At 71.4% G+C, this 57,671-nt stretch carries 46 protein-coding genes and 1 tRNA gene (1 of these 47 running past the window's edge); 13 read left to right on the top strand and 34 right to left on the bottom strand.

Annotated elements, in window-relative coordinates; translation table 11 throughout:
* Nucleotides 1-41 precede the first annotated feature (41 nt).
* The 3 genes from OG788_RS29595 to OG788_RS29585 form a co-directional block, all read right to left on the bottom strand.
* Nucleotides 42-1,892, bottom strand: a complete 1,851-nt coding sequence (locus OG788_RS29595) for a sel1 repeat family protein (protein ID WP_406374419.1) — start codon at nt 1,890-1,892, stop codon at nt 42-44.
* Between the two features lie 228 nt (nt 1,893-2,120).
* A tRNA-Met gene (locus OG788_RS29590) sits at nt 2,121-2,194 on the bottom strand.
* Between the two features lie 42 nt (nt 2,195-2,236).
* Entirely contained in the window at nt 2,237-5,224 is a 2,988-nt protein-coding gene (locus OG788_RS29585) for a UPF0182 family protein (RefSeq protein ID WP_406376881.1), read from the bottom strand.
* A gap of 162 nt (nt 5,225-5,386) precedes the next feature.
* Here OG788_RS29585 and OG788_RS29580 point away from each other — a divergent pair, with 162 nt between their 5' ends.
* Nucleotides 5,387-5,929 (top strand): PPA1309 family protein, encoded by a 543-nt coding sequence (locus tag OG788_RS29580; RefSeq protein WP_406374418.1) that lies wholly within the window; start codon nt 5,387-5,389, stop codon nt 5,927-5,929.
* A 72-nt stretch (nt 5,930-6,001) separates the two neighbouring features.
* Here the strand turns inward: OG788_RS29580 and OG788_RS29575 are convergent, their stop codons facing one another.
* From OG788_RS29575 to OG788_RS29560, 4 genes are all read right to left on the bottom strand, one after another.
* Nucleotides 6,002-7,099 (bottom strand): PDZ domain-containing protein, encoded by a 1,098-nt coding sequence (locus OG788_RS29575; protein WP_406374417.1) that lies wholly within the window; start codon nt 7,097-7,099, stop codon nt 6,002-6,004.
* Between the two features lie 201 nt (nt 7,100-7,300).
* Nucleotides 7,301-7,486 carry a hypothetical protein gene (locus tag OG788_RS29570; RefSeq protein WP_351557440.1) on the bottom strand — a complete coding sequence of 62 codons (186 nt, stop codon included), beginning with the start codon at nt 7,484-7,486 and terminating at the stop codon, nt 7,301-7,303.
* Between the two features lie 150 nt (nt 7,487-7,636).
* The gene (locus tag OG788_RS29565; protein WP_356461250.1) at nt 7,637-8,098 is read right to left on the bottom strand and encodes a molybdenum cofactor biosynthesis protein MoaE; all 462 of its coding nucleotides are present in this window, start codon (nt 8,096-8,098) and stop codon (nt 7,637-7,639) included.
* Nucleotides 8,099-8,646: 548 nt separating this feature from the next.
* Entirely contained in the window at nt 8,647-9,762 is a 1,116-nt protein-coding gene (locus OG788_RS29560) for an SDR family oxidoreductase (RefSeq protein WP_406374416.1), read from the bottom strand.
* 189 nt (nt 9,763-9,951) lie between these two features.
* On the opposite strand from OG788_RS29560, the gene OG788_RS29555 reads away from it, so the two are divergent.
* On the top strand, nt 9,952-11,385 hold the full coding sequence (locus tag OG788_RS29555; RefSeq protein WP_406374415.1) for a zinc-dependent metalloprotease: 1,434 nt from the start codon (nt 9,952-9,954) through the stop codon (nt 11,383-11,385).
* The gene (locus OG788_RS29550) at nt 11,382-11,903 is read left to right on the top strand and encodes an NUDIX hydrolase (RefSeq protein ID WP_406374414.1); all 522 of its coding nucleotides are present in this window, start codon (nt 11,382-11,384) and stop codon (nt 11,901-11,903) included. Before OG788_RS29555 ends, OG788_RS29550 begins: the two co-directional genes overlap by 4 nt.
* Nucleotides 11,904-12,002: 99 nt before the next feature.
* On the opposite strand, the gene OG788_RS29545 is transcribed toward OG788_RS29550, so the two are convergent.
* From OG788_RS29545 to OG788_RS29530, 4 genes are all read right to left on the bottom strand, one after another.
* Complete coding sequence (locus OG788_RS29545; RefSeq protein WP_351551494.1) at nt 12,003-12,758, bottom strand: AIM24 family protein; 756 nt, start codon at nt 12,756-12,758, stop codon at nt 12,003-12,005.
* A 16-nt stretch (nt 12,759-12,774) separates the two neighbouring features.
* Nucleotides 12,775-13,455 carry an AIM24 family protein gene (locus OG788_RS29540; protein WP_266762527.1) on the bottom strand — a complete coding sequence of 227 codons (681 nt, stop codon included), beginning with the start codon at nt 13,453-13,455 and terminating at the stop codon, nt 12,775-12,777.
* 11 nt (nt 13,456-13,466) lie between these two features.
* The gene (locus tag OG788_RS29535; RefSeq protein WP_406374413.1) at nt 13,467-15,098 is read right to left on the bottom strand and encodes a TerD family protein; all 1,632 of its coding nucleotides are present in this window, start codon (nt 15,096-15,098) and stop codon (nt 13,467-13,469) included.
* A gap of 124 nt (nt 15,099-15,222) precedes the next feature.
* Nucleotides 15,223-15,819: a M48 family metallopeptidase gene (locus OG788_RS29530; protein WP_406374412.1), complete on the bottom strand. Its 597-nt coding sequence runs from the start codon at nt 15,817-15,819 to the stop codon at nt 15,223-15,225.
* 217 nt (nt 15,820-16,036) lie between these two features.
* On the opposite strand from OG788_RS29530, the gene OG788_RS29525 reads away from it, so the two are divergent.
* On the top strand, nt 16,037-17,227 hold the full coding sequence (locus tag OG788_RS29525) for a TOMM precursor leader peptide-binding protein (RefSeq protein ID WP_406374411.1): 1,191 nt from the start codon (nt 16,037-16,039) through the stop codon (nt 17,225-17,227).
* Entirely contained in the window at nt 17,220-18,596 is a 1,377-nt protein-coding gene (locus tag OG788_RS29520; protein WP_406374410.1) for an ABC1 kinase family protein, read from the top strand. Before OG788_RS29525 ends, OG788_RS29520 begins: the two co-directional genes overlap by 8 nt.
* Before the next feature lie 79 nt (nt 18,597-18,675).
* On the opposite strand, the gene OG788_RS29515 is transcribed toward OG788_RS29520, so the two are convergent.
* The 5 genes from OG788_RS29515 to OG788_RS29495 all read right to left on the bottom strand — a co-directional run bounded on the left by OG788_RS29515 (nt 18,676) and on the right by OG788_RS29495 (nt 22,668).
* Nucleotides 18,676-18,900, bottom strand: a complete 225-nt coding sequence (locus OG788_RS29515; protein ID WP_351551478.1) for a hypothetical protein — start codon at nt 18,898-18,900, stop codon at nt 18,676-18,678.
* A 130-nt stretch (nt 18,901-19,030) separates the two neighbouring features.
* Complete coding sequence (locus OG788_RS29510) at nt 19,031-19,354, bottom strand: hypothetical protein (RefSeq protein ID WP_351551475.1); 324 nt, start codon at nt 19,352-19,354, stop codon at nt 19,031-19,033.
* Nucleotides 19,351-19,719, bottom strand: a complete 369-nt coding sequence (locus OG788_RS29505) for a WhiB family transcriptional regulator (protein ID WP_028802016.1) — start codon at nt 19,717-19,719, stop codon at nt 19,351-19,353. Before OG788_RS29505 ends, OG788_RS29510 begins: the two co-directional genes overlap by 4 nt.
* Before the next feature lie 175 nt (nt 19,720-19,894).
* Nucleotides 19,895-20,221 (bottom strand): hypothetical protein, encoded by a 327-nt coding sequence (locus OG788_RS29500; RefSeq protein WP_406374409.1) that lies wholly within the window; start codon nt 20,219-20,221, stop codon nt 19,895-19,897.
* A 164-nt stretch (nt 20,222-20,385) separates the two neighbouring features.
* Nucleotides 20,386-22,668: an ATP-dependent DNA helicase UvrD2 gene (locus tag OG788_RS29495; RefSeq protein WP_406376880.1), complete on the bottom strand. Its 2,283-nt coding sequence runs from the start codon at nt 22,666-22,668 to the stop codon at nt 20,386-20,388.
* A 258-nt stretch (nt 22,669-22,926) separates the two neighbouring features.
* Here OG788_RS29495 and OG788_RS29490 point away from each other — a divergent pair, with 258 nt between their 5' ends.
* The gene (locus tag OG788_RS29490) at nt 22,927-23,169 is read left to right on the top strand and encodes a mycoredoxin (protein ID WP_351551467.1); all 243 of its coding nucleotides are present in this window, start codon (nt 22,927-22,929) and stop codon (nt 23,167-23,169) included.
* A 6-nt stretch (nt 23,170-23,175) separates the two neighbouring features.
* Here the strand turns inward: OG788_RS29490 and nudC are convergent, their stop codons facing one another.
* From nudC to OG788_RS29465, 5 genes are all read right to left on the bottom strand, one after another.
* Nucleotides 23,176-24,123: an NAD(+) diphosphatase gene (gene nudC, locus OG788_RS29485; protein WP_351551464.1), complete on the bottom strand. Its 948-nt coding sequence runs from the start codon at nt 24,121-24,123 to the stop codon at nt 23,176-23,178.
* Nucleotides 24,124-24,218: 95 nt separating this feature from the next.
* Nucleotides 24,219-25,637, bottom strand: a complete 1,419-nt coding sequence (locus tag OG788_RS29480) for a dipeptidase (protein WP_356757737.1) — start codon at nt 25,635-25,637, stop codon at nt 24,219-24,221.
* Between the two features lie 4 nt (nt 25,638-25,641).
* A complete protein-coding gene (locus tag OG788_RS29475; RefSeq protein WP_406374408.1) occupies nt 25,642-29,265 on the bottom strand; it encodes a UvrD-helicase domain-containing protein in 3,624 nt (1,207 codons plus the stop codon).
* 233 nt (nt 29,266-29,498) lie between these two features.
* Nucleotides 29,499-32,966 (bottom strand): ATP-dependent helicase, encoded by a 3,468-nt coding sequence (locus tag OG788_RS29470; protein ID WP_406374407.1) that lies wholly within the window; start codon nt 32,964-32,966, stop codon nt 29,499-29,501.
* A gap of 248 nt (nt 32,967-33,214) precedes the next feature.
* Nucleotides 33,215-33,580 carry an MGMT family protein gene (locus OG788_RS29465; protein WP_351551452.1) on the bottom strand — a complete coding sequence of 122 codons (366 nt, stop codon included), beginning with the start codon at nt 33,578-33,580 and terminating at the stop codon, nt 33,215-33,217.
* A 185-nt stretch (nt 33,581-33,765) separates the two neighbouring features.
* On the opposite strand from OG788_RS29465, the gene OG788_RS29460 reads away from it, so the two are divergent.
* The 3 genes from OG788_RS29460 to OG788_RS29450 all read left to right on the top strand — a co-directional run bounded on the left by OG788_RS29460 (nt 33,766) and on the right by OG788_RS29450 (nt 40,025).
* The gene (locus OG788_RS29460) at nt 33,766-36,606 is read left to right on the top strand and encodes a YbhN family protein (RefSeq protein ID WP_406374406.1); all 2,841 of its coding nucleotides are present in this window, start codon (nt 33,766-33,768) and stop codon (nt 36,604-36,606) included.
* Nucleotides 36,607-36,807: 201 nt separating this feature from the next.
* The gene (locus tag OG788_RS29455) at nt 36,808-38,352 is read left to right on the top strand and encodes an alpha/beta hydrolase (RefSeq protein ID WP_406374405.1); all 1,545 of its coding nucleotides are present in this window, start codon (nt 36,808-36,810) and stop codon (nt 38,350-38,352) included.
* A 116-nt stretch (nt 38,353-38,468) separates the two neighbouring features.
* On the top strand, nt 38,469-40,025 hold the full coding sequence (locus OG788_RS29450) for an alpha/beta hydrolase (protein WP_406374404.1): 1,557 nt from the start codon (nt 38,469-38,471) through the stop codon (nt 40,023-40,025).
* Nucleotides 40,026-40,096: 71 nt separating this feature from the next.
* On the opposite strand, the gene moeZ is transcribed toward OG788_RS29450, so the two are convergent.
* From moeZ to OG788_RS29390, 12 genes are all read right to left on the bottom strand, one after another.
* Nucleotides 40,097-41,275, bottom strand: coding sequence for an adenylyltransferase/sulfurtransferase MoeZ (gene moeZ / locus OG788_RS29445; protein WP_356757743.1), 1,179 nt, complete (start codon nt 41,273-41,275; stop codon nt 40,097-40,099).
* 63 nt (nt 41,276-41,338) lie between these two features.
* Nucleotides 41,339-42,088 (bottom strand): spherulation-specific family 4 protein, encoded by a 750-nt coding sequence (locus tag OG788_RS29440; protein ID WP_351551438.1) that lies wholly within the window; start codon nt 42,086-42,088, stop codon nt 41,339-41,341.
* Nucleotides 42,076-43,038 carry an NAD-dependent epimerase/dehydratase family protein gene (locus OG788_RS29435; RefSeq protein ID WP_351551435.1) on the bottom strand — a complete coding sequence of 321 codons (963 nt, stop codon included), beginning with the start codon at nt 43,036-43,038 and terminating at the stop codon, nt 42,076-42,078. Before OG788_RS29435 ends, OG788_RS29440 begins: the two co-directional genes overlap by 13 nt.
* Nucleotides 43,039-43,282: 244 nt before the next feature.
* A complete protein-coding gene (locus tag OG788_RS29430; protein ID WP_406374403.1) occupies nt 43,283-44,698 on the bottom strand; it encodes a hypothetical protein in 1,416 nt (471 codons plus the stop codon).
* Entirely contained in the window at nt 44,695-46,491 is a 1,797-nt protein-coding gene (locus OG788_RS29425; RefSeq protein WP_406376879.1) for a DUF3492 domain-containing protein, read from the bottom strand. The genes OG788_RS29430 and OG788_RS29425 overlap by 4 nt, the downstream gene beginning before the upstream one ends.
* A 213-nt stretch (nt 46,492-46,704) precedes the next feature.
* Complete coding sequence (locus OG788_RS29420; protein ID WP_406374402.1) at nt 46,705-48,435, bottom strand: dipeptide ABC transporter ATP-binding protein; 1,731 nt, start codon at nt 48,433-48,435, stop codon at nt 46,705-46,707.
* Nucleotides 48,432-49,430, bottom strand: a complete 999-nt coding sequence (locus OG788_RS29415) for an ABC transporter permease (protein ID WP_356757748.1) — start codon at nt 49,428-49,430, stop codon at nt 48,432-48,434. Before OG788_RS29415 ends, OG788_RS29420 begins: the two co-directional genes overlap by 4 nt.
* Nucleotides 49,427-50,575: an ABC transporter permease gene (locus OG788_RS29410; protein ID WP_406374401.1), complete on the bottom strand. Its 1,149-nt coding sequence runs from the start codon at nt 50,573-50,575 to the stop codon at nt 49,427-49,429. Before OG788_RS29410 ends, OG788_RS29415 begins: the two co-directional genes overlap by 4 nt.
* Before the next feature lie 4 nt (nt 50,576-50,579).
* The gene (locus OG788_RS29405) at nt 50,580-52,298 is read right to left on the bottom strand and encodes an ABC transporter substrate-binding protein (protein ID WP_406374400.1); all 1,719 of its coding nucleotides are present in this window, start codon (nt 52,296-52,298) and stop codon (nt 50,580-50,582) included.
* Between the two features lie 198 nt (nt 52,299-52,496).
* Complete coding sequence (locus OG788_RS29400; protein ID WP_351551420.1) at nt 52,497-52,589, bottom strand: Ms4533A family Cys-rich leader peptide; 93 nt, start codon at nt 52,587-52,589, stop codon at nt 52,497-52,499.
* Nucleotides 52,590-52,645: 56 nt separating this feature from the next.
* Nucleotides 52,646-54,151: a DUF3152 domain-containing protein gene (locus OG788_RS29395; protein WP_406374399.1), complete on the bottom strand. Its 1,506-nt coding sequence runs from the start codon at nt 54,149-54,151 to the stop codon at nt 52,646-52,648.
* 236 nt (nt 54,152-54,387) lie between these two features.
* The gene (locus tag OG788_RS29390; RefSeq protein WP_406374398.1) at nt 54,388-55,377 is read right to left on the bottom strand and encodes an alpha/beta fold hydrolase; all 990 of its coding nucleotides are present in this window, start codon (nt 55,375-55,377) and stop codon (nt 54,388-54,390) included.
* 160 nt (nt 55,378-55,537) lie between these two features.
* On the opposite strand from OG788_RS29390, the gene OG788_RS29385 reads away from it, so the two are divergent.
* The 4 genes from OG788_RS29385 to OG788_RS29370 all read left to right on the top strand — a co-directional run bounded on the left by OG788_RS29385 (nt 55,538) and on the right by OG788_RS29370 (nt 57,472).
* Nucleotides 55,538-55,756 (top strand): hypothetical protein, encoded by a 219-nt coding sequence (locus tag OG788_RS29385; RefSeq protein WP_351551407.1) that lies wholly within the window; start codon nt 55,538-55,540, stop codon nt 55,754-55,756.
* 187 nt (nt 55,757-55,943) lie between these two features.
* Nucleotides 55,944-56,585, top strand: coding sequence for a TetR/AcrR family transcriptional regulator (locus OG788_RS29380; protein WP_351551404.1), 642 nt, complete (start codon nt 55,944-55,946; stop codon nt 56,583-56,585).
* Between the two features lie 169 nt (nt 56,586-56,754).
* Nucleotides 56,755-56,982, top strand: a complete 228-nt coding sequence (locus tag OG788_RS29375) for a DUF3107 domain-containing protein (RefSeq protein ID WP_028801993.1) — start codon at nt 56,755-56,757, stop codon at nt 56,980-56,982.
* Between the two features lie 220 nt (nt 56,983-57,202).
* On the top strand, nt 57,203-57,472 hold the full coding sequence (locus OG788_RS29370; RefSeq protein ID WP_351553312.1) for a hypothetical protein: 270 nt from the start codon (nt 57,203-57,205) through the stop codon (nt 57,470-57,472).
* A gap of 128 nt (nt 57,473-57,600) precedes the next feature.
* On the opposite strand, the gene OG788_RS29365 is transcribed toward OG788_RS29370, so the two are convergent.
* Nucleotides 57,601-57,671, bottom strand: the 3' portion of a protein-coding gene (locus OG788_RS29365) for a ferritin-like fold-containing protein (RefSeq protein WP_266762469.1). The gene runs 691 nt beyond the window's last position; only the last 71 of its 762 coding nucleotides appear in the window; the start codon falls outside the window, past its right edge; the stop codon is at nt 57,601-57,603.

Below are 57,671 nucleotides of genomic sequence, written 5' to 3'. Positions count from 1 at the left end.
CAGGGCCCTGGCCGAGCCCCGCGAGCGCCGCCCGCCGCGCCTCACGCGGACAGTTCCTCCCGCAGGGCGTCACGCAGCCGCGCCGCCCGTTCGGAGACCTCCGCCGGTCCCAGGGACACGGCCCGGTCGGCCCAGCGCTGCCCTTCCGCCAGCTCCCCGCGCCGCGCGTACACCAGCGCCAGCCGAAGGGCCGCCCGCCCGTGTCCCGCGTCGGCCGCGCGGGTCCACCACAGCGCCGCCTCCGGCTCGCTCCCCTCCCGGGCCAGCAGCAGCCCGAGGTTGAAGGCGCCGTTGCGCGACCCGGCCTCGGCGGCCTCGCGGTACCAGCGGGCCGCCTCCACCACGTCGCCCCGCGCCGCGGCCAGCATCCCGACCCGCACCTGCGCACGCCGGTGCCCCTGGGACGCCGCCCGCTCGTACCACTCCTCGCACTCGCTCTTCTCCTGCGCGGGCTCCCCGAGTTCGTGCGCGGGCGCCGGTGGCCGACGGGCGTCGAGCACCGCGGCCAGCCTGTACGCGGCCTCGGCGCTGCCCGCTCCCGCGGCGCACCGCAGATGCCGCTCCGCCGCCGGCTCGTCGCCCTCCCGCAGCCGGGCGATGGCGACCTGGAGCGCCGCCTCCGTGTGCCCGGCGGCGGCCGCCCGCTCATACCACCGCAGCGCGGCGGCGTCATCGCTGTCGGTGGCACGTCCGGCGTGCAGGATGCCGAGGTTGAACGCGGCGTCCACGCTCCCGGCCTCCGCCGCCTTGGAGAACCACGGCTCGGCTCCGGCCGCGTCGCCGACCTGGAGCAGCAGGATCGCCAGAGCGTTCGCGGCCTCCCGATGACCGGCGTAAGCGGCCCTGCGGTACCACTGCTCGGCCTGCGCGGTCCGCCCCTGCTCGGCGCAGAGCAGTCCGAGGTTGTACGCCCCGTTCACATCCCCCGCGTCCATCGCGGCCCGGTACCACCGCTCGGCGGTCTGCGTCTCACCGCGCTCGGCGTGCTGTGCGCCCAGCGCGTTGGCGGCGTTCCCGTCCCCGTCCTGCGCGGCCCTCAGCCACCAGACGGCGGCGCTCTCGGGGTCCCCGGCGTCGCGCAGCAGGAACCCGAGGGCGCACGCGGCACGCGCCTCCCCGTCCTTGGCGGACGTCAGATACCAGCGCCCGGCCTCCTTGAGGTGGCCCCGCTTCTCCAGGATCGCCCCGAGGTGCAGCGCGGCCCTCCGGTGCCCGCGCGCGGCGGCCTGCCGGTACCACTGCTCGGCGTCCTCGCCCGCGGCACCGATGACACCGTTGTCACCCACGGCCTCACCCGAGTCCAGGGCCTTGCGGTCAAGCGTGCGGGCCAGCCGGTACGCGGCCTCGCGGTGCCCTCGCTCGGCGGCGGCCCGCATCCACTGCTCGGCCCCCACGTCACTGCGGTGCTCCAGCAGATCGGCGAGCGCGTACGCGCCGAGGGCGTGGCCCTGCTCGGCGGACTGGCGCAGCCAGTACTCGGCGGCGGGCTCGTCGCCGCGCTCGCGGTGGTACCGGCCGAGCGCGTGCGCGGCGGCAGCGCTACCGGCGACGGCGGCGATCCGCCACCACCCGGCGGCCTCCTCCGCGTATCCGCGCTGATGGAGGAGGACACCCAGATTGTTGGCGGCCGCGCGGTCACCGGCGGCGGTGGCCGCGCGCAAGTGGGGTTCGGCCGCGTCGAGATCACCGCGGCGCAGCAACAGGGCTCCGAGGACGCTCATCGCCTCGACGTCGCCGGCTTCGGCGGCCGACCACTGGCGCGCCTCCTCGGCAGCCTCGCCGGTCTCGTCCCGGTCGGAAGGCTGCGTGAGATCCGCAGGCTGCACAAAGTCGGCAGGCTGCGCAAACCGCCCTGTATCCAACAGAGTTGCCTTGTCCCCCATAACGTCCATCGTCGCACCACCTGCAACCTGGGTACACCTGGTATACCGCAGCCAGTGAGGTCACTTCAGCGTTTTGTCGACATGCCCACAGAGAGACAAGTCAAACACAGATCGCCCAACTCCCCTCGCATGTCGCAGCACTTCACACGAGTCGCCAGGTCACCGGGGCGCCCCGGCGTGGCGTCACACACGTCGAAGGCCCGGATCCATGATCTGGATCCGGGCCTTCGACTTCAGTAGCGGGGACAGGATTTGAACCTGCGACCTCTGGGTTATGAGCCCAGCGAGCTACCGAGCTGCTCCACCCCGCGCCGTTGTGTTGCAACCGTACCACGGCGCGGGGTGGCTCCTGATCAGCCGCTTCCTGGGCTCTTCTCGCTGCTCGGGCTGCTGCTGGGGCTGCTGCTCTTGTCGGCGTTCTTGTCCGCCGACTTGTCCGCCGACTTGTCGGTCGTCTTGTCGGTCGTCTTGTCGGCGCCCGCGTTGCCGCCGGCCTTGGCCTGTGCGTCCTCGGCCCGCTTCAGCGCGTCCTCAAGATCCTTCTGCGCCTCGCCGTACGCCTTCCAGTCGCCCTTCTTGAGGGCTTCCTGCCCCTGGTCGAAGGCCTTCTGGGCGTCGTCGAGCGCGTCCTGGACCGTCGGGTTGCTGGACGTGGGCGGATTCTTGGTGCCCTCGTCGGGTGGCGGCGTGGTCGAACTCTCCGCCCCGAAGACCACGTTGAGCGCCTTGTCCAAGGTGTCCTCGAACGCGGTGCTGCCTCCGTACGTCACCAACACCTTGCGCAGCAGTGGGTACTTGAGATCGCCACCGCGGACGTAGACCGGTTCCACGTAGAGCAGTCCGTCGTCGAGCGGCACGGTCAGCAGGTTGCCGTACTCGACCTCCGAGTCGCCGCCTCTGAGGAGCCTGATGGACTCGGCGATGGACGGCTCGGAGTTGAACTGGCTCTGCACCCGTTTCGGTCCGTCGACCGTTCTGCCGGTCGGCAGTTTCAGAATGTTGATCTTGCCGTAACCGGGTGTCCCCGCCTCGGCGTTGACCGACACGAAGGCGCTCAGGTTGTCACGGCCGTTCGGTGTCATCGTCGTCGTCAGCGAGAACGCCTGTGACGTCTTCCCCGGCAGCTTCATGCTCAGGTAGTACGGCGGCACCGCGCTGCCTGACCTGTTGGTCGGGTCGTCCGGGACCTGCCACACCTCGCTGCCGCTCAGGAACGTCTGGGCGTCCTTCACGTGGTAGCGGGTGAGCAGTTCACGCTGGACCTTGAACAGGTCCTGCGGATACCGCAGATGAGCCATCAGCGCCGGCGAGATCGAACTCTTCGCCTTCACCGTGTTCGGGAACGCCTTCATCCAGGTCTTCAGGACCGGGTCCTCGGTGTCCCACTGGTAGAGCTTGACGTCGCCGGTGTACGCGTCGACGGTCGCCTTCACCGAGTTGCGGATGTAGTTGACCTGGTTCTGCTGGGCCACCACCGCACGCTGGTTGTTGGCCGCCGTCAGCGAGTCCGCCGTGGTGTCGCCGAGCGTGGTGCGCGAGGCGTACGGATAGCCGTTGGTGGTGGTGTACGCGTCGACGATCCACTGGATCTTTCCGTCGACGACCGCCGGATAGGCGTCACCGTCGATGGTCAGCCAGGGGGCCACCGCCTCGACCCGCTCCTTGGGCGTGCGGTTGTAGAGAATCCGCGAACCCTCGCCGATCGCGCCCGAGTACAGGATCTGCGGCTCGCCGAACGCCACCGCGTACGCGGCGCGGTTGACCGGGCTGGAGAGGCTGATGCCGCTCTTGCCCTTGTAGCTGGTGGTCTTCTCACCGCTGTCGTCGGAGTAGTCGATCTCCTTCTGGGGACCGCCGACGATCGAGTACTGGGTGGTCTTCTCGCCGTAGTAGATCTGCTGCTGGTACGAGCCCAGGTCGCCCTTGGACGGCAGGTCGTACTCGGTGAAGACCGGTCGACCCTCGTCGTCGGCCGTGGTGCCCTTGGCCGCGACGGCGCCGTATCCGTGCGTGTACCGGAAGTGGTCGTTGATCCAGTTGTTCTTGGGGATGCCCGCGAGGTTCAGCTCGCGCAGACCGATGACCGTGTCCTGGTCCTTGCCGTCCTTGGTGTACCGGTCGACGTCCAGGTTCGACGGGAAGCCGTAGTAGTTCCGCACCTGCTGGAGCTGCTGGAACGTCGGCGACACGATGTTCGGGTCCATCAGCCGGATGCTGGCGGCGGTGTCGGCGTCGGAGCGGAGCTTGGCCTTGTCCTTGGTGTCGCTCAGCCCCGGGTAGTTCTGCACGTCGGTGCCGTCGATCCCGTACGCCTCGCGGGTCGCCTTGAGGTTCTTCTCGACGTACGGCGATTCCTTGGCCTGCTCGTTCGGCTGGACCTGGAACTTCTGGACGATCGCGGGGTACAGACCGCCGATGAGGATCGCCGAGAGCACCATCAGACCGAAGCCGATGACGGGCAGCTGCCAGGTGCGCCGCCACAGCGTGGCGAAGAAGAGCAGCGCGCAGATGACGGCGATGCAGAACAGGATCGTCTTGGCGGGCAGATAGGCGTTCGCGTCGACGTACCTCAGGCCCGTCCAGTTTCCGGTCGCCTTGAAGTCACTGGACTTCACCGCGAGCCCGTACCGGTCGAGCCAGTAGGCGACCGCCTTCAGGGCGACGAAGAGGCCGAGAAGCACCGAGAGGTGTCCGGTGGCCGCGGCCGTGGCACGCGCTCCCGGGCTGGTGATCCGCAGACCGCCGTACAGGTAGTGCGTGAGCGCGGCCGCGATCAGCGAGAGAACCGCGGCGGCGAAGCCGAAGCCGAGCAGGAACCGGTACCAGGGCAGGTCGAAGGCGTAGAACGAGACGTCGAGGTGGAACTGGGGGTCCTTCTGGTGGAAGGGCACTCCGTTCACCCACATCAGCCACGTGCGCCACTGGCCCGAGGCGGACGCGCCGGCGATCAGCCCCACCAGGGACGTGATCGCGAGCAGCAGCCACCTCTTGTAGGGCGCGATGCCCATGCGGTACCGGTCGAGGCTCTGCTGCTCCATCGACATGGCGCTCAGCGGCGGGCGCAGCCGGTGTGCCAGCCAGATGTTGAAGCCCACCGCGGCCGCCATCAGCAGACCGAAGACGAAGAAGAGCCCTATCTTGGTCCACAGCGTGGTGGTGAAGACCGACGAGTAGTGAACCGATCGGTACCAGAGCCAGTCCGTCCAGAACCCCGCGAACATGACGAACGTCATGGCCAGCACGGCCAGCACGCCCAGTGTCATGAGCAGGGTCCGGACACGCCGGGACGGTCGGCCCACTCTGATCCGTGGCCCCGACGGGCCTCCGCCGCGGTCCGGCATCTGGAAAGCCAAGGTGCGCACCTCGAAGTCGCTGTTGATCCGTCAGGCCCCCGTGTCGGTGGCCGTCCGTAAGGCTCCGTGATCGAGGAGCCTCATCTATGCAACTTACTCACGCTTTACTCGGTTCCCGATTCCGGGTACGAACGAGGCAGGATTGTGACCATGTCCAACACTCCCATGGCAGCGAACCCGCTCACCCGGGCCGTACTCGAGATCGACGAGTACGCCTCCGGCCTCGGCTGGGACCAGCCCGCTCGCCTCTTCGCCCTCGTAGACACCGCACGGCTGCGGGTCCAGGAACCCGGCCTCGCCGCCCAGCTCGGCCTGGAGGACGAGCAGGCGACCATCGGTCTCACCCCCATCGAGCAGGACGAGATCCCTGCCGGAAAGCCGCTGGACGAGTTCCTCGGCACGATCGCCTGGCCCGACGCCGTGGTCGGCTGCGCGCTCACGGTGGAGCGGCTGATGCTGCCGCCGTCCGCGGAGGCCTCGGTCCCGGAGGGTCTCAGCGGAAAGAAGCTCACGCAGTGGGTCGCCGCGCACCCGGACCGTCAGGAGGTACGGATGACGGTCGGCGTCCTGCGTGACGGCACCCGCGACTCCGCGCTGCGGCTGCGCGAGAAGGACGCGTCGACGGAGGTGCTGACGGGAGGCGGCCTGGTACCGGGCCTCGCGGAGGCGCTGTCGGCGACGTTCGCGGACTGACCGGCTGTCGTACGTGGCTGAGGGCGCCCCTCGTGCCGAGAGGCGCCCCCGTCCGCGGAAAAGCGGTGTCCGTCAGCCCTTGGTGGCGCACGTGGGCAGGTCGGAGGTCCGGCCCGCGCTGATGTCCTTGAGGGCGCCCATCGCGTCGTCGATGGTGTCGACCTTGACGAGCGTGAGCCCGCTGGGGGTGTCCTTGGCCGCGGCCGCGCAGTTGTCCTTGGGCGTCAGGAAGTACTGGGCGCCCTTGTCGCGCGCGCCGACGGTCTTCATCTCGATGCCACCGATCGGGCCGACCTTGCCGTCGTCGTCGATGGTGCCGGTGCCCGCCACGAACTTGCCTCCGGTGAGGTTCCCCGGAGTGAGCTTGTCCACGATGCCGAGCGCGAACATCAGACCCGCGCTCGGGCCGCCGACGTCGGCGAGCTTGATGTCGACGGTGAACGGGAACGTGTGGTCGGTCCCGGCCGAGATCCCGACGATGGCGCGGTCGCTGCCGCTGTCGTCGGACTTGGCCGTGGTGATCGTCACTTGCTTGGTCCCGGTCGCCGTCGTGTTCTCCTTCTCGGCGGCGGCCTGTTCCTTGGCGGGCACGATCGTGAAGGCGACCTTGTCACCGGGCTTGTGCTTGGTGACCAGCTTCGCGACGTCGTCGGGCGCCTTCACCGTCGTTCCGTCGACGGCCTTGATGACGTCACCGGCGTGCAGCCGTCCTTCGGCCGGGGAGCCCTTGAGGACGGTGGAGACGATCACCCAGGACTTCACCGGGATGTCCAGTTCCTTCAGGGCGGCCACCTTGGCGCTCTCCTGGGACTGGCTGAACTCCTCGGCGTTCTCCTGCGTCGACTGCTCCTCGGTCTTGCCGTCCGGGTAGAGGGTGTCGTGCGGCACGATCTTGTTGTCGTGCGCCAGCCATCCGTACACGGCCTCGACGAGGTTCATGTTGTAGTCGGCGCTGGTGACCCGGACCGTGGTCATGTTCAGGTGCCCGGTCGTCGGATACGTCTTGCGCCCGGAGATCTGCAGCACCGGCTCGCCGTCGTGGTCACCCAGTGTGTTCACCGTGGGACCCGGTGACATCTCCGAGTACGGCACTTTGATGAACACTCCCGCGCACAGGAGCGCGATCAGGATCAGAGTGGAGGCGAGCATCGTCGCGGTGCGGCGTGGCATGGAACGACAGTACGGGACGGTGCTGTAAGCGCACCGTCGGGGCCGTCCGTACGTGGTGCTGCCCGAGCCCGCCCACGAGGCACGGTCGCCCGCTTTCCGACAGGGGCCCGAAGCGTTCCGCGCGATGCCTGCCGGGAACCTCGGACCGCCTCGGCCGCGCACCCGCGGGCACCGCACGGCCGCGGAGGCGGACCGGGGATCTCACACCGCGTCGGAGGGGGACTTCTCCCGGACGTCGGAGCGCTCCATGGCCTCACGGAAGCGCGTGTATCCGGCGAGCTCGACACCGTCTCCCGCGGCCTTGCGATTCCGGCCGGCCCAACTGCCCCACAGTCCGGCACCGATCGCGGCCATAAACGGAATCAGCAACCAGGCAAGCGCCGCCATGTCGACCTCCCAACCCCATGAGCGACCGCAACTGACTGATCAGCAGATTAACCATCCGCAGTGTTAACGCTCACGGCAGGGCCCCGGTTACGCAACCGGAAGAGGAGGGCGAAACAGGCCGGTCCTCAGCGGCGGAGAATCCCGCCCGTCTCAGCAGGCGCCGACCCACTCCTGCGACCCGTCGGAGAACTTCTGGTGCTTCCAGATCGGCACCTCGTGCTTGAGATCGTCGATGAGCTTGCGGCAGGCCTCGAAGGCCTCGCCCCGGTGCGCGCACGACACGGCGACAACGACGGCCAGGTCCCCGACGACCAGGTCACCCACCCGGTGAACGGCCGCCAGCGCCCGCACCGGATACGCGGCGACCACCTTCTCCGCGACCCGCCGCATCTCCGCCTCGGCACTGGGGTGGCACGAGTACCCCAGCTCGTCGACGTCGGCGCCTCCGTCGTGATTGCGCACGGTCCCCACGAACAACGCGGTCCCCCCTGCGGCGTCGTCGCCCACGGCCTTGAAGACCTCGTCCAGGGAGAGCGGTTCGTCGCGGATCGCGAGCAGCCGGATCGGATCCTGCGCGGCCTGCTCACCGGGATGGTCATAGGTAGGTGCCATGGCTCCATCGTGCCGCACCCCGCCGACAGCGTGGAATACGGTTTTCACCCGGCACGCACGCGTACGGCTTTGGAGCCTCCTACAGTGCCGGCCCCGACTCCACGAGCCCGTCCGTGACGCGCACGACGCTCGCCTTCGCTCCCCGCCCGGGGCCCGTCACTCAAGCCGGCCCCTGCCCGGCCCCCGGAGCGGACCGGCCTTCGCAGTGAGGCCCGGCACCGGCCCCCGGGACGTGATCCCCCGGCTCGGACCGTGACCGACACCCACAAGGCTCAACGGCGCAGACCGGTCCGTGACCGTTCCGACGGACTCGGCTCCACAGCCCGGCCCCGCCCGGCCCACAGGGCGGGCCGACCCCACGGCACGGCCCGGAACAGGCCCGCAGCCCCGGAACCGGCCCGGACCGTGCGACCCTCGCCGCGCCGTCACCCTCCCGCACGTCCCGCCGCCGCACGCCGCGCCGGGCCGCAGACCGCAGTCCGGAGACCGCAGACCGCAGACCGCAGACCGCAGACCGCAGACCGCCACGGCATCGCACGGCCGTGGCCTCAGATCCGACGACGGGCCTTCCGCGCGCGCCGGACCACCGCGGCCGCGCCGAGCAGGGCCACCGTCGCGCCGGCCGCGCCCGCCGCGGTCGCGTCCTTGCGTCCCAGCCGCCGGCCCACCACCGTGTGCCGCCCGGCAACCTCCTCCAGCAGCTGCGCCAGGACCTCCTCGTTGGTCCACTGCGGCCGCCATCCGGCGTCGTGCAGCCGGCTCCCGCTCACCACCCAGGGGTACATCGTGTAGGCGAGGTCCCCCGCGGGCGAGGGAGTGAGCCCGATCCGGTGAAGCCGGGCGGCGGCGCCCAGCGCGACCGCGGACGGCAGTTCCATCCGCCGGATCCCGCTCAGCTCCTCCACCTCCTCCTGCTCCAGCCACCCGTCGCAGCCGACGGCCAGCTCGCCCTCCACCTTCTCGACGACCGCGTACTCCAGCGCGCTGCACAGATCCTCGACGTGGCAGAACTGCCAGGCGGGCCTCGACCCCGCCACGACCAGCAGCCGGGGAGACTCGAAGTACCTGGTCAGCGCGGTGTCGGTGCCGCCGCCGACCAGTACCCCGGGCCGTACGACGGTCACGTTCAGGCCCGGGTGCGCCCGCGGGGCACGACGCGCGAGCCGCTCGATCTCCAGGAGGTCACCGACCCCCGTCGCCTCGGCCGTCGCCCGCAGTTCGGCGTCCTCGGCGAGGGGCAGCTCGTTGTCGGGCAGCGCCCCGTAGACCATCGCCGAGGTGCACAGCACGACACGGTGGACCCCGGCCGCCGCGGCGGCGGTGAGCACGGTCTGCGTCCCCCGGACGTTGTACGCCGTCCGGGCCGCCGCGTCCGTCTCCAGATCGAGGTCGAGCGCGAGATGCACCACGACGTCCGCGCCGCGCAGCTTCTCGGCGATCGCCGGGTCGCGGACGTCCAGGATGTGCCACTGGGCGTCGGCGCACTCGCCGCGCCGCTCGTCGATCGCGACGACCTGCTTGATCTCCTCGCTGGCGGCCAGCCGCTCGGTGAGCAGAGCACCCACACCGGCCGCGGCGCCGGTGACCGCGACGACGGGGCCGCGCGAGGCTGGGCTGGTTGAGTGGTTTCGCGCTGCGCGAACCTGCGGATCTGGGGAACTCACCGGGCGTCTCCAGCGGTTGTCTTCAGTATGGACGCGCGTGACGCGCCCGTACCAGGTGGCATCCATCCTGCCGCAGGCGACGAGTCGGCGAAGCACCGAGGCCCGATCGGGTTCAGGTGTCTACGCTGGGTGGTGTTGTGGGCAGCCGCCGTCGGAACGAACCGGCGGCCTTACCAGCCGAGGAATCCCGTGAGTGACACCCCATTCGGATTCGGCCTTCCGCCGGAGGAGCCGGAGAACGGCGACGAGGGCAAGAAGAAGGACCAGCAGGGCGGTGGTGGTCAGGGACCGTTCGGTTTCGGGCTGCCCGGAGCCGGTGGCCCCGGAGCCGACAATCCGCTCGCAGCCATGTTCGGTTCCATGAACCCCAACGACCTGGGCGCCGCGTTCCAGCAACTGGGCCAGATGCTCTCGTACGAGGGTGGTCCGGTGAATTGGGACATGGCCAAGCAGATTGCCCGGCAGACGGTCGCCCAGGGCACCTCTGACGGCACCAAGGACGCGAGCGTCGGCCCCGCCGAGCGGCTGGCGGTCGAGGAGGCCGTGCGGCTGGCCGATCTGTGGCTGGACGACGCGACCTCCCTGCCCTCCGGCGCGGGCTCCGCGCTGGCGTGGAGCCGGGCGGAGTGGGTCGAGGCGACCCTGCCCGTGTGGAAGGAGCTCGTGGACCCGGTCGCCGAGCGTGTCGGCGCGGCCATGGGCGACGTCCTGCCGGAGGAGATGCAGGCCATGGCGGGCCCGCTCATCGGCATGATGCGGTCCATGGGCGGCGCCATGTTCGGCACGCAGATCGGACAGGCCGTGGGCGTGCTCGCGGGCGAGGTCGTCGGCTCGTCCGACATCGGTCTGCCGCTCGGCCCGGCCGGCAAGGCCGCGCTGCTGCCGCTGAACATCGAGTCGTTCGGCAAGGACCTGAGCGTCCCCCAGGAGGAGGTGCGGCTCTACCTCGCCCTGCGCGAGGCCGCCCACCAGCGCCTCTTCGCGCACGTGCCGTGGCTGCGCTCCCACCTGTTCGGCGCTGTCGAGGGGTACGCGCGCGGGATCAAGGTCGACACCGCGAAGCTGGAGGACGTGGTCGGCCAGTTCGACCCGCAGAACCCGGAGGAGCTTCAGCAGGCCCTCCAGCAGGGCATGTTCCAGCCGGAGGACACGCCGGAGCAGAAGGCCGCGCTGGCCCGCCTGGAGACGGCGCTCGCGCTGGTCGAGGGCTGGGTGGACGCGGTCGTCCACTCGGCGGCCAAGCCGCGGCTCTCGTCGGCCGACGCGCTGCGCGAGACACTGCGCCGCCGCCGCGCCACGGGCGGTCCCGCCGAGCAGACGTTCGCCACGCTGATCGGCCTCCAGCTGCGCCCGCGCCGACTGCGGGACGCCTCGCGGCTGTGGGCCTCCCTCACCGACGCGCGCGGTGTGGACGGCCGGGACGGCCTGTGGGCCCACCCGGACATGCTGCCGACCGCGTCCGACCTGGACGACCCGGACGGCTTCGTCCACCGCGAGCACCTGGACTTCTCCGAGCTCGACAAGATGCTCGGCGAGGCCGCGAGCGGCACCGCCACCGAGAAGCCGAACCTGAAGAAGGACGACGACTCCGAGGACACCGACAAGGGCGACGGCACCGAGTGAGCCTGTACGACGACGCGGTCCTCGTGCTGAAGAACCACGAGGACCAGGACGAGCTGCGCCAGGTCTATCTCGACCATCTGTCCGAGCATCCGGACGGCATGTGGAAGTCGTGCCACGCCGGGCACGTCACGGCGAGCGCCCTGGTGATCGACCCGACGCGGGGCCGCGTTCTGCTGACGCTGCACCGCAAGCTCCAGATGTGGCTCCAGATGGGCGGTCACTGCGAGCCGGGCGACTCGACCCTGGCCGAGGCGGCCCTGCGCGAGGCGACCGAGGAGTCGGGCATCCAGGGTCTGACCCTGGCGCCCGGCGGCCCCGTGACCCTGGACCGGCACGCCATCCCGGCGCCGTGCCACTGGCATCTGGACGTCCAGTACGCCGCCCTCGCCCCGGTCGACGCCGTCGAGGCCATCAGCGACGAGTCCCTCGACCTGCGCTGGTTCGCGTACGACGAGGTCGCCGAGGTGGCCGACGACTCGGTCGTACGTCTGCTGGAAGGGGCCCGCGCACGGCTGTGACCGCCGCGAGGCGACCGACCGACGTGTAAGGGGCGACCGCCATGGGCGGTCGCCCCTTACGTCTGCTCGCGGGCCGTCATTTCCCGAACGGCCGTACGGTCAACTCCAGACGTTGCCCTGGTTCTGCGCGTGGGCGCCGTGCTGGCCCATGCCGTACTGGGCGCGCACCCCCTGGCCGATCACCGCGTTCTGCGGCGGCAGGAGTTCGCTGGGCTGGATGAGCGCGTAACCGCTGCCCATGAAGCTGAGCTCCCAGCCCTCACCGGTGTTGCCGCGGCGCCGCCACACTCCGGAGGAGTGGGTCTGGGCCTGCATCTGCACCCGCAGACCGGTGGACCACGCGACGATCGCGTCGGCGTCGCAGTTGACGTACTTGTCCGGTGTGACCTGCATCATCAGCGGCATCCCGGAGGTCATCAGCGCGACCTTGCCGCGTCCCGTGATGTTGAGCTGGTACTTGCCGGAACCGGAGATGCCGTACTGGCTGTCCACGGCGATGACCTCGTGGTGCAGACCGGAGTCCATCGCCAGCACATAGCTGCTGTCGACGGTGAGGCCGTCCTGCTCGATGTCGACCACGTGCACGTGCTGGCCGAGGTTGGCGAGGTAGACCGTGCCCTGCCCGTGGCAGCGCATCAGGTCGAGGCCCTCGCCGGTGTGCGCACGCGAGCGGCGCTGGCCGTTGTTCTGGTACTCGGCGTCGAACTCGACGAGACCCTGGTACGCGACCATGGTGCCCTTGCGGGCGAGGATGTCGTCGTGACCCTCCAGGACGACGCGCAGCATCTGCGAGTTCTGCAGGCTGTAGCGGTCCTGGGTCTGCTGCTCGTTGTAGCCGAAAAGCGGGCTCTGCATGGTGTCCTGCTCCCCCTCAGCCCCGGACTCGAAGGCGGTCGGTGCTGTCCTCGCTGGGCTGGACGACGACGATGCCCTGCCCGGAGAACGCCATCTGGTACGCCTCGCCGCTGCCGCGTCCGATCAGCGACTGCGCCTTGAAGCTGCGCTTGCCCTTCACCTTGAGGTTCGGGGACCAGGCGACGAGCGCGTCCGGGTCGACGTACGTCTCGTCCTCACCGCCGCCGCAGTCGACGACGATCGGCTTGCCCCGGGACGTCAGCGCGACCCAGCCCTGACCGGAGATCTTGGTGTTCCACAGACCCTGTCCGGCGAACTTGGCGAGCCCCTTCACGCGCTCCACGCCCCACGTGAGGTGAGCGTCGAAGGCGAGCAGATTCGTCGCGTTGACGGAGATCGCGTCCCCGTTGAGGTTGATGACGACGACGTTCGCCCCGTAGTCGGCGAGGTAGAGCAGGCCGTCGCCGGAGCACTTCATGAGGGGAGCGCCCTCCCCGGTCATCCAGTCGCGTGCGATCTGGCGGACGGCGGGCGGATTGGGCTCGTACTGGACGAACCCTTCGTAGGCGACCATCGACCCCACGCGCGCGAGGAGGTCGTTCCCGGTCTGCATGGCGACCTTCAGCATGTGATTGCCGTGGTTCTCCATGCGCGTGGTGACGGGTGTCGGGGCAAAGCCCGCGAATGGCTGGTTCATGACGGGCTCCCTCAGACCTCGTACGGCTGGACGACGACGAAATTGCCCGGCGCGGCACGGAACTGGAGGTTCACGCTCTCGCCGGTGTCGCCGGCGTAGGCGTTCCGGCGCATCCTCACCTGGCTGGAGACGATCACCTGCGCGGCGGCGGACCAGGCGACGACGGCGTTGCAGTCGGCGAACGTCGTGGGTGTCACCGGAAGCACGACCGGAGCGCCGTGCGTCTTGACGACGATGGTGCCGGTCCCCTGGAACTGCATCGTGAACAGCGCGCCCCCGGGGATGCCGTGCCCCTCGATGCGGCGGACCTCGTACTGGAGGGACTCGTCGAAGGCGAGGACGTTCTCCGCAGAGACACAGATCGCGTCCCCCTGGAGTTCGATCGGGTGCACATGGGTGGCGTTCTCGGCGAAGAACACCTGGCCCTGACCGGTACAGCGCATCAGCTGCATCTCCTGGCCGGTCGCGTTGCCCACGATCCGGCCGGCGAACCCGGCGCCCTTGTAGCTGAAGTCGACCTTGCCCTGGTACAGCACCATGCTGCCCTGACGGGCCAGCACGGGCTGACCGCCGATGCCGAGATCGACGCGGATGAGCTTCTTGTTCTGCGGAGTCCACCGCTGACCGGTGGGCGTCTCCTTGAAAGCACCGAGCGCGGCGGCCACACCGGCCCCGCCCTGCGGCGCACCCTGGGGCGCGCCGTACGGGGAGGGGGCACCGGGCTGGCCCGGGACCTGCCCGAACTGCGGCTGCTGCCCGTATCCGGGGGGTGCCGTCGGCGCCTGCTGCCCGTATCCGGGCGGCATCGGAGCCGTCTGGCCGGGCGGCGGACCGGGCGGGCCGGGCGGGCCGGGCGGCTGCGCGTACGGCGCGGGGCCCGGCGGCGGAACAATACCGCCCGGCGGGGTGTGCAGCGGCCCCACGATGGTGGGAGCGGCGTGCACGGAGGGCGCGTGAGCGGGCGAAGTGGCACCGGGCGGCGGCGCGAAGCCCTGGGCGGCGGGGGCCGGGGCTGGTACCGCCGGAGCGCCGAACGTGGGCGGCGCGGTGGCCTGGGCCGGCGGCGCGAAGGACGGAGCCGCGCCGGACTGCGGCTGCGGAGCCGCGGGCTCCTCCTCGGCGACCTCGCCGCCGAAGTTCTGCAGCAGCGCGTCGAGGCCGCCGTCGAAGCCCTGCCCCACGGCGGCGAACCGCCAGACGTCCTTGAGGTAGAAGTCGCCCAGCATCACGGCACGTTCGGTGGAGAACTCCGCGCCGCTGAAGGCGTAGCGGGCCACCTCCTCGCCGCCCGCGACGACACGGAGGTATCCGGGGGCGATCTGCGACATCTGTCCGGCACCGTCGAGCGTCGCCGTGAAGGACAGCTTCTGGATCTGCGCCGGAATCCGGTCGAGGGTGACCCGGAAGGACTCCGTGTCACCCGACTGTGCGCCGAGCAGCTGAATGGACTCCTCGGGGGACTTCGGCTGGTTGAAGAAGACGAAGTACCGGTCGTCCGACAGCCGTTCGTCGGCGTCCAGCCCGAAGCAACTGATGTCGAAGGTCAGCCCGGGGCCGGTGATCTGCACACCTACGTACAGATCTGTGCCCGCGGTGAGGTCACTGATCTTGGCCTTGTGGCCGCGTTGGAATTCCCTGGCCATGCGTAACGACCGTCCCCCATCCCGATGCGAGTGCGTCGCGTCAGGCTAACGGCAAAGTCCGGAAGTGGACGAAGCCGGTACAGACCCGGTACACAATCGCGCCCGCGGCGGGGCGGGCCCGCCCCTACTCGTCGCGCGTGGCCGGGAGGTGGGGCAGCCGGTCGGCGGCGACGACGCCTTCGAGATATCCGCGCGCCCGTTCGGTACGCGGATAGGCCTCCAGGAGCCGCCAGAAACGCGGCCCGTGCCCGGGGACGAGCAGGTGGGCGAGCTCGTGGAGAAGGACGTAGTCGACGACGTACTCGGGCATGCCCTGCAGCCGGTGCGACAGACGGATGCTGCCCTCGGACGGGGTGCACGAGCCCCAGCGGGTGTTCTGGTTGGTGACCCAGCGCACCGACGAGGGCCGGGCGCGGCCCTCGAAGTACTGGGCCGACAGCCGCTCGGCTCGCTCGGCCAGCTCGGTGTCGCCGAGCACCCGTTTGCTTTCCTGGGCGGCCAGTTTGTCGAGCATGACGGTCACCCAGCGCTGCTCCTCCGCCTCGGACATGCGGGCGGGGATGAGCACGACGGTGCGATCGCCCTCGCGGTACGCGGAGACTGTTCTGCGCCGTCGGGCGCTCCTGCGGACCTCGATCGCGCTCGCCCCCGAACCGCTCGGCGGCGGGCTCGTCGTGCTGCGCTTGGATTTTGCGGCGCTGTGCAGTGGGTCGGCGGGCACGCCCCGACGTTACCCGCTGCACATGGGGGAAGTCCCGCCCCCGGGACGGTTCGATGCCGATCCGCACTCCGCGCGTTTGATTTGTACGACGAACGGTGCCGCCTGTGGACAACTTTCGGCGGGGCTCGACGCGGACGGGCATGCTGGCGATCGGTCCGCCGTGCGGCAGTCGTACCGCGGACATACGGGGACGTTCTACGGTCTACGGGGGTAGGTCATGCATCCGATCGTGAAGCCCGCGCTGCGGCGCGGCTGGCGGGATCTCAACACCGTGCAGTTCGGAATGGCACCGGCGCACGCGATGGTGCTGGGCCCGATGGACACGGCGACAGGCAGCTTCCTCGAGCTGCTCGACGGGACACGCGGAATGCCGCTGCTGCGCGAGCAGGGCCGCGAGATGGGCCTGCCGGACGGCCATGTCGACGGACTGGTGGACCGGCTGGCCCGGTCGGGTCTGCTGGACGACGCGACCGGAGGCGGCCCGGCCGCGGACGCGTTGCGTGAGAAGCAGGAGGTCATGGACCGGCTGCGGTCCGACCTCGCCTCCCTCTCCCTCGTCGCTCGCCGGCCGGGCGGGGCCGTCGAGCGTCTGGCCGCCCGCCGCTGTCTGCGCGTGCAGGTGCGGGGCGCCGGCCGGGTGGGGGCCGTCCTGGCAGCGCTGCTCGCGGGCGCCGGTGTGGGCGAGGTCGAGGTGCGTGACCTCGGCCGCGTCGAGCCGTGGGACGTGGCGCCGGGCGGCCTTCCCGTCGAGTCCATCGGTGAGCGCAGGGAGGACGCCGCGCGGCGGGCGGTGCGCCGAGCGGCCCCGGACCGTCCGCCCCGGGCCTCCTCCAAGGAGAGGGAGGACGAGGAGACCCGCGGACTGTCCCTGGTGGTCATCACTCCCCGGGACGGCCTCGGCGTCCACGCGCCGGACCCGGTGTCGGCCGAGAGCCTGATCACCTCGGGGACACCCCACCTCTACGCGGGCGTGGTCGAGGCGACCGGGATCGTGGGCCCCTTGGTGCTGCCGGGCGACACCGGCTGCGCCGGCTGTCTGGACCAGCAGCGCACCGACCGGGATCCGACCTGGCCACGTCTGGTCGCGCAGTGGCGCTCAGGGCAGCAGCGCCGAGTGGCCGCATGCGATCTCGCCCTGGCCTCGGCGGTCGCCGCACTCGCCGCGAGCCACGCGCTCGCCTTCCTGGACGGAGATCAGCCCTCCAGCGCGGGGGCCCGTTGGGAGGCCTCGCTGCCCGGATGCGACTGGCACGCGAAGCCGGTCCGGGCGCATCCCGGCTGTCCCTGCGGGACGGCGGAGAAAACAAAAGGGGAGCGGACCCCCGAGGACGGCGAAGGGCACGAGACAATGGCGGGGCAACAGCCGCACGCGACACGGCTTGCTGGGACTTGGAGGGCGCATGTCTGATCTTCCCCGGAAGGCAGTCACCCGTACTGCCAAACTGGCCGCGCTACCGCTCGGCTTCGCCGGGCGTGCGACCTGGGGACTCGGGAAGCGGATCGGCGGGATGTCAGCCGAGATCGTGGGCCGCGAGCTTCAGCAGCGGACGGCCGAGCAGCTCTTCAAGGTGCTCGGGGAGCTGAAGGGCGGTGCGATGAAGTTCGGGCAGGCGATGTCCGTCTTCGAGTCGGCACTGCCGGAGGAGGTCGCGGGCCCCTATCGGGCGGCGCTGACGAAGCTCCAGGACGCCGCTCCCCCCATGCCGACCAGCACGGTCCACTCCGTGCTGGAGGAGAGGCTCGGCGCGGACTGGACCGAGCTGTTCACGGAGTTCGAGGACAAGCCGTCCGCAGCGGCCTCGATCGGTCAGGTGCACCGGGCGGTGTGGCACGACGGGCGTGAAGTCGCCGTCAAGGTGCAGTATCCGGGGGCGGGCGAGGCTCTCCTCTCCGATCTGACCCAACTCGGCCGGTTCGCCCGGCTCCTCGGTCCCCTGATCCCCGGAATGGACATCAAGCCGCTCATCACGGAGCTGCGCGACCGGGTCTCGGAGGAACTCGACTACGACCTGGAGGCGCAGGCCCAGGCGGCGCACGCCGAGGAGTTCGCGGACGATCCGGACGTCATGGTGCCGGCGGTGGTCCACCAGTGCGAGCAGGTCCTGGTGACCGAGTGGATCGACGGGGTGCCGCTGTCGGAGGTGATCACCGACGGCACGCAGGAGCAGCGGAACCGCGCCGGCCAACTGCTGGCCCGGTTCCTCTTCTCCGGCCCCGCCCGCACCGGCCTGCTGCACGCGGATCCGCACCCGGGCAACTTCCGTCTCCTGCCGGACGGCAAGAGCGGCTGGCGCCTGGGGGTCCTGGACTTCGGCACGGTGGACCGGCTTCCCGGCGGCCTGCCCCAGCCGATCGGCGATTCCCTCCGCATGACCCTGGACGGTGACGCCGAGTCGGTCTACGAACTGCTCTGCGAGGAAGGCTTCGTCAAGGAGTCGATAGAGCTCGAACCCGACGCGGTCCTGGACTACCTGCTGCCGATCATCGAACCGGCCCAGGCGGACGAGTTCACCTTCACCCGTGGCTGGATGCGCAGCCAGGCCGCCCGCATCGCCGACCCTCGCTCCCCCGCCCACCAGTTGGGCCGGCAGTTGAATCTGCCGCCGGCGTACCTCCTCATACACCGTGTGACCCTCAGCACCATCGGTGTGCTGTGCCAGCTCGGTGCGACGGTCCGCCTGCGCGACGAACTGGAGGAGTGGCTGCCGGGGTTCGTGCCGGAGGAGGAGCTTGAGGACGAGGAGCTGGACGAAGAGGTGGCGGCCGCCGAGGCGTGAGCTCACGCCTCGGGCGCGGCCCACGGGCGGGCAGTTGTCGCACCGGATCGCCGGCGGACCCTGCTCCCTCGGGGCGCGTCTACCACCAGGCCGAGTCGAGACGGCCCTCGATCGCTCTGAGGTTGCTGCGGGCGCAGTTGTCGCAGAAGTAGCGACGGGTGCCGTTCTCGACGGAGCAGGTCCAGGTCGGCAGGGGGCCGTCGGCCGTCGTGCCGCAGTGGGCGCACACGATCTTCTGGGCTTCTCCCGCGTCGGACCGCGGTGAGGAACCGGTGCTGTCACTGTCTTCGGGAAGACTCGTCACTCGGGCGACGATATCGCCGCGATCGGCGGTTCGCCCGGCGCAACGCACCGCGGGGGCCGGTCCGAACGGACCGACCCCCGCGGGATTTCATGTCTGCGACTGCTGCGGCTGCTGAGACGACGTGCGTCGACTACTGCATGACCGCCATGGCCAGCGCGCGCCGGGCTCGCATCGAAGCGCGCTCGGCCCTGCGCTGCATGCGGCGAGCGGTCGCCAGGCGCACGGCCCGGCGTTCCTGCTCGGCCTGGTGCAGTCGCTCGTGCATATGGGCACGAGCCAAGGCTTCTGGGATGAGTTGCATCTCTCGGGTCCTGTTCTGACGCGAGTCGTTCGCGTCGGTGGGGGTGAAGTCTGGGGTCGCGGAACCTGCGGGCTCGCTCGTGGACGGCTTCATCGGGGCCTGCTTCTTGGGGTCGTGCGTCAGGGGGCGGTCGATCGTTCCTCGGATGTTCATGCCGCAACCGGGTTCTTGCGCGGGCGGCCACGCGGCCGCTTGCGGGCCACGACAACACCCTGGACGAAGAGCTCGCCGCCCCAGACGCCCCAGGGCTCACGCCGCTCCTTGGCGCCGGCGAGGCAGGCCTCCATCAGCGGGCAGGTACGGCAGAGGGACTTGGCGTACTCGACGTCGGCCGGCGACTCGGCGAAGAAGACCTCCGGGTCGTAGGAGCGGCAGGGGACGGGTACGCCGAGGTTCTCGATGGCGTCGTCGAGCGCGGTGAGCGCAGTGAGCGGGATCAAGGTGGAGTCCTCCGTGAGGCCGGGCGGGGGGATCGTTTCGGAAGGCGGTACGGACGGGGCGTGCGCTTCGAGTTGCACGGTTCGTCTTCCTCGTCTGGTCGTGCCGGCCGGGTTGGCCGGTTGGCGGCTGGTACCGGGTTCTTTTCTTGTCCCGAGGCCCCTTCGCTCCGCTGTCCCCGGTCGGGAACAAACAGAAGGGCCGCGGATCCCGGGTGGGGTTCCGCGGCCCTGAAGGCGCCGGCCTGATCGAGAATCAGGCTGGATCACTCCAGGGTTCAGGCCCACGGAAGGCCCACATCGTGTGCTGCTGCTTCGTCTGCTTCAGGGATCCGGCACCGGCTGCCGCAAAGGCATAGGCATGCGCCTCTGCCACTACTGCCGCTTCCAGTGCCTGGGTCGGTCGCTCATTGCGCTCACTGACGGGAAGACCCGAGAGAGACACGGAGGTCGCCGGCCGGGCGGCAGGAATGCCGGACAGACCGGTGCCCAGGTTTGAGACGCCGAGCATGCACGTGGAGACGACGACCGAGCGATCGGTCATTTTCACGGTGTTGATGAAGCTGGTGTTGATGCTGATCACTGGAATCGCCTCCTCTCGGCGTCTTGGGGGACCGGTGCGAGCCGGTCCGACGGTTATTAAGTACAGCACGGAACCAGGGCCTTGGAGAAGGCCGCTGCTGCCGTGGTTAAGAACCTATGGGGATTGCTGGGGCATGCGCAAACTATTTTTTCGACGAGTTTGAATCAATCGCCCTCGCCGTCCCCCTCGACCTCGCCACCTGCGCAGATGGCCAGAACTTCGGCTCCGAAGCGGTTGAGTTTGCGCACGCCGACCCCGGGGATCCGCGCGAGCTCGCCCTCGTCGTCCGGCGCCGTCTCCGCGATCGCCATCAGCGTCTTGTCGGTGAAGACGCAGAACGCGGGCTGCCCGCTGCGCCGCGCCTGCACCGCGCGCCACTCCCGCAACCGCTCGTAGAGACCCTCGTCCATGTCGGAGGGGCAGCCCTCGCAGCGCATCAGCTTCATCTCACCGGCGTCGGTGAGCGTCCGGCCGCAGACCCGGCAGCGCGCCGGGGTCCGGCCGGTGCGCCGGACGGCGGTGACGCCGCTGCTTCCGGCGCCGCGCTCGATGCCTCCCGAGGCGCCGCCACCGCCGCGGCCCGCCGTGGCGACGGAGCCGGGACGCAGACCGTCCAGGAACCGGCTGGGGCGTCGGCCCGCGCGTCCGCCGGGCGAGCGGGACAGGGCCCAGGAGACGAAGAGGTGCTCTCTGGCGCGGGTGACACCGACGTAGAGGAGGCGGCGTTCCTCCTCGATCTGCTCGTCGGTCTTTGCGTAGGTGATCGGCATCATGCCCTCGGCCACACCGACCAGGAAGACGACGTCCCACTCCAGGCCCTTGGCGGAGTGCAGGGAGGCGAGGGTGACGCCCTGCACCGTCGGCGCGTGCTGAGCACTCGCGCGTTCGTCCAGCTCGGCCACCAGGTCGCCGAGCGTCGCGCCGGGCTTCGCGGTCGCGAAATCCTGCGCGAGGTTCACCAGGGCGGCCAGCGATTCCCAGCGCTCTCTGACGGCGCCGGAGCCGGCCGGGGGCTTGCTGGTCCAGCCTTCGCCCGAGAGCACCGCCCGGACCTGCGAGGGCAGGTCGACGACATCGTCGAGCAACGAGTCGTTGCCGCCGAAGCGGGCCGCGGCGCGCAGGGCCGCGCCCGCCTTGCGCACCTCGGGGCGGTCGAAGAACCGCTCGGCGCCGCGGAGCTGGTAGGGCACACCGGCGTCGGCGAGGGCCTGCTCGTAGATCTCGGACTGGGAGTTCGTGCGGAACAGGATCGCGATCTCACCGGCGGGGACGCCCGAGGCGACGAGGTCGCGGATGCGGCGGGCGGCGCCCTCGGCCTCGGCGGGCTCGTCCGTGTACTCGGCGTAGACGGGCTCGGCGCCCGGGGGACGCTGGGAGATCAGTTCCAGTCGGTGGTCGGCGGCGCGTCCGCGGGCCTGGGAGAGCAGGCCGTTGGCGAGGTGGACGACCTGGGGCGAGGAGCGGTAGTCGCGGACGAGCTTGACGACGGTGGCTCCGGGGTGGCGCGTGCGGAAGTCGAGCAGGTGGTCCGGAGTTGCACCGGTGAACGAGTAGATCGTCTGGCTGGCGTCACCGACCACGCAGAGGCTGTCCCGCTCGCCGAGCCACAGCTCCAGGAGCCGCTGCTGGAGCGGGCTGACGTCCTGGTACTCGTCGACCACGAAGTGCTGGTACTGGGAGCGGACCTGCTCGGCGATGTCGTGGCGGTCCTGCAGGACGGCGACCGTCAGCAGCAGGACGTCCTCGAAGTCGATGACCCCGCGGTCGCGCTTGAGGTCCTCGTAGGCCGAGTAGATCTGGGCGATCTCGGCCGGGTCCCGGGGGGCTTCGCGGCCGGCCCGCGCGGCGGCCGCGAAGTAGTCGGCGGGGATCGTCTGGGTGACCTTGGACCACTCGATCTCGCCGGTGACGTCCCGCAGCTCCCCTCGGTCGAGGCGGATACGGCAGGCGGCCGCCGCGTCCGCGACGAGCTGGATCTTGCGGTCCACGAGCCGGGGCAGACTGCCACCGACGGCTTTCGGCCAGAAGTACTGAAGCTGGCGCAGCGCGGCGGAGTGGAAGGTGCGGGCCTGGACTCCTCCGGCGCCGAGCTGGCGCAGGCGGCCGCGCATCTCGCCCGCGGCCCGGTTGGTGAAGGTGACCGCGAGCACGCTGGAGGGCTGGAGGATCCCCGCGCGCACCCCGTAGGCGATGCGGTGGGTGATCGCGCGCGTCTTGCCCGTACCGGCGCCGGCGAGCACACACACCGGACCGTGCAGGGCGGTGGCGACCTCGCGCTGCTCGGGGTCGAGCCCGTCGAGCACCGCGTCGGCCGTGTCCGGAACCTGCGGGAAGAGGGTGGAGTGCGTTGCTGCTGTCACCCCGCCATGCTGCCAGGTCGGCGGAGACGGATGAGCCTGTTGTCCACAGGGAGGTGTCTGCAGTCGTATCAATGGGGCAAGCGTCAGGTCTCGGTGCGGCGAGCACCATGCCTCCGTGCGACGAGCGTCACGTCCGCCCGCGCGCGACGAGGGTCGCATCTCGGCCATCCCCCGGGGGTCGCGGCGATCCCCCACGGCGGCCGTCGCACCTGCGGTGCGGACCGGTGCGGCGAGCGTCACGTCCCGGCGGGCGCGTCCGATACCCCCCATGGGAATGGTGACCGGGTGACCTGCGTTCCACTGGCAGCGACCACGCACCCGAAGCCGTGAAGGAGCGCATTAGACATGCAGGGCACTGTGACGATGTACAGCACCACGTGGTGCGGCTACTGCCGTCGGCTCAAGAGCCAGATGGACCGCGAGGGCATCACGTACAACGAGATCAACATCGAGCAGGACCCGCACTCCGCGGCGTTCGTCGAGAAGGCGAACGGCGGGAACCAGACGGTCCCCACCGTTCTTTTCCCGGACGGTTCGACGCTCACGAACCCTTCGCTCGCGCAGGTCAAGCAGAAGATCGGCGTCTGACCGACGTCAGGCGATGTGCCCCCGCGTCGGCAGGGGCTTGCCGTACCAGAGTTCGATCAGGCGGGCCGCGATCGAGATTCCGTAGGGAGGCAGCACCTCCCCGGACTCGAACGCGGCCCGCAGGTCGTCCCGGGAGAACCAGCGGGCTTCCTCGATCTCCTCGCCGTCGACGTCGATCTCCGACGAGGTGGCGCGGGCTCTGAAGCCCAGCATGAGGCTGGAGGGGAACGGCCAGGGCTGGCTGGCGACGTAGTCGACCTCGCCGACCGTGACGCCCACCTCCTCGAAGACCTCGCGGCGCACGGACTGCTCGATCGACTCGCCGGGCTCGACGAAGCCCGCGAGCGTGGAGAAGCGGCCCTCGGGCCAGTGCACCTGGCGGCCGAGCAGGATGCGGTCCTCGTCGTCGGTGACGGCCATGATCACGGCCGGGTCGGTGCGCGGGTAGTGCTCGGCACCGCAGGCGGGGCAGCGGCGGATGTGACCGGCGGCCGCGATGACCGTGCGCTCACCGCAGCGGGAGCAGAAGCGGTGCAGTCGCTGCCAGTTCTCCAGCGCGACCGCGTGCACCATCAGACCGGCGTCGCGCGGGGACAGCAGGAGACCGGCCTCGCGCAGGCCCGCGGGGCGGGCGGACTGGTCGATGCGGCCGGGGAGCGCGTCCTTCTGGAGCGCGAAATAGCTCACCCCGTCGTCGTCCGTGCCCAGGAAATAGCGGTGTGCCTCGGTGAGCGGGGCCTCGAACGAGGGCGTCATCAGCAGTTCGGTGGTGCCGTCGGCCGTCTCGTCGATGAGCACCTGACCGCCGGAGACCACGAAGGCGCGGGTCGTGGGGTGGCTCCACGCCGCCGCGAGCCAGGCCTCGTCGAGCCGGTGGTGGGCGGCCCGGTCGATGCCGCTCGGCGCGGTGAGCGAGATGGGACGGTCGGCGCTGTGGTCGGTCCAGGTGGTCACGGGTGCTTCCAACTCCCCCGGTGGAACGGTTATTTCGGCGGGCGGTTCAGCGGGACGGGCGTGCGGTGCGCTCTTGAGGGTCTCGATCGGCTTGTTCAGTGTGTCTCGCGCCAGTTCTCGGCCAGGTCGCCCCACAGGTAGGCGGTCGTTTCGACGCCCTTCATGAGGAGATCGAGTTCGACCTTCTCGTTGGGGGCGTGCCAGCCGTCGGAGGGAACGGAAATACCCAGGAAGAGCACCGGGGCGCCGAGGACTTCCTGGAGGTCGGCCGCCGGTCCCGAGCCGCCTTCGCGGGTGAAGCGGATCGGCTGCTCGAAGGCGCGGCCCATGGCACGTACGACGGACTGCAGGGCGGGGTGGTCCAGTGGCGTCAGGCACGGGCGCGTGGCCGCGCCGAACGTGATCTCGTGCCGGATGCCGTCGGGTACCTGCTCGGCCGCCCAGGCGCGTACGGCCTTCTCGATGTGGTCCGGGTCCTGTCCGGCGACCAGCCGGAAGGAGAGCTTCACCAGGGCCGAGGACGGGATGATCGTCTTGCTGCCGGGGCCCTGGTAGCCGCCGCCGATGCCGTTGACCTCGGCGGTCGGGCGGGCCCAGACGCGCTCGAGGGTGGTGTGCCCTGCCTCTCCGTGGGTGGCGGTCGACCTGGCCGTGCGCAGCCACCGCTCCTCGTCGAAGGGCAGCTCGGCGAAGAGTTCGCGCTCGCGGTCGGTGAGCTCGGTGATGCCTTCGTAGAAGCCGGGGACGGCCACGCGCGCGTGCTCGTCGTGCAGGGCGGCGACCAGGCGGGCGGCCGCGGTGGCCGGGTTGGGCACGGCGCCGCCGAACGATCCGGAGTGGATGTCCTGGTCGGGCCCGTGGAGCTCGATCTCGCATTCGGCGAGGCCGCGCATGCCGGTACAGACCGTGGGAGTGTCCTCGGACCACATGCCGGTGTCGGAGACGATCACGGCGTCGGCCGCGAGCCGCTCCGCGTGCTGTTCGACGAGGTCGCGGAAGTGCGGGGAGCCGGACTCCTCCTCGCCCTCGATCAGCAGCTTGAGATGCACGGCCGGGGTGGTGCGCCCGGTGGCGGCGAGGTGGGCCCGGACGCCGAGTGTGTGGAAGAACACCTGGCCCTTGTCGTCGGCGGCCCCGCGCGCGTGGAGGCGATTGCCGCGGATCACCGGCTCGAAGGGCTCGGTGTCCCAGCCGTCCTCGCGGGCGGCCGGCTGCACGTCGTGGTGCCCGTAGACGAGGACCGTGGGCGCGTCGGGGTCCTCGGAGGGCCACTCGGCGAAGACGGCCGGGGCGCCCGCGGTCGGCCAGATCTCGCTGGTCGGGAAGCCGGTCGCCCGGAGTTCGGCGGCGAGCCAGTCGGCGCTGCGTGCCACGTCCGCCGCGTGGTCGGGCTGAGCGGAGACCGAGGGGATGCGCAGCCACTCGGCGAGGTCGTCGAGGAAGGCGGCCCTGTGGGTCTCGATGTATGCGCGGACGGTGCTGACGGCGTTGTCAACGGGCTTGCTCATGTTCATGAGCCTATCCGCCCACAGAGGCGCGTTCGTCCGGCGGTTCGCCGGGAGCCTCGTCCCGCGGGCGCGCCGGGTCCTCCGTGAGCAGCCGCTCCAGTGCGGCGCGGTCCGGGAGCCCGTCCGGTCGTACGACCTCGCCGCCGCGGACGTACAGGAACGCGGCCGTGACGGATTCCAGCGGCACGCCCTGCTGCTCGGCCCAGGCCAGTCGGTACAGCGCGAGCTGCAGAGGGTCGGCGGTGCGCGTGTGGCTGGTCTTCCAGTCGACGATCTCGTACGTCGTCCCGTCGCCGTCGTCCTTCCTGTAGACGGCGTCGATCCGGCCGCGGACGACCCTGCCGGCGATCGCGAGCTGGAAGGGGGCCTCGACGCGGTACGGAGTGCGGTGCGCGTAGGGAGAGCGTTCGAAGGCGTCCTTCAGTGCCTCCAGGTCCCGCTCGTCGGCGATCTCCGCCTCGCCGCCCGGCAGCTCCTCGGGCTCGAGCATCGGAAGCCGCAGCTCTTCGAAGCGGGACTCCACCCAGGCGTGGAAGCGCGTGCCCCGGCGCGCGGCGGGCTGCGGGGGGCGCGGCATGGGACGGGCGAGCTCCTGTGCGAAGCCGTCCGGGTCGTCGGCCAGGCGCAGCAGCTGGGAGGCGGTGAGCGACGCGGGCAGGGGTACGTCGGTGACGCTCGCGCGGGCGCGCAGGAGCTCTCCGGTCAGCGCGTCCAGGTCACGGTCCCAGGAGGCGAGGGTGCGTGCCTCTTCGGGCGTGAGGCGACCGCTCCCGGTCTCCCGGGGGCGCGGCCGGCCGGCCGGGGCCGGGCCCTGGGCCTGGTGCGGGACCGTCGGGCGTCCGCTCCGGTGATCGGCGGGGCGGTCCCCCGGTCGGTCCGTCGTCCAGGAGTCCCAGTCGGAGTCGTCGCTCCCGGAGAGGGCGGTCTCCGCGAGGTCGCCCTCCGGGAACGCGTCCTCGGGAAGGTCGCCTTCGGAGAATTCGGAGAAGACGTCTTCGGGGAGGTCGTCCTCGTCGTAGGGCGGGCCGTCGTCCTCCGGCGGAGGCGGCCACTCCGGGTCGTCGTACGCGCCGGGGTCGTGGGCGGCGGGCCGGAGGCCGCGGGCTCCCGGGTGGACCTCCTCGTGGGAGGCGACCCGCTCCAGGTGGGCGAGTACGGTCTCCGCCGCCGCGCGGCGCCGGGCGAGGGCGGTGTCGTCGAGCGGGAGCGGCCAGGCGTGGTCGGCGGCCGCCTCGTGCAGGGCCGGGTTCTCCTCGTCCTCCGCCGGTTCGTCCGCCCAGACCTCGATCTCGCCGAGTCCGGCCGCGCAGTGGTCGTACAGGGCGTGCAGGAAGGCCGAGGGACCGCGCGGCCGCTTCTGGGAAGGGCCCCACCAGTGGCCGGAGCCGAGCAGGAGCGAGCGGGGGCGGGTGAACGTGACGTACCCGAGGCGCAGCTCCTCGGTGTGCTGGTGCTCCTTCATCGCCTCGTGGAAGGCCTTGACGCCCCTCGCGTCCCAGGCCTCGATGTCGGGCAGCGTGTCGGCGTCGCCGCGCAGCTCGTGCGGCAGGACCTTGCCCTGGGCCGTCCATTTCTCGCGGCCCTGACTGCTGGGAAAGGTGCCGTTGACGAGGCCGGGGACGGCGACCACGTCCCATTCCAGGCCCTTGGACTTGTGCGCGGTGAGCACCTTGACGGTGTTCTCGCCGCCGGGCAGGGCGTTGTCCAGACCCTTCTCGTACTGCGCGGCGGTGCGCAGGAAGCCGAGGAAGGCCAGCAGGCTCGCCTCGCCGTCACCGGAGGCGAAGGACGCGGCGACGTCCAGGAAGTTCGACAGGGTCTCGCGGCGGCGGGCGGCCAGGGCGTGCGGGGACGCCGAGAGCTCGACCTCCAGTCCGGTGACGGCGAGCACGCGGTGCAGGACGTCCATCAGGGGGTCGGCCAGCGAGCGGCGCAGGTCGCGCAGCTCGGCGGCGAGCCGGGCGAACCGCACGCGCGCGTCCGGCGAGAAGGGCAGCCCGTCGTCGTCCCCGGCGGCGTCGATGGGCGTCTCCAGGAAGGTGTCGAGGGCGTCCGCGAGCGATATCACCTCGGCCGGGTCGACCCCCTCGACGGCCGCGGCGAGCCGGCGGTCCGGGTCGTCGTCGGCCCCCACGCGCGCGTGGGACACGAGCAGACGGGCGCGGCGCCCGAGGAGGGCGAGATCGCGCGGGCCGATCCGCCAGCGCGGCCCGGTGAGCAGCCGGACGAGGGAGGCGTTCGCCCCCGGGTCCTGGAGGACCTCGCAGACGGCGACGAGGTCGGCCACCTCGGGCAGGTGCAGCAGACCGGAGAGACCCACCACCTCCACGGGGATGTCGCGGGCGACGAGTGCGCCCTGGATCTCGGCGAAGTCGGTGGCGGTGCGGCACAGGACGGCGATCTCGGCGGGTGCCTTCCCGGTGCGTACGAGATGGGCGATCGAGTCGGCGAGCCAGGCGATCTCCTCGGCGTGGGTGCGCAGCAGCGCGCAGCGCACCAGGCCGTCCCGCTCGGCTCCGGGGGCGGGCCGGAGGGCCTCCACGCCCGCGTGCATGGCGCGCAGCGGCTCCGCGAGGCCGTTGGCGAGGTCGAGGAGGCGGCCACCGCTGCGGCGGTTCTCACTGAGCGACTGGCGGGTCGCGGGGCGGCCGTCGGGGCGCGCGAAGTGCTCGGGGAAGTCGTCGAGGTTGGCCACGGAGGCGCCGCGCCAGCCGTAGATCGCCTGGCAGGGGTCGCCCACCGCTGTCACGGGGTGCCCCGTGCCGCCGCCGAACAGTCCGGCGAGCAGGACGCGCTGGGCCACCGACGTGTCCTGGTACTCGTCCAGCAGGACGACCCGGAACTCGTCGCGCAGAATCTCCCCGACCTCGGGACGGGTGCGGGCCAGGGTGGCGGAGAGGGCGATCTGGTCGCCGAAGTCGAGGAGGTCGCGTTCGCGTTTGGCCGCGCGGTAGCGGCCCACCAGCTCGGCGAGTTCACGCCGGGCGGCGGCGGCCTCGGGGACCTTGCGCAGGTCCGCGTTGGTGAGTCTGGCGCTCTCCAGGGTGCGGAGCAGTCCGGCGTCGTAGGCGCGCAGGTCTTCTGCCCGTACGAGGTGTTCGGCGAGCTCGGAGTCGAGGGTCAGGAGGTCACCGACCAGGTCCGGGAAGGATCGGGTCAGCGCCGGATAGGGACCCGGCGCCTCGCGCAGCACGCGGGCGGCGAGCTGGTAGCGGGTGGCGTCGGCGAGCAGACGGGACGTCGGTTCGAGCCCGATGCGCAGGCCGTGGTCGGTGAGCAGGCGGCCGGCGAAGGCGTGGTACGTGGAGATGACCGGCTCGCCCGGCGGGTTGTCGGGGTCGATGACGTCCGGGTCGGTGACGCCCGCCTTGACCAGCGCCTTGCCGACGCGCTCGGCGAGTTCGCCCGCCGCCTTGTTGGTGAACGTCAGGCCGAGGACCTGCTCGGGGGCGACCTGTCCGGTGCCGACCAGCCAGACCACGCGTGCCGCCATCACCGTGGTCTTGCCCGAACCGGCTCCGGCCACGATCACCTGCGGGGCGGGCGGTGCTGTGATGCACTCCGTCTGCTCCGGGGTGAACGGGATGCCGAGGAGCTCCTTGAGCTGCTCGGGGTCGGTGATACGGGCGGGCATGTCGCAGAGGCTAGCGGCGCCCGCTGACAGCGGTGGCCACATCGGCTCCCGGAGCGGAAGAACCGCTGGTCAGCACGGGTGGTGCCGTACGTCACGTCGGTGACATCACGCCATCCGGCCCGCCCGGACCGGCGCTGCCCGGCGAACGTCACGCGACCCGGCGAACGCCACGGCACCCGCAGAACGGCAGGGCCCCGGAGACCGGCCCCGCCCCGTGCCCGCTCCGGGACCCGTCACTCGACGACCTGCCGTCCCTCCGGCCGGGCACTGCAGGACGCCTGGAACGAGCAGTGCGTGCAGTGCTGTCCCGTCGTCGGCGAGAACCGTTCGTCGAGGACCTTGCCGGCGGCGTTCGCCAGGAGGTCGCCGACCCACTCGCCCTCCAGCGGCTCCTGCGCCTGCACCTTGGGCAGGGTCTCGCCGCCGTTCTTCTTGGCGGCTCCCTGGCGGAGCTGGACGAGTTCGGCACCGCCCGGTTCGGGGCGTACGCCGTCGAAGGCGTCGTCGACCGCGCCTTCCCCGACGGCGAGCTGATAGACGGCGAGCTGCGGGTGGTGGGTCACCTCGGCGGCGCTCGGCGCCTGTTTGCCGGTCTTGAAGTCGACGACGTAGGCGCGGCCCTCGGAGTCCGCCTCGACGCGGTCCATGGAGCCGCGGATGCGTACCTCGTAGGAACCCGCTTCGAGGGTCACGTCGAAGTCGTGCTCGCTGGCCACCGGCGTGCGGCCGGTGCGGTCCATGACGTGCCACTTCAGGAAGCGTTCGAGCGCCACGCGCGCGTGCTCCTTCTCCTGCGCGGACTTCCAGGGCGCGTCGAAGGCGAGCGCGTTCCACACGGAGTCGAGTCGCTCCATGAGGACGGCCAGGTCGGCCGGGGTGCGTCCGGACGCGACCTCGTCGGCGAGGACGTGCACCACGTTGCCGAAGCCCTGGGCGGCTGTCGCGGGCGCGTCGGCCTTCACCTCCCGTCCGAGGAACCACTGCAGGGCACAGGTGTTGGCGAGTTGATCGAGAGCGCTTCCGGAGAGCACGACGGGCTGGTCGCGGTCGCGCAGCGGGATCTTGCTCTCCGTCGGCTCGTACATGCCCCACCAGCGGTAGGGGTGCGCGGAGGGGACCAGCGGGCGGCCGTCCTCGTCGGCGAGCGCCGCGAGCCGGGCGAGGCGGACCGCCGCGGCCTGCCGGAGGCTCTCCGAGACGCGCGGGTCGACCGTGGTGGCGCGCAGCTCGGCGACCAGGGCGGCGACGGACAGGGGGCGGCGCGGCCGGCCGGTCACGTCCTTGGGTTCGACGCCGAGTTCGGTGAGGAAGCGGGAGGGCTGGTCACCGTCGTCGGCGGGCGCCTTCACGGCGGTCACGACGAGGCGTTCACGCGCGCGCGTGGCGGCCACGTAGAACAGCCGGCGCTCTTCGGAGAGGAGTGCCCCGGGCGTGAGGGGTTCGGCCAGCCCGTCCCTCCCGATGCGGTCGGCCTCCAGCAGGGAACCGCGGCGGCGCAGGTCCGGCCACAGGCCCTCCTGGACACCCGCCACGACGACGAGGCGCCACTCCAGGCCCTTGGAGCGGTGCGCCGTCATCAGGCGTACGGCATCGGGGCGGACGGCCCTGCGGGTGAGGGTGTCCGCCGCGATGTCCTCGGCGTCGATCTCCTCCAGGAAGTTCAGGGCGCCACGGCCTCCCGTGCGCTCCTCCGCGCGCCCGGCGGTCGCGAACAGCGCGCACACGGCGTCGAGGTCCCGGTCGGCGTTGCGCCCGGCCGCGCCGCCGCGCCGGGCGGCCCGCTCCAGGCGCTGCGGCCACGGTGTGCCCTCCCACAGGTCCCAGAGGGCCTCCTCGGCCGTCCCGCCACCCGCGAGACGCTCACGCGCCTTGCGCAGCAGCGCGCCGAGTCGCTGGGCTCCCCGGGCGTACGCCGGATCGTGCGCGACGAGCCGCTCCGGCTCGGCCAGCGCGCGGGCGAGCAGGTCGTCGGACGGCGGCGGTACGAGGTTTCCGCCGGCGCGCTCCTCCTCGCGCAGCGCCCGTCCCAGGCGCCTCAGGTCGGCGGCGTCCATGCTCGCGAGCGGCGAGGCGAGGAGGGTGAGCGCTGTCTCGGTGTCGAGCCAGCACGCGCCGTGCACGGCAGCCTCCGGCTCATCGGGAGCCTTGGGAGCTGCAGCGGTCTCGGGAGCTGCGGCGGCCTCCGGCGCATCCTCGCTCTCAGAGCCCTCGAAGCCCTCGGTGGCCTCGGTGGCCTCCGGCGGATCAGCTTCGCCGGGCGCGTCGGCAGGCGGCTCGGCGGCGGCACCGCTCCCCCCGTCCGCTCCCGACTCGGCACGGGCCACCGCCCGCAGCGCCGTCAGCAGCGGCGCGACCGCGGGTTCGTGCCGCAGGGGCAGGTCGTCGCCGTCGATGTCGAGGGGCACGCCCGCGGACGTGAGCGCCCGCCGGATCGTGGGGATCGTCCGGGAACCGGCGCGCACCAGGACGGCCATCTCGCCCCAGGGAACGCCGTCCTCCAGGTGGGCGCGGCGCAGGATGTCCGCGATGTTGTCGAGCTCCGTGCCGGACGTCGGGTACGTGTAGACCTCGGCGTGTCCCCCGTCCCGCACCGGGGACAGCTCGCGATGGGCGCGGACCTTCTCCGCCGGCAGGCGGGTCAGCGGCATGCGCTGGGTGAGGCGGCGGGTGGCCTCCAGCAGGGCGGCGCCCGAGCGACGGGACGTCCGGAGTACCTCGACCGGGGCCGGACGGCCGTTCGCGCGCGGGAAGGCGTCGGGGAAGTCCAGGATGCCGTTCACGTCGGCGCCCCGGAAGGCGTAGATCGACTGGTCGGGATCGCCGAAGGCGACAAGGGTGCGCCCGCCGCCGGCGAGGGCGTGCAGCAACCGCACCTGAGCGGGGTCGGTGTCCTGGTACTCGTCCACGTAGACGGCGTCGTACTGCGCCGCGAGCCGTGCGGAGACCTCGGGGCGCCGGGCGAGGAGCACCGCGCGGTGGACCAGTTCCGCGTAGTCGAGGACCCCCTGCATGTCGAGGACGTCGAGGTACTCGGCGAGGAAGGCGGCCGCCGCGCCCCAGTCCGGGCGGCCGATGCGCCGCGCGAAGGCCTCCAGGGCGTCGGGGCCGAGCCCGAGTTCCCGGCTGCGGGCGAGGACCGCCCGGACCTCGTCGGCGAAGCCGCGCGTGGTCAGGCAGGCGCGCAGGTCGTCCGGCCAGCTCACATGGGCGAGGCCCAGCCGCTCCAGGTCGGGCTGGCCCGCGAGCAGCCCGCGCACGGCCACGTCCTGCTCGGGACCGGACAGCAGTCGCAGCGGCTCCACGAAGAGGTCGCTGTCCTGGTGGGCGCGGACCAGGGCGTAGCAGAAGGAGTGGAACGTGGTGGCCTGAGGGGCCCGGGCGGCCCCTATCCGCAGCGCCATACGGTCGCGCAGTTCGACGGCCGCTTTCCGGCTGAACGTGAGCACCAGGATGCGTTCCGGGTCGCCGTCGCGTGCGATACGGGCGGCCACGGATTCGACGAGCGTGGTCGTCTTGCCCGTACCGGGACCGGCGAGCACCAGCAGGGGACCGCTCGCGTGGTCAACCACCGCGCGCTGTCCTGCGTCAAGACGAGGGGGATCCACCTGCGCCGGCGGAGTGCGCACCAGCCGGTACGCGCCGCGGGCCCCCTGACGCACCGGGGGGTGCGTCGGGCGCCTGGTGGAAGAAGTGGAGCTCACGTGGTTCGCCGGTCCTGGTGGTCGTACTGGTTGGCGGACTGCCGCGCGTGGAGGGCGGTGACCGCGGGATGAGGGAGACGCGCGCCGACGACGCTACGCCGGTACCGTTCACGGAAGGAGGGCTTCCGGTTCATCCCTCACGCCACGTGCGTCCCCCGCATCACGAACGTACGGCATGTCACGGATGTGCCTCGTTTCCCTCGTACGGGCTCCAGTTTCCCCTTCCGCCCCGTGAATGCCGGAAGCTGTCAGGTGTGACCTTCCGCGCGTTCGCCGCCGTCCCATCGCGCCCGTCTCATGTCGACGCGTGGCAGATGCCCCTCGGAGGCCCGGCCCGCCTCCCTCAGAGGCGTGCCCTCCGCGCGGTAGTGGGCCAGCGCGTCCAGCTCGTGGCCGGGGAGCAGCACACCGTCGGCGCGTATGACACGCCACCACGGAACCGCTCCTCCGTAGAGGGCCATCACCCGGCCCACCTGGCGCGGACCGCCCTCTTCCAGCCATTCGGCGACGTCGCCGTACGTCATGACGCGCCCGGGCGGGATCAGCTCGGCGACCTCAAGGACCCGCTCCGCGTACTCCGGCAGGGCATCCGCCGGAAGGCTCTCCTCGCTCATCCGCCCCATCCTGCCCCACCCCACCGACAACGTGACGCGGCCGCGACTGTGCGTATCCCCCGCCCCGGAGAGACGCCCGGGGCGGACTGCGCGCCCCGCATTTGCACCCTGATGCCCCCGTGTGTCGGTCGGGCATGCCACCATCGTGCGGGCGGTGACTGGTGATACGAGATCAAGAAGAGACCATGAGGCAGCAGGGCGTGCACCCCGAAGACGCGGAGGGCACCTCCGCGTCCTCGTCACGCCCGGACACCGGCGTCGACGAGAAGGACGCGGACGGCGGGGCGAACGAGTCCGCCGCCGAGCCGAACGAAACCGCTGCCGACGAGGGCGAGGAATCCCCTCCTAGGACCCACGAATCAGCGACTTGGACGCACAGGGACGAGAAGCCGCAGGCCAAGCGGGACGCCGACTGTGCCGACGAGGCGCACGCCGACGAGGTCGAAGGCGACGAACCGCTGCTCCCCGCGCGCGTGCACCGCCCGTCCGACCTGATGCGGCTCCTGGTCGGCGTTCTCGCGATCGTGGTGCTGCTCGCCATCGCCGCGTTCGCGCACGGCACCACCTCGGGCCTCGAACAGGACATCAACAAGGGCACCGGGCAGGCGCCCGACCTGCTGATCAAGATCGCGGGGCTGGCCTCCAGCATCGCGATCCTTCTCGTACCGGTTGCTTTCGCCATCGAGCGACTGATCAAGCGGGACGGACTGCGCATCGCCGACGGCGTCCTCGCCGCGGTCCTCGCGCACGGAGTGACACTCGCCACGGACCTCTGGGTCGCGAAGGGCGCCCCGGACTCCATCCAGGAGGCGCTCACCCAGCCGTCGCCGGGTGACATCCACGCCCTGACCGACCCGGTGCACGGCTATCTGGCACCGGTCATCGCCTATATGACGGCCGTCGGCATGTCCCGCAGACCGCGCTGGCGCGGGGTGCTCTGGGTCGTCCTGCTCCTCGACGCCTTCTCCATGCTGGTGACCGGCTACACGACCCCGTTCTCGATCATCCTGACGGTGCTGATCGGCTGGACCGTCGCCTACGGGACGCTGTACGCGGTCGGCTCACCGAACGTGCGGCCCACCGGACGGACACTGATGGCGGGCCTTCGGCACGTCGGCTTCCACCCGGTCAGCGCGGCCCGCGAAGAGGCTCCGGAGACCGCGGAGAGCGGCGACCGGGGCCGACGCTATTTCGTCACTCTGGAGGACGGTCCACCTCTGGACGTCACGGTCGTCGACCGCGAGCAGCAGGCACAGGGCTTCTTCTACCGTGTCTGGCGCCGTCTGACGCTGCGCGGCATCACCACGCGCCGCAGTCTCCAGTCACTGCGCCAGGCCCTGGAGCAGGAAGCCCTGCTCGCGTACGCGGCCATCGCGGCCGGGGCCAACGCGCCCAAGCTGATCGCGACGTCCGAGCTGGGCCCCGACGCCGTGATACTCGTGTACGAGCACACCGGCGGACGCACCCTCGACTCGCTGCCCGACGAGCTCATCACCGACGATCTGCTGCGCGACACCTGGCACCAGGTACAGGCGCTGCAGTCCCGGCGCATCGCGCACCGCCGGCTCGCGGGCGACGCGATTCTGGTGGATCGTTCCGGCACGGTGATCCTCACCGACCTGCGCGGCGGCGAGATCGCGGCCGGCGATCTGCTGCTGCGCATGGACATCGCCCAGCTGGTGACCACCCTCGGGCTGCGCGTGGGCGCCGAGCGGGCGGTGGCGTCAGCCGTCGGCGTGCTCGGCCCGGACGCGGTCGCGGACTGCCTGCCCCTGCTCCAGCCGATCGCGCTGACCCGCTCCACGCGCGCGACGCTGCGCAAACTCGCCCGGGAGCGCTCGCAGCGCGAACGCGATGCGGTGCTGGAGGCCTCGCACCAGGCCAAGCTCGACCGCGCCGAGGAGGCGCGGGAAGCGGCCGCGCCCGCGCCGGAGAAGCCCGGCAAGAAGGCCGTACGCGCCGAGCAGCGAGCCGAGAAGCGGGCCATCGACGACGCTCTGGAGGAGGCGCGCGAGGAGGATCTGCTCACCCAGATCCGCCACCAGGTGCTGCTGATCAGACCGCAGGCCCCCGTCGAACCGGCCCGCCTGGAGCGCATCCGGCCGCGCACACTGATCAGTTTCATCGCCGGTGCCATCGGCGCCTACTTCCTGCTCACGCAGCTGACCCACACCCCGTTCGGCACCCTTTTCGACAGCGCCGAATGGGGCTGGGTCGCCGCGGCCGTGCTGTTCTCGGCGCTGAGCTACTTCGCGGCGGCGATGAGCCTGCTGGGCTTCGTACCGGAGCGGGTGCCTTTCCTTCGGACCGTGGCCGCGCAGGTCGCCGGTTCGTTCGTGAAGATCGTGGCGCCCGCCGCGGTCGGCGGCGTCGCCCTCAACACGCGTTTCCTGCAGCGTGCCGGTGTGCGGCCCGGACTCGCGGTGGCGAGCGTCGGCGCGTCGCAGCTGTTCGGGCTCGGCTGTCACATCCTGATGCTGCTCTCCTTCGGCTATCTGACCGGTACGGAGAAGACGCCGTCCCTGTCGCCGTCCCGTACGGTCATCGCGGGTCTGCTGACCGTCGCGGTACTCGTCCTCGTGGTGACGTCGGTGCCGCTGCTGCGCAAGTTCGTCTCCACGCGCGTGCGGTCGCTGTTCGCGGGCGTCGTACCGCGCATGCTCGACGTGCTGCAGCGGCCGCAGAAGCTCATCACCGGCATCGGCGGCATGCTGCTGCTGACCGCCTGCTTCGTGATGTGCCTGGACGCGTCGATCCGCGCGTTCGGCAACGAGGAGACGACCTCCCTCAGCCTCGCCAGCGTCGCCGTCGTCTTCCTCGCCGGCAACGCGCTGGGTTCGGCGGCGCCGACCCCCGGTGGTATCGGCGCGGTCGAGGCGACCCTCACCGTCGGCCTGATCGCCGTCGGGCTCCCCAAGGAGGTCGCGGCGCCCGCGGTGCTGCTGTACCGGCTGCTGACGCTGTGGATTCCGGTGCTGCCCGGATGGCTGTTCTTCAACCATCTGACGCGCAAGGGCGCGCTCTGACGGTCCGCGCGAGGACCGGTGGACGGGCAGTCCGCGGCTCGGCCCACCCGCCCAGAACCGCCTCGAGCGCGGTCCGGCCCACCGCGGCCGGACCGCTGTATCCCTGCCCTCCGCCCGGCGGGTACGAGCCCCGCGGTGCGCCCTCACCCACACGGCTCGTGCCCCGAGCGCCCCACCCCGCGCGCCCGCAGGATGGGGAACATGCCGAACCCGCCTCAGCTGCGCGCCGCTGCCCTGACCGCCACCGCCGTCCTGCTGACCTCGTGCGTGTCCGGCTGCAGCGGTGACGCCAAGGACGAGGATCTGACGGCGCAGAAGCTGAACTGGAAGGAGTGCCCGGCACCGTCCGAGTCAGAAGGCGGAGGCAGCGCCCCCTCTCCCCTGCCGGGCGGTACGGAGTGGCAGTGCGCCACCTTGAAGGTGCCCCTCGACTGGGCCGAGCCCAAGGGCGACACGATCGGGCTCGCGCTGATCCGGGCGAAGACGAGCGGCGAGGCGAGCAAGCGCATCGGCTCGCTCATCTTCAACTTCGGCGGCCCCGGCGGCTCGGGCGTCACCACCCTGCCCGCCTTCGGAAAGGACTACGCCGCGCTGCGCACGCGTTACGACCTGGTGAGTTTCGACCCGCGCGGTGTCGGCCGCAGCGCGGGCGTGAAGTGCGAGAACGACCGGCAGCTCGACGAATACTTCCAGCAGGACGCCACTCCGGACGACACCGCCGAACAGCAGGAGCTCCTGCAGAACACCCGGACGTTCAACGGGGCGTGCGAGAAGAACTCCGGCAAGGTCCTCCCCCATGTGCGCACCACGGACGCGGCCCGCGACATGGACCTGATGCGGCAAGTGCTCGGCGACGACAAGCTGCACTACTTCGGCATCTCGTACGGCACCGAACTGGGCGGGGTCTACGCCCACTTGTTCCCCAAGAACGTGGGCCGCGCCGTCTTCGACGGGGTCGTCGACCCGACCCAGAACCCGGAGCAGAGCTCCCTCGGACAGGCCAAGGGCTTCCAGCTCGCGCTCGACAACTTCGCCGAGGACTGCACCTCGAAGGTGGAGGACTGCCCCATCGGCGACACCCCGCAGGACGTCAAGGACCGCATCGCCGGACTGCTGAAGGGCCTCGAGACCAAGCCGATCCCCGGCGTCTTCCCCCGCGAACTCACCCAGACCGCCGCGACCAGTGGCATCGCGCAGTCGCTGTACTCCAAGGACTTCTGGGAGTACCTGACGGAGGGACTCCAGCAGGCGTACGACGGCGACGGCAGGGTGCTGATGCTGCTGTCGGACTCGATGAACGGGCGCAGCGAGAACGGCCAGTACAGCAACATCACCGCGGCGAACGTCTCCATCAACTGCGCCGACGACAAGCCGCGTTACACCGCGGACTACGTGCGGTCCAAGGTTCCGGAGTTCCGGGCCGCCTCTCCGCTGTTCGGGGACTATCTGGCCTGGGGCATGGTCAGTTGCACCGACTGGGCCGTGGCGGGAGCGGCCGACCACCCGGACGTCAGCGCCCCCGGATCGGCACCGATCCTCGTGGTCGGCAACACCGGCGACCCCGCCACGCCGTACGAGGGCGCCCGTGCGATGGTGGGCGCGCTCGGCGGGGGTGTCGGTGTCGAGCTGACGTACAAGGGCCAGGGGCACGGAGCGTACGACAGCAAGAACAAGTGCGTGCAGGGCGCGGTGAACGGCTATCTGCTGCAGGGCAAGGTGCCGTCGGCCGGTACCGTCTGTTCCTAGAAAGTTGCAGGTCAGAGCGTTATCCACAGGTCTCGGCGGCGGTCGGCGGCCGCCGCCTACTATTGCCTGCATGTGATCCGCGACTTCGGGCGGACCACGGGCAAGGGGGGACGCTCATGACACGTTTCGCACGGTGGACGGCCGCTGCCGCCGCCGCGTTGCTGGTGGCCGGCTGCAGCGGGGGCTCGTCCGGCGACGGCAAGGACGAGGGCAAGAACGGCGACGGACCACCGTCGGCCACCGCGCCGTCTTCCGGCGGGTCGCCCGGACTGCCGGCCTCGCTCACCTCGCAGAAGCTCGACTGGGGCCGCTGCAAAGCCACTTCGGACTCCCCCGCGCCCGGGAGCGGTTGGCAGTGCGCGACGCTCAAGGTGCCGCTGGACTACGCGAAGCCGGGCGGCGAGACGATCGGCCTCGCGCTCGTCCGCTCGAAGGCGACCGGCGCCCAGGGCAAGCGCATCGGCTCGCTCCTGTTCAACTTCGGCGGCCCCGGCGGCTCGGGCGTCTCCACACTGCCGTCGTACGAGAGCGTCGTCAGCTCGCTCCACGACCGGTACGACCTGGTGAGCTGGGACCCGCGCGGGGTGGCCGCCAGCGAAGGCGTGCGGTGCCGTGGCGACAAGGCCATCCAGGCCTCGGAGTCCCTGGACGCCACACCGGACGACGCGGCCGAGGAAGCGGCGTACTTCAAGGACGCCACGGACTTCGGCAAGGGCTGTGCGAAGGCCGCCGGCAAGCTGATGGCCCACGTCTCGACGACCGACACGGCCCGCGACATGGACCTGATGCGCCAGGTCCTCGGCGACCGCCGGATGCACTACTTCGGCATCTCGTACGGCACCGAACTGGGCGGCGTGTACGCCCACTTGTTCCCGAAGAACGTGGGCCGCCTGGTGCTCGACGCGGTCGTCGACCCGGGCGCCGACGCCGTGGGCCACGCCAAGAACCAGACGCTCGGCTTCCAGCGCGCCCTGGACGACTACCTCAAGTCCACCGGCCAGGACCCGAAGCAGGGCTCCCGGAAGATCGCGGACCTGCTGAAGCGGATCGACGCGAAGCCGCTGCCCACCAGCAGCGGGCGCAAGCTCAGCCAGTCCCTGGCTCTCACCGGCATCGTGCTCCCGCTGTACAGCAAGCAGGGCTGGCCGAGCCTCACCAGCGCCCTCAAGGCGGCCGGGAACGGGGACGGTTCGGAGCTGCTGACGCTCGCCGACGGCTACAACGAACGTGACTCCTCGGGGCACTACGGCACGACGACGCATTCCCAACGGGTCATATCGTGCTTGGACGACAAGCAGCGACCGACTCCCGAGGAGACGAGGAAGCGGCTGCCCGAGTTCGAGAAGATCTCGCCCGTCTTCGGCGACTTCATGGGCTGGGACACGGCGGGCTGGTGCCACGACTGGCCGGTGGCCGGTCAGTACGACACCCCCGAGGTGAGTGCGCCGGGAGCCGAGCCCGTCCTGATCGTCGGCAACACCGGGGACCCGGCGACACCCTACGAGGGCGCCCGCAGGATGGCGGACGAGCTCGGCAAGGGTGTGGGCGTGGAGCTCACCTGGAAGGGCGAGGGCCATGGCGCCTACGGGAGCGGGAGCGACTGCGTCGACTCGACCGTGAACAGCTATCTGCTGGACGGGACGGTGCCGAAGGACGGCAAGGTCTGTTCATGACGACGGCGGGGGTCTCGCGAACACCCGGTTCGCGAAACCCCCGCCATCGGAAGAGCGGGTCGAGCAGTCGGTCAGTACACCGGCTTCTCGGGCTCGATCTGGTGGACCCAGCCGATCACACCGCCGCCGACGTGCACCGCGTCGGAGAAACCGGCGGACTTCAGGACGGCGAGGACCTCCGCGCTGCGGACACCCGTCTTGCAGTGCAGGACGATCTTCTTGTCCTGCGGCAGGGTCTCCAGGGCGGTGCCCATGAGGAACTCGTTCTTCGGGATCAGCTTGGCACCGGGGATCGAGACGATCTCGTACTCGTTGATCTCGCGGACATCGATGATCTCGATGTTCTCGCCGTCGTCGATCCACTCCTTGAGCTGCTTGGGAGTGATCGTCGAGCCGGCGGCCGCCTCCTGCGCCTCCTCGGACACGACGCCGCAGAAGGCCTCGTAGTCGATGAGTTCGGTGACGGTCGGGTTCTCACCGCAGACCGCGCAGTTCGGGTCCTTGCGGACCTTCACCTGGCGGTACGTCATCTCCAGGGCGTCGTAGATCATCAGGCGGCCGACGAGCGGCTCACCGATGCCGGCGAGGAGCTTGATCGCCTCGTTGACCTGGATGGAGCCGATCGACGCGCACAGCACGCCGAGGACACCGCCCTCGGCGCAGGAGGGGACCATGCCCGGCGGCGGGGGCTCCGGGTAGAGGCAGCGGTAGCACGGGCCGTGCTCGGACCAGAACACGGAGGCCTGGCCGTCGAAGCGGTAGATCGAGCCCCACACGTACGGCTTGTTGAGCAGCACGCACGCGTCGTTGACCAGGTAGCGGGTCGCGAAGTTGTCCGTGCCGTCGACGATCAGGTCGTACTGGCTGAAGATGTCCATCACGTTCTCGGCCTCGAGCCGCTCTTCGTGAAGGACCACGTTCACGTACGGGTTGATGCCCAGTACGGAATCGCGCGCCGACGCGGCCTTGGAACGGCCGATGTCAGCCTGGCTGTGGATGATCTGGCGCTGCAGGTTCGACTCGTCGACCTCGTCGAACTCCACGATGCCGAGCGTGCCGACGCCGGCCGCGGCCAGGTACATCAGCGCCGGCGATCCGAGGCCGCCGGCGCCCACACACAGCACCTTGGCGTTCTTCAGCCGCTTCTGCCCGTCCATGCCCACATCGGGGATGATCAGGTGGCGGGAGTACCTGCGGACCTCGTCTACGGTGAGCTCAGAGGCTGGCTCGACCAGGGGTGGCAGCGACACGGGGACTCCGTTGGTCGGTCAATCACTACAGTTGTTCTCCGCGTAACACTGCCACGCCCTTCTTCATTCCGAGACACCCGTTCCGATCCGCGAGACGATCTCGTCCCAGTAGCCGGGCATCGACTCCCAGGGGTCGGCCGTCCCTCCGTGATCCGAGCGGTCGGTGAAGTAGATCGTCGAGGCGCCCTGCCAGCGGGCGATGCGCAACGCCTCGTCCAGGTGCCCGCGCGGCACACCGTGCACGAAGTGACAGAAGCGCTCCGGGGGATGGTCGGCGGTCCACTCGGCGACCTGCGACCAGCGGTACTCGGTCCAGGGTCCTGAGAAGGTCACCAGCTGGTCGGCGTTCTCGGCATATCCCGGGTGCGGGTGGGTGCCGTGACCCAGCACGATGTGGGCACCGTCACGGAGCGCGCGGAGCGCGTCGACCGTGCGGCGGATCCCGGGGAGCGCGGCGCGCTCCCCGGGGCAGCGGCCGAGGAGGAATCCGTCGGCCTGATACCAGTCGAGGTAGCGCCGCGCATCGGACATCACCTCGCCGAAGGCGCGTGCGCCGTAGGTGGTGTCCAGGAGCCCCAGCACCCGGACACCCGCGTTGCGCAGCCGTCCCGAGGCCTCCAGGCAGCGCGGGTCGGGGCGGGTGCCGGGACCGTTGTCCACGTTCAGGACGACCCAGTGCAAGGGGGTGCCGGGGCGGGTGAGTTCGTCCCACTCCACGGGCGCGACGAGGGGGTGCGCATAGCCGGGGATGCCGAAGCCGAGTCCTAGATCGGTGCTCGCACTGCCGGTCGCGGTGCTGGTCAGATACGACATGCCGCCTCCATCCAGATGTCCGCGAGGGATTCCTCGAGGTTGATCCGGGGCCGCCAGCCGAGCCGGTCGCGTGCGGTGCGCACATCGGCCTGCTGCCAGCTGCCGCAGCCGTCCGGGTAGGGGTACGCGACCGGGGCCCCGTGGTCGGGCTCGGGACGGGGGTGACCGATGGACGCCCTCATGGACGAGCCGGGCGGGCCGTCGAGTTCGTGCAGGGTGCCGCTGTAGCCGGCCACGCGTGCGAGGACGGCGGCGGCGTCCCGGAGGCGCACGGCACGGCCCGAGCCGATGTTGATCACGCCCTGTGCGGCGGAGAGGGAGGCGGCGTGGACGGCGCGGGCGACATCACGGACGTCGATGAAATCGCGCTGGACGCCGAGACCGCCGAGCTTGAGCTCGCCGTCGCTGGCCTGCATGGCACGGCGCAGTGCCTCGGCGAGCCGGCCGAGCGGGGATCCGGCGGGGGTGCCGGGTCCCGCGGGTGAGAAGACGCGGAGCACCACGGCGTCCAGGCCGGAGCCGAGGACGAGTTCGGTCGCGGCGAGTTTGCTCACCCCGTACGGGCCGCCCGGGCGCGGCACGGCGTCCTCGGCGGTGGAGGAGCCGGGCTGGCTGGGCCCGTACTCGGCGCCGCAGCCGATCTGGACGAGCCGGGCCCCGCAGCCGCTGCGCCGCAGGGCCTCGCAGACGGTGGCGACGGCGACGGTGTTGTGCCGGGTCAGTTCGCGGGCGCCGCCGCGGGTGGCGCCCGCGCAGTTGATGACGACTCCGGGGTGCACCGCGTCCAGGAAGCGGGTGAGCGCGCCGGGGCTGCCCGAGGCGAGGTCGAACCGTACGTCGGCGTCGTCGCCCCGGCCGAGCGCGGTGAGCTGCACGGCCGGGTCGGCCAGCAGTCTGTCGGCGACGAAGCGGCCGAGGTAACCGTTGGCTCCGATCAGCAGGACCCTCATCGGGCGGCTCCCGGGGCGGATTCTCCGGTTCGGGAGGTGATCATCTGACTGTCTCCTTCGGGTGATGCCGTAGGTCGGGGAGAGGGCCCGCGGTGTCGGCCCCGCGGGAGAAGGGGGCCCGGATCCGGGAGGCTGTCCCGGACGCCGGGGAGGGCTCACGGCGGTGGGGGCGTCGTGGGCCGGTTCCGGGCGGCCCCGGTCGACCGGGCCGCCGTGCTCGGAGCGTCGGGGCGCGGATCGCGGCTCATGGGGCCTCGCAGGGCAGGGCGTGGGCCGAGGCGCGGGTCAGGGTGCGGGTCGCGTGGACGAGAAGGACGAGGGCGCCCGCCCCGCACGCCAGGGCCGGTACGGCGCCGGGTCCTCCCGCGCCGACGAGGCCCTCGACGGGGACGGCCAGGAACGAACAGCCGGGCAGGCGGGCGGCGAAGACCGTGGCGAGGGCGATGGCCTCCGCCGCGCCGGCAGCGGCGAGCGCGATGGCCGGGGCCTGGGTGAAGCCGCGTGCGGTCAGCAGCCGCGCGAGCAGGAACAGGGCGCCGAGGGCACCGGCTCCGGCGTAGGCGGGCGACTCGTTCAGTGCCGTCCCGCACAGCGCGAGCAGCCCGCCCAGTGCGCACAGGAAGAGGCCGAACGTTCCGAGGAGCAGGGGTCGCACCGAGGAGGCGAACTCCTCCAGGCCTCGGCTCGCGTTCAGCCGGAGGCGGGCGCGGGCGACGAAGAGATGGGCGCACCAGGCCGCCGGGGCGCAGCCCAGGGCGAGGGCCAGCACGGGCGCGACGGCCAGGGGCCAGGGGCCGTCCGGGCCGCCGTCGAGGCCGGCGCTCAGCAGTCCGTCACCGGCGAGGGCGTACGCGATGAGCCAGCATGTCCCCGCGCGGGTGGCGCTCGCCGTGCGGTGCCGGGTACTCAGGGGACCCCGCCGGACGGCGGCATGCAGGCCCAGCGTCATGGCCAGGGTGCCGAACGCGGCGACGGCGAGGCGCGGCTGACCCTCGGTGAGCCGCACCCCGGCGACGACGGCCGCGCCGAGGGCGCCCGGCACCAGGGCGAGCGCCGCCCAGGAGGCGCGCGTGCCGGGGCGGCCCGGAGTCTCGGTGCGGGGCACGGACTCCCCGTCGCGCGGAACGCGCGCGTACATCTCCTCGGCGAGCGAGAAGACGTCCCGGTGCCGGAAGCGGGCGGCGGTCCGGTCGGTCACCCCGTGCGCCTCCAGCCCCGCCGCGATCTCCAGCGGGTCCACGGCCCGCTCGCAGAGCTCGCGGTGCCGGTGTATCAGCGCCTTCACGGGGTCCGCCGCGCCGCGGCGTCCGGTGGGCCTGCGCGCACCCGGCGAGCCGTCGGCGCGGTCGGCACCCCCGGCAGCCGCACCGGGACGGGGGGCGGCTCCGCGACCCGCGCCAAGGAGTCGGTCGGGGCCGGCGTCGGGGCCCGGCCCGTCCGCCGCGAGGGAGTCACCCGCCAGATCCGCCAGGTCCGTTCCGGTCCCGACGGCAGTCCCCTCCCCCGCACCCGTGGCCCGTCCGTCCGTCTCGTCCGCCACGAGCCACGTCTCGGACCGCTCGTCCCAGATGCGGGAGCCCGTCGGTGTCGCGGGCCGGTCCGGGTCCGTGAGGTCGTCGAGCCCGCTCGGGGCGCCGGGTCCGCCACTGTCGATGGTCACGCGCCCTCCCCCACAGAAACGGCAACGGGCACGGGCACAGGTACGGGCACGGGCACAGGTACGGGCACGGGCACAGGTACGGGCACGGGCACAGTGGCTCGTACCGGTGCGCCCTCCGCCCAGCGCGGTCGGCCCGCGGTCATGAGGCGGGACTCGGTCCAGCAGCCGGGCACGTGGGCCTCGGCGGGGACGCCGAAGGGCAACGGCTCCCCCTCGTCGTCCACCAGTACCCGACTCACCGGGGAGTGCGAGACGATCTCGAGGTAAATGCCGTGAAATGCCGTGATGTTCTGCTCGACGGTGAAGAGTTCGAGAGCGCGTGCCCGGGCGGCCGCGCCCAGACGTTCACGGCGCTCCGGGTCGCGCAGCAGGGCCACGCACGCCTCCGCGAGCGCCCGCGGATTGCGCGGCGGCACCACCAGTCCCGTACCGCCGATGACCTCGACGACCGCGCCCACATCCGTGGAGACGGTGGCGCGGCCGCAGAACATGGCCTCGACAAGGCTGATCGGGAAGCCCTCGACGACGCTGGAGAGGACGACCAGGGCTCCGGAGGCGTAGGCCTCGGCGAGGCTCGGGATCTCCGGGCCGCCGATCTCCTCGAAGGACACCGGGTTGTCGCCGACCGCGTGCGCGCCCTCCGCCTCGTCGGGGAAGAGCTGCGCGGCCAGGGCCTTGCAGTGGGCCAGATAGGTCGCGCCGTCCGGGCCGTCGGCGGGGGCGCCGACGATCCGCAGGCGGGTCTTCGGCTCCTCCTTGCGGATCTCGGCGAAGGAGTGCAGCAGGGAGATCAGGTCCTTGGCCGGTTCGATGCGGCCGACCCACACCAGCGCGTCGGGGTCCGCGCACCGGCTGCCCTCCACGCTCTCCCCGACCTCCGCGAAGCGCTCGGCCTCCATGCCGGGGTAGACGGTGCGCAGCTTGGCGCGGTCGGCGCCGCAGCGCTCCTGCCAGCGGCGGGCGTGCGCGTTGCCGGGCGTGATGAGCGTGGCCGCGCGGTAGACCTCGGCGGTGAGCCCGCCGTGGAACGCGGCGAGCAGCGCCCGGACGGCGGGGGTCTCTTCGACGGTCGCGGCGGCCAGGTAGTGCGCCCGAAGCTGCACGCCGTACTCGGTGACCAGCAGGGGGACGCCGAAGAAATGCCGGGTGAGGAGGCCGGGCAGGGCCGCCGTTCCGCCGGAGGCGGCGTGGCAGAGGTCGACCGAGCCGAGCCCGTCGTCCCCGTACCAGTCCAGTGAGAGGGGGCGCAGGGCGCGCTCGATGTGCGCGGCGACGGTGAGCAGATCGGGTACGCGGGCGGTACGGGCCGTACGGAGTGCGCCGGGCGCACGACAGGCGCGTTCCAGGGCACGCACGGCGCTCTCGGAGCGCAGGGCGCCGACCAGCCCGGCTTCGTCCCGGGCGAGTTCGGCCAGCCCGTACAGCGCTCCGGCGAAACGGTCCGCCACAACACCGGCGGACGCCGCCCCCTCCCCCGGCACCTCCGCGCCCACGACCTCCGGCCCCGCGCACACCGCCGCCGCCAGTTCCCCGTACGCCTCGGCGAACCGGCGCCGCGCCCGTCGCCCGTACACCACCCCGTCGCTCTGCGCCGTCCACAGCGGTGCCGTGTGTACGCGGCCGACCTGGGGCGGCAGCCGGATCCAGCCCTCGTCCTCCTGGCGCTCGGTGCGGCTGAGCGCGTAGATGTCGAACTCGTGCTGCCCGAGCCCCCGTACGAGCCGGTCGCACCAGAGCCTGGCGTCACCGCTCACATACGGATAGCCACCCTCCGTCAGCAGTCCGATGCGCACGAGCACACCCCCGATCTCCCGTATGAGGAGCCGCCGTTGACCCGGTGGCTCGCAGCGGGACGAACGTATGCGGACAAGGCGGTGGTGCGACGGACGGTTGTCCATCGCACCACCAAAAGGGGTGAACGGTCGTAACTTTCCCGCGCGGACAGCGTTTTGTCGCGCTACGAGTTCAAGCAGTCACGTTTCGCTGGGCTCGGGCCCACGATCGGGTCACGCCAGGGACAGTTCCTCGCGTTCCGCCCGGCGACGCGCCGCGACCGCCGGATCGAGTGCCGGTACGGCGGCCAGCAGCTGCCGGGTGTACGGGTCCCGCGGGTTCTCGTACACCTCGTCGGCGGGACCGTGCTCCACGAGCCGGCCGCGCCGCATCACGGCCACCCGGTCGCTGACCTGCCGCACGACCGCGAGATCGTGGGCCACGAAGACCAGCGCCAGTCCGAGTTCCCGCTGCAACTCGCCCAGCAGGGCGACCACTTGGGCCTGCGTGGTGACGTCGAGCGCGGAGACCGGCTCGTCGCACACGATGGCGCGCGGCTCGGCGGCGAGGGCCCGGGCGATGCCGACCCGCTGGCGCTGTCCGCCGCTGAACTCGTGCGGGTAGCGGTCGTAGTGCGTCCCTTCGAGCCCCACGCGCTCCAGCAGTTCCCGTACCCGCCCGCGAACGCGCTTCTCATCCCTCTCGCCGCGCGCCCGCAGCGGATCGGCGATGGACTCGCCCACGCTGCGGCGGGGGTTGAGGGAGGACACCGGGTCCTGGAAGACCATCTGCACCGAGGGACGGACGCCGGACTGTTCGCGTCCCTCGTGGCGGACCACACCGGTCGTGGGCTCCAGGAGCCCCACCAGCATCCTTCCCAGGGTCGTCTTCCCGCTGCCGCTCTCACCGACGATGCCGAGGGTCTCGCCCCGGCGGACAGCGAGAGACACGTCGTCGACGGCCGCGAACCGCTGCTTCCCGCGCCCGAACTCCCGCCGGAGCCCGACCGCTTCGAGAACGACGTCGTCCGGGGGGAGAACCTCGACCGGACCGGACCCCTCGGCCGCGTGCGCGCTCCCGCCGCGCCCGGCCGCGCGAGGTGTGTCGACGCGAGGGACGGCGCCGAGGAGCTCCCGGGTGTACGGCTCCCGGGGCGCGCCGAGGACGGCGTCGACCCGCCCGTGCTCGACCGCGCGTCCGTGCCGCATCACCAGGATCTCGTCGACGCTCTCGGCCGCGACCCCGACGTCATGGGTGACCAGCAGCAGTCCCGTCCCGGTCTCCTGCCGCAGGGTGTGCAGGAGGTCGAGGATCTGGGCCTGGACGGTCACGTCGAGGGCCGTGGTCGGCTCGTCGGCGATCAGGAGCTCGGGTTCGCAGGCCAGGGCCATGGCGATGAGGGCGCGCTGGCGCATACCGCCGCTGAACTCGTGCGGGCGCGACCGGGACCGGCGGGCCGCGTCGGGAATGCCGACGCGGTCCAGTACCCGCACCGCACGCGCGCGTGCCGCTCGCCGGGATGCCTTGGTGTGCACCCGGTACACCTCGGCGATCTGGTCGCCGACCGCGTAGTACGGGTCGAGGGACGACAGCGGGTCCTGGAAGACCATGGCGGCCTTTCCGCCGCGCAGCCGACGCAGTTCGTCGTCGGATGCCCGCTGTACGTCCACACCGGCCACGCGGACCGTGCCGCCGACGCGCGCTCCGGTGCCCCGGTGCAGCGCCAACAGGGCGGATGCCACGGTGGACTTGCCCGAGCCGGACTCGCCGACCAGGCCGAGGGCGGCACCCTTCTCCAGCCGGAAGGAGAGCCCGTCGACGGCCCGCAGACCCCCGAAGTCGACGACGAGATCGCTCACTTCGACCAGAGAAGCCGGAGAGGAGGCCGCCGCGGGGGCGGCGGAAAGGGGTGGTGAAGAAGCCCGTGACGGGGCGGTGGAAGGGGTCTTGGAGGAGTCGCTCATGTCAGCACCACCCGTCGGTCGGCCACCGCGTAGAGCACGTCCGCGACGGCGTTGGCGATGACCACGAAGAAGCCGATGACCAGGACCATGCCGACGACCACGGGAAGGTCGACGACGTTCACCGCGTGCACCAGCTCCTGGCCGATGCCGGGCAGTCCGAAGAGCGTCTCGGTGAGCACCGCGCCGCCGACCGCCGACCCGAAGGTGTTGGCGTTCAGCGCGATGATCGAGGCGAGTGCTCCCCGTACGGCGTGCCGTCCGATGATCGACCGCTCGCCGACGCCGTACGCCCGGAAGGTCCGGATGTGGTCCTCGGCCAGCGTCTCCAGCATCGAGGCCCTGGTCAGCCGGGCGAACGCGGCGGCTTCGACGAGGGCGAGCGAGAGCCAGGGGAGCAACAGGTTCCACGCCCACTGCTCGGGGTCGTCGGAGAAGTTCACGTACTGCGGGAAGGGCAGCAGTTGGAGCTGGCCGCAGACGACGATCATCAGGATCAGGCCGATGACGAAGACGGGCGTCGCCGTTCCGGCCAGCGTGATGCCGGTCAGCACCCGCTCGCTGAGCCGGCCGCGCCGCCACGCCGAGAGGACGCCGGTGCCGACGCCGAGCACGAGCCAGACGACCATCGCGCCGAACACCAGCGAGAGGCTGACCGGCAGCTTCGTCAGGATCAGCTGTGTGACCTGCTGGTCGGTCTGGTACGACAGCCCGAGGCAGGGTGCCGAGCAGTGCTGGACGGAGGTGCCCGTCGAGTAGTCCTGGCCGACGAAGAGGCCCTCCAGGAAGTGCCAGTACCGCACGTACAGCGGGTCTCCGAGATGCAACTGCTCGGCGACCTGGTGCACTTGGAGGGGTGAGCAGCGCGGGCCGCAGGTGATCTGGGCGACGTTGCCGGGTGTGGCGTAGAAGACGACGTAGATGATCACCGAGATGGCGAAGAGGGTGACCGCGGTGCCGAGGGCACGACGCAGGACGAAACCGCCGAAGCCGCTCATGCCTTGGCCTCCCCGGTCTCGGCGGAAGGCGCACCCGGCCGGTCCGGACCCGCGCCCTGCCCCGGCAGGCCCACACCCTCGCCGGCCTGGGACGCGGCGGCCTGGGACGCGCCTGCCTGGGACGCGGCGGCTCCCGCGGCGGTCCCGCCCGCGTCCGCCTTGGCCTCGCCCCTGCGCCCCGTGCCGACGCGCAGACGTGAAGCCGCGCGCGGGTCGAGGGCGGTGCGCACGCCGTCGCCCAGGACGGTGAGGGAGAGGACGGTGACGAACAGGGCGCCCGCGGGCAGCAGCAGGTACTGCGGCGCGGCCTGGTACCAGACGTCGGCGGCGGTCAGCATCTGTCCCCAGGACGGCGTCGGGGGCTTCACACCGACGCCGAGGAACGACAGGGCCGCCTCGACACCGATGTTCATCGGCACGAGGAGCGCGGAGTACGTGATGAGCGGGGCGGCGAGGCCCGGCAGCAGCTCGCGTCGGGCGATGCGCGAGGTGCCCCAGCCACTGAGCCGCGCGGCGGCGACGTAGTCCAGCTGCTTGAGCGTGAGCGTCTGCGCGCGCACGATCTTCGCGAGGGTGCCCCAGGCGATCAGTCCGATGACGAGGGCGACCAGGACGGGACGCGGGAAGCTGCTCGGCACGATGGCCAGCAGTGCCAACGACATGATCATCAGCGGCATCGCGACGATGATCTCGGTGACGCGGCTCAGCAGTTGATCGACCCATCGGTTCCCGAGCGCGGCCGACACGCCCACCACGACGGCGATGAGGACCTGCACCAGGGTCGCCGCGAGGGCGACGCCGAGGGAGACCCGGGCGCCGTACACGAGGCGGGCGAAGAGGTCGCGGCCGGTCTGCGGTTCGACGCCGAGCCAGTGGCCGGCGCCGATGCCTCCGAGCGGGCCGACGGGGACGCCGCCGCGTGCGGAGTCCACCAGCGAGGGGTGGTAGGTGGTGGGGTCCTGGCCCTCGATCGCCGTGAGCAGCGGTGCGGCGAGCGCGACCAGGACGAGCAGTGCGACGACGGCGCCGGCGACGAGGGCGGCGCGCTGCGCACGCAGCCGCCGCCAGAACTGACGGGCCCCCGAGGCCCCTGCGGCGGACGAGTCCGCCGCAGGGGCCGGGGAGGCGAGAAGTGCCTCGCTCACGGCGCTACTTCACCGAGACCTGGGAGATGTCCAGAACGCCGGTCCAGTCGCTGATCACGATGTTCTTGACGCTCTTGCCGTACAGGCGCTTGTAGACGGGGTGGAACAGCGGCACGGTCAGCGCCTGCTCACCGATCTTCTTGTCCAGCGCCCCCCAGCGCTTGGCGGCCTCGTCGAGGTCGGTCAGCTTGTTGATCGCGTCGATCTCGTCGTTGACCGACTTGTCGTCGAGGAAGCCGGTGTTGAAGTTGGCGCCGTCCTTGACGATCTGCCGGCCGTCGAAGATCGGGGCCAGGAAGGGACCGCCGGAGGGCCAGTCGGCACCCCAGTGGGCGAGGAAGAAGCCCGGCTCGGTCTTCGCGCTGTGGATCTTGTCGCTGTAGTCGTTGTCCTCGAGGCCCTGGAGCTTGACGGTGATGCCGGCCTTCTTGAGCGCGTCCTGGATGGCGGTCGCGATCTCCGGGCTGGTCTCGAAGTCCTTGCTGTTGGAGTGCGTGAGCGTGACGGTCAGGCCGTTCTTGTGGCCCGCCTGGGCCAGCAGCTCCTTGGCCTTGGCCGCGTTGCCGGACTCGCCCGCCGGGAAGAGGTCGTACGGCGCGTAGCCGAAGGACTTCTGGTTCGGCAGGTACGTCGTCGCGGGCTCCGCGAGCGACGAGCCGCCCGCGGCGTTGATCACCGAGCTGCGGTCGATGGCGTAGGAGATCGCCTGGCGCACCTTCGGGTCGTCGAACGGCTTCACCTTCGGGTTGAAGGCGATGTAGTTGGTGTAGCCGAAGTGCCCGGTGCCGACGCGCGAGGCCAGCTCCTTGTCCCCCGTCACCTTGGCGAGCTCGGCGGGGCCGAGGTTGGTGTCCGTGGTGACGGCGGTGGCGTCCGCGCCCTGGGAGGAGGACAGCCGCTGGTTGATCACCGACGAGTCCAGGCCGGACCGTACGTCGATGCTGTCCGGGTAGGCCTTGCGCTCGGCGTCGGTCGACGCGGACCAGTACGTGTTGCGCTCCAGGGTGAGGCGCTCGCCGTCGTTCTCGTTCTTGACGACCTTGTACGGACCCGAGGAGACCGGGTGCTCCTCGTACTTCGTGCCCTTGTCCTTGGCCTTCGGGACGGGAGTGAACTGCGTCTGCGTGGCCAGGTAGGGGAACTCGCCCTCGGGCTTGTTCAGGTGGAAGACGATGGTCAGCTCGTCCGGAGTCTCGATCGAGTCGAGGCCCTTCTTGTCCTTGTAGGGGCCCTGGTAGTCGGCCCCGCCGATCAGCCAGTCGCGCAGATACGGCGCGCCCCCGGAGAGTTCGGCCGCGAAGGAGCGCTCGATGCCGTACTTGATGTCGGCGGAGGTGATCGGCGTGCCGTCCTCGAACTTGAGGCCCTTCTTCAGGGTGTACGTCCACACGGTCGCGTTCTTGCTCGGGCGGCCGGTGTCGGTGGCCAGGTCCGGCACGACCTCGGCGCCGGCGGCCCCGTCCTCGCGGTTGCGGGTGGTGAGCCCACGGAAGACGAGCGAGGGCACGTTGCCGCCGCCGGAGGTGTAGAGCCGCGCGGGGTCGAAGTCCGACTGCGGATTGGAGTTCAGGACGGTGAGCGTGCCGCCCATGTGGGGCCGCGAGTCGCCACCGGAGCTCTTGGCATCGTTGTCCTCCGGACCGCAGGCGGCGGCGCCCGCTGCCACGACCAGGCTGACGGATGCCGCGGCCACGCGGCGCGCTATGAGGGACGGATGACGCATCGGAAGACGACCTCTCGGAATGGCTCGAACACTGAGACGGATTGACGCGGGGTGAGACGGAAGAGCGCGGAGCTCGCCCAGGGCGTCAGGCGTCGGTGTCCGACCGGATCGAAAGAGGCACCGGCACGCCGAATCGGAGAGATTCGGGGCGCACGGAACAAGACGGGAGGAAAGCGACGCACTCGCCGGGGGCGGGCGTCAGCGACAGAGAATGTCGGCCACGCAGAGCGCGGTCACGCCGATGAGCGCCAGCTCAAGGGCGGCGCGTGCGGAGGCGTGACGGGGCGACATGCGGAAAAATATGAACGATCTTTCGGCGCGTGTCAACGTGGCCCGGACGCCCCCTGTCAACTCCCGGGATAGGCCCAGGGGTTGGCGAGGCAGTGGATTCCGTCGTGGTCGAGGAACTTGGTCTGCTGCTGCATGACCGGGGCGAGCTCGCCGTCCTTGTCGCAGGTGACGTGCCCGAATCCGAGCCGGTGGCCGACCTCGTGGTTGATCAGCATCTGCCGGTAGGCGTGAATCTTGTCACCGTAGGTCGTGGAGCCCTGGGCCCAGCGGTAGGCGTTGATCATGACGCGCTCGGTGGACGCGGAGTCGCACGAGACGTTGTCCTCCGTGGTGTCGAGCCCCGACTTGGCGCACCACTCGGCGGTGGTGCCCGGGCTCGCCAGCGTGATGACGAAGTCAGGTTTCCCGGAGTGGATCCGCTCGAAGGTACGGGCGCCGCCGTGAGCCCAACTCCGCTGGTCGTTCAGGGTCTTCTGCACGGCCTCGGCGAAGAGCTCGCCGTCGAGGCCGAGGCCCTTCTCGATGTCGACGCGGTAGGTGTACTTGCGCCCCTTGCCCGGCGCCTCGGCGACTCCGGGCACCGCGTCGAACTTCCCCGACGCCTTGAGCTTCGCGCCGAGGGGGTACGTCCTGGCCATCCGCTGGTCGTACGTCAGGGGCGCCGCGGCCACGTTCGGTACCCCCGACTGGGTCGGCCGGTCGTCCCCGCGCGAGGCGGAGTCCTGGGTCGCCCGGCCGCCGCCGTCGTCGGCGGCCTGCGTCCGAGCGCCGGCGTCGTGCTGTCCCGACGCGACCTGTCCGGCCACGACCACGGCGAGCACGGTGGTGACGGCGGCCGCCGCGATCCCGGTGAACGCCCAGCCCTTGCGGGCCTTGCCGTCGGCCTGTTCCTCGGTCTCCGGCAGCGAAGGCTCACCGGTCTCGACGGACCCGGTGTCCCAGTCGGTGACGGAGCCGTAGGGGTCGGCGGCCCGGGAATTCGCTGTCCGCCCCGGAACGCCGCCGCCCGACGCGAACAGGTCGTCGCTCTCCTCCGCTCCGAGGTCGAACGCGTCGACGTACGCCTGCCGGGGAGCCGCCGCGTGCTCCTGACGCTGCCGGGGGACGCGTGGTCCGGCGGGAGCGCCCTGAGGAGCTTCACCGGCCCTGGACTCCCCCCAGCCACCGCCCGGTTCACGCTGCTCGGGATGCCCGCCCCGCACCCGGGGCATCCCGTGAGCGGGGGTCCCGTCGGGAAGACGCGGCATCCCGTGCGCCGGCGTCCCGTCGGGAAGACGCGGCACCCCATGCGCCGGGGTCCCGTCGGGAAGACGCGGCACCCCATGCGCCGGGGTCCCGTCGAAAAAACGCGGCACCCCATGTGCCGGGGTGCCGTCGTCAAAACGCGGGACGCCGTGTGCGGGAGTCCCGTCCGTGTATCGAGGCACCCCGCGCGCGGGAGTGCCCTCCGCCGTCCGAGGGAACCCGTGCGCCGGCGTCCCGTCCGGCAGACGCGGCACTCCACGTGCCGGGGTGCCGTCGTCGTAACGCGGCACTCCGCGCGCGGGAGTGCCGTCCGCCATCCGGGGGAACCCGTGCGCCGGCGTCCCCTCGTCGAAACGCGGCGCGCCCCGCTGCGGGGACCCGCCCGCGGGCGGGTAGGGGCCCAGGGGGCCGGTCGGCCGGGCCGCCGCGCGGCGGGCGCGATCCGGCCCCGGCGCCGGGGCGGGTGCCGCCTCCGCCGCCGGAACCGCTCGCGTACGCGAGGTGTCCGGCTTCTCGGCCCGCCCCCGACGACTGTGTCGTCCCACTTCCTGCCTCAGCTCTCCGCGCCGACTGCCGCCGAGGAGGTCAACTCTCCCAGGTCCGCCAGGAGTTCGCGGAAGGCGGTGGCCACCGTTTCCGGATACTCCATCATGGCGACGTGCCCCGCGTCCGGCAGGGACAACAGCCGGGAGTCACGGAAGGCACGGGCCGCGCGCTGCGCCATACGGTAGCCGACGAGTTGGTCGCGGCCGCCGTAGACGAGCAGCGTCGGGGCGAGCACCCGCTCGGCCTGACGCCACAGTCCGTGCTGTCCGCCCAGCGTGTAAGCGTTCACGACCCCGCGCGCGGAGCGTGCCATCGCGTCCCAGAAATAGGGGAGGGCGAGTCGCCGTTCCATCTCCTCGACCGCGTGGCGGAACCCCTCGGGCGTCACGATGCCGGGATCGCCGTAACAGAGGGCCGTCACCCCCCGTACACGCTGCTCGGCGGTCCAGTCCCTGGTGAGCCGGGTGAACAGTCCCGCCACCCCGGGCAGCGCGAGCAGCGCGGTCGGCCACGCGGTGCGCTGGGCGCGGATCTCGGGCAGCGCGGGCGAGACCAGCGTGAGCGTCCGGACGAGATCCGGCCGGACGGCCGCGACGCGCGTGGTGACCGCTCCGCCGAGCGAGTTGCCGAAAAGGTGCACGGGCCCGCGCCCGGACGCGTCGAGATAGCGGATGACGGCGCGCGCGTGTCCGGTGACCGAGTAGTCGCCGTCGTCCGGTGGCGGCGAGTCGCCGAAGCCCGGCAGATCGAGGGCCTCGCTGTCCACGAGCCCGTCGAGCAGCGGCATCAGCGCCGACCAGTTCTGCGAGGAACCGCCCAGGCCGTGCACGTACAGCGCGGCCGGCAGTCCCTCGCGCGACGGCGGTCTCGACCGGACCGTCAGGGTGATGCCGGGCAGCCCTACCGATCGCAGTCGCTCCCCGTCCGCGACCCTGACGGCGCCGACCCGGGGCAGGACGGTCGCGGCCGGCGCGGGCGGGAGTTCGGTCGAAGACATGCCGCAATGTTACGAGACGATCACGCGGGGGCTCATGTGTTCGCCGTCACAGATGGCGACCGGATCGCATAGCGTCCGGATCGCGTGTCTCCTAGGCTTCGAACGAGGGCACTCGTACGCACATCAGGAGCGCGCTCGTACCCGTTCGGGAAGAGGAACCATGACAGTCGACCCGACAGACCCCGGGACATTCGATGACCAGTTCCGGGAAATCCTCGGCGCGGAGGCCCCGGAGGCCGACACCGCCGAGCAGTCCGCCGAGCTGGATCCCGCGGACGATGTCGACCCGGAACCCCCGGGCGACCCCCTCAACGCCGATGAGGGGGATCTCGCCGAGCAGGCCCGGGTCGTCCGGCTGAACGAGGACGACTACCGGTGACGCGACACCGCTGATCAAGGCCGTCGGGACGGCCTGGTGCCCAGCTCGTCCCCTTCGGCACACTGTGCGCCGCCGCCGTCGGCGTCCGGTCCGTGAAATTCTGCGCTCGCACCGCACACAGCACGGTTACCGAAAAGTACGATGGCGGCGCGGCGCACACCGCACGTGGACAATTTTGGGAGGCGGCGTGACAGCCATCGAGCAGACAGAGGCAGCACGCCCGCGGGGCACTCGCCTGCCGCGCCGTGCCCGACGCAACCAGCTCCTCGGCGCCGCCCAGGAAGTATTCGTTGCGCAGGGGTATCACTCGGCCGCCATGGACGACATCGCCGAGCGCGCGGGCGTCAGCAAGCCGGTTCTCTACCAGCACTTCCCGGGCAAGCTCGATCTGTACCTCGCCCTGCTGGACCAGCACTGCGAGTCGCTGCTCCTCGCGGTGCGGGCGGCGCTCGCGTCGACGACGGACAACGCCCTGCGCGTCCGCGCGACGATGGACGCCTACTTCGCGTACGTCGAGGACGACGGCGGAGCTTTCCGGCTGGTCTTCGAGTCGGACCTGACCAATGAGCCGGCGGTGCGCGAGCGCGTCGACAAGGTGACGCACGAGTGCGCCGAGGCGATCTGCGACGTCATCGCGGAGGACACCGGTCTCTCGCGTGCCGAGTCGATGCTTCTCGCCTCGGGCCTCGGCGGCCTGGCCCAGGTGGTGGCCCGTTCCTGGCTGCACAGCGACCGCAGTGTCCCGCGCGACCAGGCGGTCCAGCTGCTGACCTCGCTCGCCTGGCGGGGCATCGCGGGTTTCCCGCTGCACGGCACCGATCACCACTGACACGGAGAAGGCGGCCGGGGGGCGTACCCCTCGGCCGCTTCTTTGTTCCCGTCGGCTGTTCGCTCCTGGCGTTCCCTGGCGGAGCGTGCACCTCCCCTCACCGGGCTAATGTGTGCTGCGTACGGCGCGTACGAACGCGCACATGACTGACCGTCGGAGGGACAAAGCCGTGGAGGTCAAGATCGGCGTGCAGCACGCGCCCCGCGAGATCGTTCTGGAGAGCGGTCAGACCCCGGAAGAGGTCGAGCGCGCGGTGTCCGAGGCGCTGGCCGGCAAGTCGCAGCTGCTGAGCCTCGTGGACGACCACGGCCGCAAGGTCCTGGTTCCGGCCGACAGGCTGGCGTACGTGGAGCTCGGCGAGCCCACGCAGCGCAAGGTCGGATTCAGCGCTCTGTAGGGCAACGGAGTGGTACGCGAAGGGCCCGGTGACATCGTCACCGGGCCCTTCGCGTACCACTCCGCGCTCGATGCCGCCCGCCCCACGCCCGGCCTCGCCTCCCCGCGTCACGTCCACAGATGGAGCACAGGACAAGCACGGAGGAGGATTGCGTTCCGCACGTCAGGGGTAGGACCGGCTACGACCGATTTGCCCCGGCCGTGCGGGAGGGACCGTCACCATGTTCTTGGAAGCGCTCGGCTCAGCGCTGCTCGGTCTCGCGCTGGCGTGGGCGGCGGACTACCGCCTGCCCCACCGCCTGCCCGCCCGCAGCCTGGTCCTTTCGACCGGCGTGGCAGGAGCCCTGTTCGGCGCCTTCCTGACGCACACGGCCCTGGGCTCCGGCCATTGGCTGGTCATCCTGCTCGGCGCGGCGGCCGTCTCCGCGGCGCTGCTGTCGCTGCTGCTCCGTCCGGAGGAACGTTTTCGACGCCGCTCGGCGACCGCGTAGCCCGTTCCGCAGACCGCGCTCCCGCGACCGCGAACCGCGCGGCTAGGACTTCTCCCGGACCGCGCCCGAGGGCTCACCCCCGGGCAGGTCCTGGGCCGTGGGCCAGACTCCGAGCCGCGACGCAGGTTCTAGGCCGCGAGGCCCAGTGCGGCCATCCGCTTGGTGTGCGCCTCGGTGATCCGGGAGAACATCCGGCCCA

This window comes from Streptomyces sp. NBC_00647 (genome assembly GCF_045207245.1).
Lineage (GTDB): Bacteria > Actinomycetota > Actinomycetes > Streptomycetales > Streptomycetaceae > Streptomyces.
Note: the sequence above shows the minus strand (reverse complement) of the source record. Positions and strands in the feature narration are given on the sequence as shown.

What these genes read in the sequence shown, in the direction of transcription:
- OG788_RS29595 (WP_406374419.1), bottom strand. Translation starts at nt 1,892, where the DNA reads ATGGACGTTATGGGGGACAAGGCAACTCTGTTGGATACAGGGCGGTTT.
- OG788_RS29585 (WP_406376881.1), bottom strand. Translation starts at nt 5,224, where the DNA reads ATGCCGGACCGCGGCGGAGGCCCGTCGGGGCCACGGATCAGAGTGGGC.
- OG788_RS29580 (WP_406374418.1), top strand. Translation starts at nt 5,387, where the DNA reads ATGTCCAACACTCCCATGGCAGCGAACCCGCTCACCCGGGCCGTACTC.
- OG788_RS29575 (WP_406374417.1), bottom strand. Translation starts at nt 7,099, where the DNA reads ATGCCACGCCGCACCGCGACGATGCTCGCCTCCACTCTGATCCTGATC.
- OG788_RS29570 (WP_351557440.1), bottom strand. Translation starts at nt 7,486, where the DNA reads ATGGCGGCGCTTGCCTGGTTGCTGATTCCGTTTATGGCCGCGATCGGT.
- OG788_RS29565 (WP_356461250.1), bottom strand. Translation starts at nt 8,098, where the DNA reads ATGGCACCTACCTATGACCATCCCGGTGAGCAGGCCGCGCAGGATCCG.
- OG788_RS29545 (WP_351551494.1), bottom strand. Translation starts at nt 12,758, where the DNA reads ATGCAGAGCCCGCTTTTCGGCTACAACGAGCAGCAGACCCAGGACCGC.
- OG788_RS29540 (WP_266762527.1), bottom strand. Translation starts at nt 13,455, where the DNA reads ATGAACCAGCCATTCGCGGGCTTTGCCCCGACACCCGTCACCACGCGC.
- OG788_RS29535 (WP_406374413.1), bottom strand. Translation starts at nt 15,098, where the DNA reads ATGGCCAGGGAATTCCAACGCGGCCACAAGGCCAAGATCAGTGACCTC.
- OG788_RS29525 (WP_406374411.1), top strand. Translation starts at nt 16,037, where the DNA reads ATGCATCCGATCGTGAAGCCCGCGCTGCGGCGCGGCTGGCGGGATCTC.
- OG788_RS29520 (WP_406374410.1), top strand. Translation starts at nt 17,220, where the DNA reads ATGTCTGATCTTCCCCGGAAGGCAGTCACCCGTACTGCCAAACTGGCC.
- OG788_RS29510 (WP_351551475.1), bottom strand. Translation starts at nt 19,354, where the DNA reads ATGAACATCCGAGGAACGATCGACCGCCCCCTGACGCACGACCCCAAG.
- OG788_RS29490 (WP_351551467.1), top strand. Translation starts at nt 22,927, where the DNA reads ATGCAGGGCACTGTGACGATGTACAGCACCACGTGGTGCGGCTACTGC.
- OG788_RS29480 (WP_356757737.1), bottom strand. Translation starts at nt 25,637, where the DNA reads ATGAACATGAGCAAGCCCGTTGACAACGCCGTCAGCACCGTCCGCGCA.
- OG788_RS29475 (WP_406374408.1), bottom strand. Translation starts at nt 29,265, where the DNA reads ATGCCCGCCCGTATCACCGACCCCGAGCAGCTCAAGGAGCTCCTCGGC.
- OG788_RS29465 (WP_351551452.1), bottom strand. Translation starts at nt 33,580, where the DNA reads ATGAGCGAGGAGAGCCTTCCGGCGGATGCCCTGCCGGAGTACGCGGAG.
- OG788_RS29460 (WP_406374406.1), top strand. Translation starts at nt 33,766, where the DNA reads ATGAGGCAGCAGGGCGTGCACCCCGAAGACGCGGAGGGCACCTCCGCG.
- OG788_RS29455 (WP_406374405.1), top strand. Translation starts at nt 36,808, where the DNA reads ATGCCGAACCCGCCTCAGCTGCGCGCCGCTGCCCTGACCGCCACCGCC.
- OG788_RS29450 (WP_406374404.1), top strand. Translation starts at nt 38,469, where the DNA reads ATGACACGTTTCGCACGGTGGACGGCCGCTGCCGCCGCCGCGTTGCTG.
- OG788_RS29440 (WP_351551438.1), bottom strand. Translation starts at nt 42,088, where the DNA reads ATGTCGTATCTGACCAGCACCGCGACCGGCAGTGCGAGCACCGATCTA.
- OG788_RS29435 (WP_351551435.1), bottom strand. Translation starts at nt 43,038, where the DNA reads ATGAGGGTCCTGCTGATCGGAGCCAACGGTTACCTCGGCCGCTTCGTC.
- OG788_RS29420 (WP_406374402.1), bottom strand. Translation starts at nt 48,435, where the DNA reads ATGAGCGACTCCTCCAAGACCCCTTCCACCGCCCCGTCACGGGCTTCT.
- OG788_RS29415 (WP_356757748.1), bottom strand. Translation starts at nt 49,430, where the DNA reads ATGAGCGGCTTCGGCGGTTTCGTCCTGCGTCGTGCCCTCGGCACCGCG.
- OG788_RS29405 (WP_406374400.1), bottom strand. Translation starts at nt 52,298, where the DNA reads ATGCGTCATCCGTCCCTCATAGCGCGCCGCGTGGCCGCGGCATCCGTC.
- OG788_RS29400 (WP_351551420.1), bottom strand. Translation starts at nt 52,589, where the DNA reads ATGTCGCCCCGTCACGCCTCCGCACGCGCCGCCCTTGAGCTGGCGCTC.
- OG788_RS29395 (WP_406374399.1), bottom strand. Translation starts at nt 54,151, where the DNA reads ATGGCGGACGGCACTCCCGCGCGCGGAGTGCCGCGTTACGACGACGGC.
- OG788_RS29390 (WP_406374398.1), bottom strand. Translation starts at nt 55,377, where the DNA reads ATGTCTTCGACCGAACTCCCGCCCGCGCCGGCCGCGACCGTCCTGCCC.
- OG788_RS29385 (WP_351551407.1), top strand. Translation starts at nt 55,538, where the DNA reads ATGACAGTCGACCCGACAGACCCCGGGACATTCGATGACCAGTTCCGG.
- OG788_RS29370 (WP_351553312.1), top strand. Translation starts at nt 57,203, where the DNA reads ATGTTCTTGGAAGCGCTCGGCTCAGCGCTGCTCGGTCTCGCGCTGGCG.